47 protein-coding genes, 1 pseudogene and 1 riboswitch are annotated in these 51,498 nt (G+C 72.0%); of the genes and pseudogenes, 25 read left to right on the top strand and 23 right to left on the bottom strand.

All coding sequences use genetic code 11. The annotated features are described in order from the left end of the window. Window positions 1–72: 72 nt before the first annotated feature. Complete coding sequence (locus tag ABZ896_RS26510) at window positions 73–909, bottom strand: NPP1 family protein (RefSeq protein WP_360934003.1); 837 nt, start codon at window positions 907–909, stop codon at window positions 73–75. Between the two features lie 234 nt (window positions 910–1,143). Between ABZ896_RS26510 and ABZ896_RS26505 the strand changes: the two genes are divergently transcribed. Together ABZ896_RS26505 and ABZ896_RS26500 are read left to right on the top strand one after the other, a co-directional pair. After that, a complete protein-coding gene (locus ABZ896_RS26505) occupies window positions 1,144–4,842 on the top strand; it encodes a hypothetical protein (RefSeq protein ID WP_360934000.1) in 3,699 nt (1,232 codons plus the stop codon). Window positions 4,843–4,946: 104 nt separating this feature from the next. After that, window positions 4,947–5,522 carry a tellurite resistance TerB family protein gene (locus ABZ896_RS26500; RefSeq protein ID WP_360933998.1) on the top strand — a complete coding sequence of 192 codons (576 nt, stop codon included), beginning with the start codon at window positions 4,947–4,949 and terminating at the stop codon, window positions 5,520–5,522. Between the two features lie 9 nt (window positions 5,523–5,531). On the opposite strand, the gene ABZ896_RS26495 is transcribed toward ABZ896_RS26500, so the two are convergent. Next, complete coding sequence (locus ABZ896_RS26495) at window positions 5,532–5,756, bottom strand: DUF6401 family natural product biosynthesis protein (RefSeq protein ID WP_360933996.1); 225 nt, start codon at window positions 5,754–5,756, stop codon at window positions 5,532–5,534. Between the two features lie 192 nt (window positions 5,757–5,948). On the opposite strand from ABZ896_RS26495, the gene ABZ896_RS26490 reads away from it, so the two are divergent. Next, window positions 5,949–6,524, top strand: coding sequence for a Uma2 family endonuclease (locus ABZ896_RS26490; protein ID WP_360933993.1), 576 nt, complete (start codon window positions 5,949–5,951; stop codon window positions 6,522–6,524). A 16-nt stretch (window positions 6,525–6,540) separates the two neighbouring features. Here ABZ896_RS26490 and ABZ896_RS26485 read toward each other — a convergent pair whose 3' ends face one another. Beyond that, window positions 6,541–6,753 (bottom strand): hypothetical protein, encoded by a 213-nt coding sequence (locus ABZ896_RS26485; protein WP_360934021.1) that lies wholly within the window; start codon window positions 6,751–6,753, stop codon window positions 6,541–6,543. Between the two features lie 82 nt (window positions 6,754–6,835). Here ABZ896_RS26485 and ABZ896_RS26480 point away from each other — a divergent pair, with 82 nt between their 5' ends. The 6 genes from ABZ896_RS26480 to ABZ896_RS26455 all read left to right on the top strand — a co-directional run bounded on the left by ABZ896_RS26480 (window position 6,836) and on the right by ABZ896_RS26455 (window position 13,139). Then, entirely contained in the window at window positions 6,836–8,179 is a 1,344-nt protein-coding gene (locus ABZ896_RS26480) for a helix-turn-helix transcriptional regulator (RefSeq protein WP_360933990.1), read from the top strand. Between the two features lie 281 nt (window positions 8,180–8,460). Further along, complete coding sequence (locus ABZ896_RS26475; protein ID WP_360934018.1) at window positions 8,461–9,471, top strand: permease; 1,011 nt, start codon at window positions 8,461–8,463, stop codon at window positions 9,469–9,471. Further along, entirely contained in the window at window positions 9,468–10,193 is a 726-nt protein-coding gene (locus ABZ896_RS26470) for a TIGR03943 family protein (RefSeq protein WP_360933987.1), read from the top strand. Before ABZ896_RS26475 ends, ABZ896_RS26470 begins: the two co-directional genes overlap by 4 nt. Before the next feature lie 72 nt (window positions 10,194–10,265). Continuing rightward, entirely contained in the window at window positions 10,266–11,087 is an 822-nt protein-coding gene (locus tag ABZ896_RS26465) for a GAF and ANTAR domain-containing protein (protein ID WP_360933983.1), read from the top strand. A gap of 107 nt (window positions 11,088–11,194) precedes the next feature. Then, window positions 11,195–12,046 carry a GAF and ANTAR domain-containing protein gene (locus ABZ896_RS26460; RefSeq protein WP_360933980.1) on the top strand — a complete coding sequence of 284 codons (852 nt, stop codon included), beginning with the start codon at window positions 11,195–11,197 and terminating at the stop codon, window positions 12,044–12,046. Between the two features lie 358 nt (window positions 12,047–12,404). Further along, on the top strand, window positions 12,405–13,139 hold the full coding sequence (locus ABZ896_RS26455) for a GAF and ANTAR domain-containing protein (RefSeq protein WP_360933977.1): 735 nt from the start codon (window positions 12,405–12,407) through the stop codon (window positions 13,137–13,139). A 112-nt stretch (window positions 13,140–13,251) separates the two neighbouring features. Here ABZ896_RS26455 and ABZ896_RS26450 read toward each other — a convergent pair whose 3' ends face one another. Together ABZ896_RS26450 and ABZ896_RS26445 are read right to left on the bottom strand one after the other, a co-directional pair. Continuing rightward, window positions 13,252–14,037 (bottom strand): hypothetical protein, encoded by a 786-nt coding sequence (locus tag ABZ896_RS26450; protein WP_360933974.1) that lies wholly within the window; start codon window positions 14,035–14,037, stop codon window positions 13,252–13,254. A gap of 239 nt (window positions 14,038–14,276) precedes the next feature. Then, on the bottom strand, window positions 14,277–14,747 hold the full coding sequence (locus tag ABZ896_RS26445; protein WP_360933971.1) for a MarR family winged helix-turn-helix transcriptional regulator: 471 nt from the start codon (window positions 14,745–14,747) through the stop codon (window positions 14,277–14,279). 104 nt (window positions 14,748–14,851) lie between these two features. Between ABZ896_RS26445 and ABZ896_RS26440 the strand changes: the two genes are divergently transcribed. From ABZ896_RS26440 to ABZ896_RS26420, 5 genes are all read left to right on the top strand, one after another. After that, a complete protein-coding gene (locus ABZ896_RS26440; protein WP_360933968.1) occupies window positions 14,852–15,235 on the top strand; it encodes a hypothetical protein in 384 nt (127 codons plus the stop codon). Window positions 15,236–15,436: 201 nt separating this feature from the next. Then, window positions 15,437–16,657: a threonine--tRNA ligase gene (gene thrS / locus ABZ896_RS26435; RefSeq protein ID WP_360933965.1), complete on the top strand. Its 1,221-nt coding sequence runs from the start codon at window positions 15,437–15,439 to the stop codon at window positions 16,655–16,657. A 52-nt stretch (window positions 16,658–16,709) separates the two neighbouring features. Continuing rightward, window positions 16,710–17,666 (top strand): nucleoside hydrolase, encoded by a 957-nt coding sequence (locus ABZ896_RS26430; protein WP_360933962.1) that lies wholly within the window; start codon window positions 16,710–16,712, stop codon window positions 17,664–17,666. 133 nt (window positions 17,667–17,799) lie between these two features. Further along, entirely contained in the window at window positions 17,800–18,882 is a 1,083-nt protein-coding gene (locus tag ABZ896_RS26425) for a helix-turn-helix domain-containing protein (RefSeq protein WP_360933959.1), read from the top strand. Between the two features lie 88 nt (window positions 18,883–18,970). Beyond that, complete coding sequence (locus tag ABZ896_RS26420) at window positions 18,971–19,462, top strand: hypothetical protein (RefSeq protein WP_360933956.1); 492 nt, start codon at window positions 18,971–18,973, stop codon at window positions 19,460–19,462. Here the strand turns inward: ABZ896_RS26420 and ABZ896_RS26415 are convergent. After that, entirely contained in the window at window positions 19,449–20,534 is a 1,086-nt protein-coding gene (locus ABZ896_RS26415; protein ID WP_360933953.1) for a HoxN/HupN/NixA family nickel/cobalt transporter, read from the bottom strand. The genes ABZ896_RS26420 and ABZ896_RS26415 overlap by 14 nt on opposite strands. A gap of 26 nt (window positions 20,535–20,560) precedes the next feature. After that, window positions 20,561–20,757: riboswitch (cobalamin riboswitch) on the bottom strand. 339 nt (window positions 20,758–21,096) lie between these two features. Between ABZ896_RS26415 and ABZ896_RS26410 the strand changes: the two genes are divergently transcribed. Next, window positions 21,097–21,573 carry a DUF6882 domain-containing protein gene (locus ABZ896_RS26410; RefSeq protein WP_360933950.1) on the top strand — a complete coding sequence of 159 codons (477 nt, stop codon included), beginning with the start codon at window positions 21,097–21,099 and terminating at the stop codon, window positions 21,571–21,573. A 115-nt stretch (window positions 21,574–21,688) separates the two neighbouring features. On the opposite strand, the gene ABZ896_RS26405 is transcribed toward ABZ896_RS26410, so the two are convergent. Both ABZ896_RS26405 and ABZ896_RS26400 read right to left on the bottom strand, forming a co-directional pair. Further along, window positions 21,689–22,033 (bottom strand): hypothetical protein, encoded by a 345-nt coding sequence (locus ABZ896_RS26405; RefSeq protein ID WP_360933945.1) that lies wholly within the window; start codon window positions 22,031–22,033, stop codon window positions 21,689–21,691. Between the two features lie 357 nt (window positions 22,034–22,390). Next, the gene (locus tag ABZ896_RS26400) at window positions 22,391–23,338 is read right to left on the bottom strand and encodes an LAETG motif-containing sortase-dependent surface protein (RefSeq protein ID WP_360933943.1); all 948 of its coding nucleotides are present in this window, start codon (window positions 23,336–23,338) and stop codon (window positions 22,391–22,393) included. 255 nt (window positions 23,339–23,593) lie between these two features. Between ABZ896_RS26400 and ABZ896_RS26395 the strand changes: the two genes are divergently transcribed. Continuing rightward, entirely contained in the window at window positions 23,594–25,270 is a 1,677-nt protein-coding gene (locus ABZ896_RS26395; protein WP_360933940.1) for a glycoside hydrolase family 13 protein, read from the top strand. 16 nt (window positions 25,271–25,286) lie between these two features. Here ABZ896_RS26395 and ABZ896_RS26390 read toward each other — a convergent pair whose 3' ends face one another. Next, window positions 25,287–25,994 (bottom strand): DUF4142 domain-containing protein, encoded by a 708-nt coding sequence (locus ABZ896_RS26390; protein ID WP_360934015.1) that lies wholly within the window; start codon window positions 25,992–25,994, stop codon window positions 25,287–25,289. A 242-nt stretch (window positions 25,995–26,236) separates the two neighbouring features. Between ABZ896_RS26390 and ABZ896_RS26385 the strand changes: the two genes are divergently transcribed. After that, entirely contained in the window at window positions 26,237–26,896 is a 660-nt protein-coding gene (locus tag ABZ896_RS26385) for a DUF6445 family protein (protein ID WP_360934012.1), read from the top strand. 155 nt (window positions 26,897–27,051) lie between these two features. Continuing rightward, window positions 27,052–29,316: a LuxR C-terminal-related transcriptional regulator gene (locus tag ABZ896_RS26380; protein ID WP_360934009.1), complete on the top strand. Its 2,265-nt coding sequence runs from the start codon at window positions 27,052–27,054 to the stop codon at window positions 29,314–29,316. A gap of 561 nt (window positions 29,317–29,877) precedes the next feature. Here the strand turns inward: ABZ896_RS26380 and ABZ896_RS26375 are convergent. The 6 genes from ABZ896_RS26375 to ABZ896_RS26350 all read right to left on the bottom strand — a co-directional run bounded on the left by ABZ896_RS26375 (window position 29,878) and on the right by ABZ896_RS26350 (window position 35,319). Beyond that, a complete protein-coding gene (locus ABZ896_RS26375) occupies window positions 29,878–30,249 on the bottom strand; it encodes a DUF6479 family protein (protein WP_360933937.1) in 372 nt (123 codons plus the stop codon). 7 nt (window positions 30,250–30,256) lie between these two features. After that, window positions 30,257–30,649 carry a luciferase family protein gene (locus tag ABZ896_RS26370; RefSeq protein WP_360933934.1) on the bottom strand — a complete coding sequence of 131 codons (393 nt, stop codon included), beginning with the start codon at window positions 30,647–30,649 and terminating at the stop codon, window positions 30,257–30,259. 112 nt (window positions 30,650–30,761) lie between these two features. Continuing rightward, window positions 30,762–31,676 carry a peptidoglycan-binding protein gene (locus ABZ896_RS26365; RefSeq protein WP_360933931.1) on the bottom strand — a complete coding sequence of 305 codons (915 nt, stop codon included), beginning with the start codon at window positions 31,674–31,676 and terminating at the stop codon, window positions 30,762–30,764. 87 nt (window positions 31,677–31,763) lie between these two features. Continuing rightward, a complete protein-coding gene (locus tag ABZ896_RS26360) occupies window positions 31,764–32,678 on the bottom strand; it encodes a CPBP family intramembrane glutamic endopeptidase (protein ID WP_360933928.1) in 915 nt (304 codons plus the stop codon). 117 nt (window positions 32,679–32,795) lie between these two features. After that, the gene (locus tag ABZ896_RS26355) at window positions 32,796–33,443 is read right to left on the bottom strand and encodes a response regulator transcription factor (protein ID WP_360934006.1); all 648 of its coding nucleotides are present in this window, start codon (window positions 33,441–33,443) and stop codon (window positions 32,796–32,798) included. Window positions 33,444–33,630: 187 nt separating this feature from the next. After that, window positions 33,631–35,319: a sensor domain-containing protein gene (locus tag ABZ896_RS26350; protein ID WP_360933925.1), complete on the bottom strand. Its 1,689-nt coding sequence runs from the start codon at window positions 35,317–35,319 to the stop codon at window positions 33,631–33,633. A 250-nt stretch (window positions 35,320–35,569) separates the two neighbouring features. Between ABZ896_RS26350 and ABZ896_RS26345 the strand changes: the two genes are divergently transcribed. Continuing rightward, complete coding sequence (locus tag ABZ896_RS26345; protein WP_360933922.1) at window positions 35,570–35,755, top strand: hypothetical protein; 186 nt, start codon at window positions 35,570–35,572, stop codon at window positions 35,753–35,755. Between the two features lie 7 nt (window positions 35,756–35,762). Here the strand turns inward: ABZ896_RS26345 and ABZ896_RS26340 are convergent, their stop codons facing one another. The 5 genes from ABZ896_RS26340 to ABZ896_RS26320 form a co-directional block, all read right to left on the bottom strand. After that, window positions 35,763–36,857, bottom strand: a complete 1,095-nt coding sequence (locus ABZ896_RS26340; RefSeq protein WP_360933919.1) for a substrate-binding domain-containing protein — start codon at window positions 36,855–36,857, stop codon at window positions 35,763–35,765. A gap of 50 nt (window positions 36,858–36,907) precedes the next feature. Beyond that, entirely contained in the window at window positions 36,908–37,618 is a 711-nt protein-coding gene (locus ABZ896_RS26335) for a DUF4328 domain-containing protein (protein ID WP_360933916.1), read from the bottom strand. Window positions 37,619–37,745: 127 nt separating this feature from the next. Continuing rightward, window positions 37,746–38,063 carry an antibiotic biosynthesis monooxygenase gene (locus ABZ896_RS26330; RefSeq protein ID WP_360933913.1) on the bottom strand — a complete coding sequence of 106 codons (318 nt, stop codon included), beginning with the start codon at window positions 38,061–38,063 and terminating at the stop codon, window positions 37,746–37,748. Between the two features lie 62 nt (window positions 38,064–38,125). After that, complete coding sequence (locus ABZ896_RS26325) at window positions 38,126–39,196, bottom strand: CU044_5270 family protein (protein WP_360933910.1); 1,071 nt, start codon at window positions 39,194–39,196, stop codon at window positions 38,126–38,128. Continuing rightward, window positions 39,193–39,825, bottom strand: a complete 633-nt coding sequence (locus ABZ896_RS26320) for a sigma-70 family RNA polymerase sigma factor (protein ID WP_360933907.1) — start codon at window positions 39,823–39,825, stop codon at window positions 39,193–39,195. The genes ABZ896_RS26325 and ABZ896_RS26320 overlap by 4 nt, the downstream gene beginning before the upstream one ends. Before the next feature lie 130 nt (window positions 39,826–39,955). Here ABZ896_RS26320 and ABZ896_RS26315 point away from each other — a divergent pair. Then, window positions 39,956–40,159, top strand: a pseudogene (locus ABZ896_RS26315) (helix-turn-helix domain-containing protein); the annotation flags it as partial. Between the two features lie 60 nt (window positions 40,160–40,219). Here the strand turns inward: ABZ896_RS26315 and ABZ896_RS26310 are convergent. Both ABZ896_RS26310 and ABZ896_RS26305 read right to left on the bottom strand, forming a co-directional pair. After that, window positions 40,220–40,627: a VOC family protein gene (locus ABZ896_RS26310; protein ID WP_360933904.1), complete on the bottom strand. Its 408-nt coding sequence runs from the start codon at window positions 40,625–40,627 to the stop codon at window positions 40,220–40,222. A gap of 71 nt (window positions 40,628–40,698) precedes the next feature. Further along, window positions 40,699–42,276, bottom strand: coding sequence for a carbohydrate-binding protein (locus ABZ896_RS26305; protein ID WP_360933901.1), 1,578 nt, complete (start codon window positions 42,274–42,276; stop codon window positions 40,699–40,701). Window positions 42,277–42,403: 127 nt separating this feature from the next. Here ABZ896_RS26305 and ABZ896_RS26300 point away from each other — a divergent pair, with 127 nt between their 5' ends. Beyond that, complete coding sequence (locus ABZ896_RS26300) at window positions 42,404–43,030, top strand: phosphoribosylanthranilate isomerase (protein WP_360933898.1); 627 nt, start codon at window positions 42,404–42,406, stop codon at window positions 43,028–43,030. 34 nt (window positions 43,031–43,064) lie between these two features. On the opposite strand, the gene ABZ896_RS26295 is transcribed toward ABZ896_RS26300, so the two are convergent. Further along, window positions 43,065–46,007, bottom strand: coding sequence for a hypothetical protein (locus tag ABZ896_RS26295; protein WP_360933895.1), 2,943 nt, complete (start codon window positions 46,005–46,007; stop codon window positions 43,065–43,067). Between the two features lie 158 nt (window positions 46,008–46,165). Between ABZ896_RS26295 and ABZ896_RS26290 the strand changes: the two genes are divergently transcribed. The 4 genes from ABZ896_RS26290 to ABZ896_RS26275 all read left to right on the top strand — a co-directional run bounded on the left by ABZ896_RS26290 (window position 46,166) and on the right by ABZ896_RS26275 (window position 51,393). After that, window positions 46,166–46,669, top strand: coding sequence for a signal peptide protein (locus ABZ896_RS26290; protein WP_360933892.1), 504 nt, complete (start codon window positions 46,166–46,168; stop codon window positions 46,667–46,669). Window positions 46,670–46,912: 243 nt separating this feature from the next. Then, window positions 46,913–47,563, top strand: coding sequence for a glycerophosphodiester phosphodiesterase (locus tag ABZ896_RS26285; protein WP_360933889.1), 651 nt, complete (start codon window positions 46,913–46,915; stop codon window positions 47,561–47,563). After that, window positions 47,556–48,347 (top strand): inositol monophosphatase family protein, encoded by a 792-nt coding sequence (locus tag ABZ896_RS26280; RefSeq protein WP_360933886.1) that lies wholly within the window; start codon window positions 47,556–47,558, stop codon window positions 48,345–48,347. Before ABZ896_RS26285 ends, ABZ896_RS26280 begins: the two co-directional genes overlap by 8 nt. A gap of 106 nt (window positions 48,348–48,453) precedes the next feature. Beyond that, a complete protein-coding gene (locus tag ABZ896_RS26275) occupies window positions 48,454–51,393 on the top strand; it encodes an SdrD B-like domain-containing protein (protein ID WP_360933883.1) in 2,940 nt (979 codons plus the stop codon). Window positions 51,394–51,498: the final 105 nt, after the last annotated feature.

Raw genomic sequence — 51,498 nt, 5'->3', positions numbered from 1 at the left:
GGAACAACGGGAAGCGGCCGCCGACGCGAAGGGGGGAGTCTGCGTCGGCGGCCGCGGCATGTGCCTCGCGGGTCAGAGCGCGAGGTTCGGGTTGAACGAGGAGATCGCGGAGGGCTTGGCCTTCTGCAGCCCGTCCTTGAAGTGGCTGCCGAAGTCCTGCAGCGGGAAGTTGGCGCCGGTGGCGCCCTGACCGGCGTCGATGCCCGACCAGTCGAAGTTCCACAGCGTGTTGAACGCCTTCGGCCAGACCGTCTTCATCTTGCTCATCGACACCAGGTCGGGCGCGTCCCACTGCTTGTTGCCCCAGGCCTCCGGGACCTCGCCCGTCTTGGCGAAGCGGAAGTCGTGGGTCGCCGCTCCGTCCAGGTGGTAGACGACCTTGGCGTGGTTGCCGTCGCGCTCGATGGAGCCGAAGGCCTTCGTCTCGAACCCGCTGTGCTGGGAGACGGACACGTATGAGGGGGTCTCGGCGCCGCGCTTCTGCCAGACCACGACCTTCTCCCAGTCGTGGCGGTGCCCGGTGAGCCCGCCGGTGCCCTGGTCCTTCTCGAAGTAGAGGGCGTACATGTACGCGCACCAGGTGGCGTCGCACGCGGAGCGCACGTACGTGTTGGCCTGCCCGAGGTGGTTGGACTTGCAGCCGCCGCCGGTGGTGCCGGTGGTGTCGAGCCCGCCGTTGTGCGTCCCGTTGGCGTCGACGGCGGCCGCCGGGTAACAGCCGTCCTCGTCGTAGTCGAAGTACGGCTGGTACTTGATCTGGAACGCGGAGGCCTGTGTGGTCGCCGAGGTCAGCGGCTGGAGGATCTGCGCCGAGGCGCTGCCCGCCACACCGACGGCCAGGGCCGCGGCGCTGCCCACGACGAGGGCGGCCCTGCCGACGCGGGACTTCTTCCGGGACGTCTGGAACATGCGGGTGCTCTCCCAGTAATCGGGGGTGGGGGTGTTCCGCTCCGGTATGTCCGGTGCGGTGCGTCCAAACTGTCAACCGGAGAGTTGTAAGGCACGTCCTCCCATCAGGGAAAACAACGTCATCGAGGCGTCACCGACCTCACATCCCAGGTTGGTTTACGGCATATCGGCGCAAAAAGTAGGTTGGGCTCCCCTGGACATCGTTCTCAGCTGATGGACGGAAGTGGGTGGCCCGTGGGACGTCCCGAGAGACCGCTGGACCCCGAGGCCGGCGCCGTGCAGCGCTTCGCGCATCAGCTGCGGGAGCTGCGCCGGACGGCGGGGACCCCGTCGTACCGGACCATGGCGCAGGCCGCGGGGTTCTCGGTGACGACCCTGGCCCAGGCCGCGGGCGGCGAACGGCTGCCCTCGCTCGCCGTGGTGCTCGGCTACGTCCGGGCCTGCGACGGCGATCCTGGAGAGTGGGAGCCGCGCTGGAAGGAGGCCCGGGACGGCCTCGACCAGGCGCCCCGGGAGGAACCCGAGGACACCCCGCCCCCCTATCGCGGCCTGGCCCGCTTCGAACCCGACCACCAGCACCTGTTCTTCGGCCGCGAGCGGGTGGTCCACGAGGTGGGCGAGCTGGTCTGCGACCACCGGTTCGCCGTGCTCTTCGGCCCCTCCGGCAGCGGCAAGTCCTCCCTGCTGCGGGCCGGGCTGATCCCGCGGCTCCGGCGGGAGATCGCGGAGCGCGGCCATCCGGCGGCGCTGCGGATCCTCACTCCGGGCCCGACGCCCGCCGAGACCTACGGCCACCTGCTGGGGCCCGCCCCGGACGAGCCGGAGAGCTGGGTGGTCGTGGACCAGTTCGAGGAGGTCTTCACCCTCTGCCGCGACCCCGGCGAGCGCGCCCGCTTCGTCGACCTGCTGCTCGCCGCCCGCGCCCCGGCGAGCCGGCTGCGCGTCCTGGTCGCGGTACGCGCCGACTTCTACGCCCGCTGCGCCGAGCATCGCGGCCTCGCGGACGCCCTGCGCGGCGCCGGGCTGCTGCTCGGCCCGATGACCGCCGAGGAGCTGCGGGAGGCGGTGGTCGGGCCCGCCCAGGCGGCCGGGTGTCTCGTCGAACGGACGCTGACCGCCCGCCTGGTGGACGAGGTCCAGGACGAGCCCGGCGGCCTGCCGATGCTCTCGCACGTCCTCCTGGAGACGTGGCGCCGCCGCAAGGGCCGCCTGCTCACCCTCGCCGGGTACCAGGCCGCGGGCGGGCTGCGGGGCGCGATCGCGGCGAGCGCCGAGGAGGTCTACGGCGATCTGACGCCGGCCCGGGCGCGTCTCGCCCGGCATCTGCTGCTGCGGATGGTCGTCCCCGGCCAGGGCACCCCGGACACCCGCCGCCCGCTCACCCGGGCCGAGCTGGACGAGTGGGCGGACCCGGAGCTGCCGGCCGTGGTGGAGCGGCTGACCCGGGCCCGGCTGCTGACCGCCGACGAGGAGGGAGTCCAGCTCGCCCACGAGGCGCTGATCACCTGCTGGCCCCGGCTGCACGACTGGCTGGAGCGGGACCGCGAGCGGTTGCGCCACCACCGGATGCTCGCCGAGGCGGCGCGCGGCTGGCTGGAGCACGACCGCGACCCGGGCGCCCTCTACCGCGGCACCCGGCTGGCCCGGGCCGAGGAACTCTTCCCGGACCACCTGTCCGATACGGCGCTGACCGTCCTGGAGCGCTCCTTCCTCATCGCCGCCCTGGACGCCCGCGAGGCCGAGCGCCGGGCCGCCGCCCGGATCAGCCGCCGCCACCGCGTCCTGACCGGCTCCCTCTCCGCCGTCCTGGCGATCGCCCTGCTGACGGCCTTCGCCGTCTACCGCGAGTACGCCGACAACGCGCGCCGGCGCACCCAGAACGCGGCCCGCCGCATCGCCGACGTCGCGGACGGCCTGCGGACGACCGACCCGCGCACCGCCCTCCTGCTCGGCGCCGCCGCCTGGCGGGTGGCCGAACTCCCCGAGACCCGCCGGGCCCTGCTCGGCTCCCTCGCCCAGCCGGAGACGGACACCTTCACCGACCCCGAGCCCGGCGACGGACCCCGGCGCGTCCTCGTCGACGACGGCCGCGTCCTGGCGAGCACCGACGGCGCCCGCTGGCACGGCTGGGACGTGACCACCCACCGCGCCACCGGCTCCGGCCGGGTGCCCCAGGGCACGGTGACCGAGGTGGGCCCCCACGCGCGCGTGCTCGCCGTCACCCTCGACGACCACTCCGTACGACTGTGGGACACCGTCTCGGGCCGCTGGACCGCCGGTGGCGCGCGGCTGCGGGACGTCGGCCGGGTCGCCTTCACCGCCGACGGCCACGCCTTCCTCACCACCGAGGGCTCCTGGGTACGGCTGCGTTCGGTGACCAATGGCCGGGTGCTGTTCCAGACCAGGGCCCCGGACTCCGGGATCGTCGAGACCGACACCAATGGGGGGCAGGTCGCCGTGTGCTCCGCCGGGGGCACCCCTCAACTGTGGGACACCGCCACGGACCGTGTCCTGCCCGGCGCCTGGCAGCGGGACCGCCTCTGCGACGCCGACACCTCCCTGCTCGCCCTGGGCAAGGGCCGCCTGGCCGCCGCCACCGCCACCGGACTGCGCGTCTGGGACACCGGCACGGGCCGCCGGATCGCCGACCTCTACGACACCGGCACGGACTACGCGTCCTTCAGCCCCGACGGCGCCTTCGTGGCCACCGCCGACCGCGAGGAGATACGCGTGTGGCGGCCGGCCGCCTCGGGCGCCCCCGTCTTCCGGCACTCGCTCAACAACCAGTACCTCTACGGCGGCCTCCACTGGGACCACCGCACCCTGCGCTATCTGGAGGGCGGCACGGTCCACACCCTGGACCTCGGCACGTCCGTGACCTCCGGCTGGCGCCCCGACCCCTTCGACGAGGTGCGGTTCAGCCCGGACGGCCGTACGTACGCCACCGCGCGGCGCACCGGCGGCCGGTACGTCTTCCAGTTGCGGGCCGCCTCCGACGGCCGTCTCCTGCACGCCTTCGCGCCGGTCCCGGTCCCCGTCTCGGCCGACCCCGCGCTGCCCACCGTCCCCGCCGACACCCTGCCCCAGCTGGCCTTCACTGCGGACGGCAGCAGGCTGGCGTACGGCGTCTCGGCGCCCGGCCGGATGGCGGTGGCGCAGCCGGTCGCGGTCTGGGACGTGCCGCGCGGGCGGGCCGTGACCACGCTGGACCTGCCGGGCGGCGCGGTCGTGGACCTCGCCCTCGGCGCGGGCACCCTGGTCGCCGCCCGGTTCACGGCCGCGGGCACGATCGACGACGAGGTGTGGGACCTCGCCCGGCACCGGCGGACCCGGACGCTCACCGACGTGAGCGGCTCCCACCTGGGCCTGCGCCCCGACGGCGGGCTCCTGGCCACCGACGACCGGACGGTCCGGCCGCCCTCGGGCACCGCCCGCCGGCACGACCTCGTCCAGGGCGACCAGGTCGGCGCGCTCGCCTTCGCCGGCGACGGCTCGCTGCTCGCCGCGGGCGACGGGACGGGACGCGTCGCCCTCTGGAACGGCGACCTGACCCGCCGCGAGGGCGTCCTGCGCAACCTCTTCCCCGCGTCGACGGGCACCGACCCCGAGGGCGTGAGCGCGCTCGCGTTCAGCCCCGACGGCGGCACGCTGGCCGTCGCGGGCACGGCGGGCGGCCTCCAGCTGTGGGACGTGGCCACCCAGCAGCCGCTCGGCGGTCCGCTGACCACACCGGGCGAGGAGATCGACTCGCTCGCCTTCACCGCGGACGGGTCGACGCTGTACGCGGGGAGTGCGCATGTGCCGGTCCAGCGGTACACCGTCGATCCCGGGCGGGTGCTGGAGAGGGTGTGCGCGCGGGCGGGCGGCGTGGGGCTGGGGCGGGGGCAGTGGCGGACGTATGTGCCCGATGCGGCGTACCGGGAGATCTGCTGAGGGCATCCGCTGACGGCGGCTCTTGGGGGAACCTTTGCCGCCGGGCGTGCGTTGGCGGGGTGAGAGGACGACTAAGACGTGTGACGAGTACCGAGGGGACGCCGATGGCACTGTTCGACCGGCTCAAGGACCAGGCCAAGAACCTGCAGCAGCAGGTGCAGGGCGGGCAGAGCGGCCAGCGCGCCCCCGGGGCGTCCGGCGGGTACGGCGGTGCGCGCACCGGCTCCTCCGGCGGCGGCTCGAAGGCGCAGTTGGTGGGGCTGCTGAAGAACCAGCTCGGCTCGCTGAAGGCGGAGCTGAAGAGCGGGGCGTACCGGGACGCGAGCATGGCGATGTGCGCGCTGGTCGCGGCGGCGGACGGGCAGGTGGACCCGGCGGAGCAGCAGCAGATGGAGTCGCTGATCCTGGGCAACGACGTCCTGCAGAACTTCCCGCCGGAGCAGCTGCGCACGCGCTTCCACAAGCACGTCAGCGAACTCACCCGGAACTTCCCCCAGGGCAAGGCGGCGGCGCTCCAGGAGATCGCCAAGGCGGCGAAGAAGCCGACCGAGGCCCGTGCGGTGATCCAGACCGGCATCGTCATCGCCGGCGCGGACGGCCACTTCTCGCAGGCGGAGGCGGGGGTCCTGCGCGAGGCGTGCGCGGCGCTGGGCCTGAACCCGGCGGAGTTCCAGCTCTGAGACTGCCCCTCAGACGAGGTCGTGCCGTGTCACCAGCCAGCTGATGGCGGTGAGGCGGCACACCGCGTAGTCGTGCCCGACCGGCTCACGCCAGTCGATCTCCTCCAGCGCGTCCAGAAACCCGAGCGCGTAGTCGGCGAGCACCTCCCGGTGCGGCGCCCTGGGAATCAGCCCCGGATGCCCGGCATCCAGCCGCTCCCTGATCTCCGCCACATGCTGATCCACGGCAGCCACGAACGCAGGCTCGAACGCGAACTCCGCAAACCGCGCCGCGAACGACCTGTGAATCCTGACCAGGGGTGACATCGCTCCACGGTAAACGGGGTTTCTGCGGCGGAGGAGGGGTGTTTGGGATGGTTTCCGTCACAGCCGAAACACTCCGGCTACCGTGGGACCGTCGCGCCGGGCGAAGTGAGGATGGTCGTGATGACGGCGGAGCCGATCGTGCCCGACTATCAGGGCGCAAATGTGCAGCAGGCCTTCGAGCTCTTCAGTGCGGTGGCCCCCAGGGGCTGGCGCGTGGAGCTGATCGAAGGAGAGATCTGCGTGACACCACCGGCCAATGGGGAGCACGAGGAGTTCGTGTCGGAAGTCAGCGACCAGGTCGCCGTGCGGCGCACGGACCGGTCCCTGCGTAACTACACCGGCATCGGCCTGGATGTCCCCGGTGCCTCCGAGACCGGTCACGTCGTCCCCGACCTGGTGGTCGCCCCCAAGGGCAGTTTCGACGACAAGGAGAAGTGGCACGTCCCCTCCGCCGTCCTCCTCGTCGCCGAGATCACCTCCACCAGCACGGCCGACCGTGACCGCGACAAGAAGATGCTCGGCTATGCGCGTGCCGGTATTCCCGTCTACCTGCTGATCGACCGCGAAGAGGCCGAGGTCGTCGTCTTTTCCGAGCCCTCCGGTGAGGAGTACGCCCGGAGCTCGAAGTACAAGATGGGCCTGGCCGTCCCTCTCCCGGCCCCCCTCGGGTTCGAGATCGACACCGCGGAGTTCTGAGGCGCGTTCGGGGGGCTTACTCCGCGCTGCGGTCCTCGGTCTGCTGGATCTGGGTGGCCTGTTCCGCCGGTTTGGGGTCTGCTTTTGCCGGGCCCGTGTTCGCCGCCAGGATCAGGGTGGTCGCGGCGATGACGGCGGCTACGGCGCCCCTCGTGTAACGCGCGGTGGTGCTGGTGCGTTCGAGCACGGCTACCTCGCAGCGGCGACAGTGGAACTGAACGAGAGTCAACGAACTATTAAGCGCGTTTAACGCACCGTTTAACCTAGGGGCTGCGACACTACAACGGCAAGAGGCGCTTGGGGAGTTGGCCATGTCGGAGCGGGACGACCCGGGTGTCATCGGGCGGCGGGTGCAGCAGTTGAGAGTCGAGCGCGGGCTGACGCAGAAACAGCTCGCGGAACCGGCGTACACCCCTGCCTACATCTCCACCCTGGAGTCGGGAAGGGTCCGCCCCTCCGACGACGCCCTGCGCCATCTCGCCGACCGGCTCGGCGTCGGCTTCGAGGAGCTGGCCACCGGCCGCCCCGCCCACCTCGTCACCGACCTCCGGCTCCGCCTCACCGAGGCCCAGCGCACCCTCGCCACCGGCGAGGCCGAGGAGGCCGCCGAGCAGTACGCCCGGCTCCTCGCGGAGTCCGACGCCCTCGACCTCGGCGAGGTCCGCGCCGCCGCCCTGCTCGGACTCGGCGAGTGCGCCATAGAGACCGGCGAACTGAGCGCCGCCCGCGAGTACTTCGAACAGGCCGAGAAGGACCTCGGCGGCGTCCCGCTGCCCGCCCGCGTCCCCGCCCTGCGCGGCCGCGCCCTGTCCCACTACCTCGCCGGTGAACTGCGGTACTCCGTCTACCTGCTGGAGTCCGCCATCGACGAGCTCAACCGCGGCGGACTGCACGACCCCGACGCCCTGCTCCTGCTCTACGCCAGCGTCATCGGCCCCTACATGGACATGGGCGCCCACGCCCGCGCCGCCCAGGCGGCCGAACTCGCCCTGGCCCTCGCCCCGCAGGCCGGCGACCCCGCGCTCGTCGCCCACATGCACCGCTCCGTCGCCCGCACCCTGCTCGCCGAGGGCCGCGCCGCCGAGGCCGACGCCTCCCTCGCCAAGGCCGCCGAGCTCTACCGCCAACTCCAGATCCGTACCGAACTCGCCAACTGCCACTGGATGCGCGGCTACGTCTACGCGCAGAACGGCCAACTGGAGCGTGCCGAGGAGGAGTTGAGGCAGGCCCTCGCCATGCTCTCCGCCAAGCGGGCCGCGCTCTACTCCAGCCAGGCCGCCGTCGAACTCGCCGACGTCCTGCACAAGCGCGGCAAGTCCGAGGAGGCCGCCGCGATCCTCGAGGACGTGCTCGCCGACTTCAGCCCCGAGCGCGGCGCCCTGCACTCCGCCGCCGCGCACCGGCTGCTCGGCATCATCGCCGAGGACGCCCGGGACACCGACGCCGCCGAGGAGCACTACGTCCGCGCGCTGAGCCTCCTGGAGCGGGCCGGCGCGGTCGGTGACCTGGCCGACCTGTGCCGGCTGCTGGGGGATCTGTACCGCCGTACCGGACGAGTCGAGGCCGCGCTCGACGCGTACCGCACGGGGCTGGGGCACCGTACCGCCCCCGGCACCACCACACTCGGCCCCGCACCCGCACAGCCCCCTCTGTGACGATTCCGGGCCTGCGCACAGGGGCGTCCGGCTAGCCTGCCCGGGGACGGAAGAACGGGCGGGACGGGCACGTGGAGAACCGGAGAACGACGCACGACCGGGCCGCGGCCGAGCAGACCGCGACCGGCCGGACCGCCGGCGCCCCGGCCGGGGCCGCGCCGGCCTTCACTGACCGGACCGCGGCCGACGGGGCCGTGACCGGCCGGATCGCCGGAGTCGTCGGCGGGGACCATGGGGTCGCGACCGGTCGGGGCGGCGGGGCCGGCGGGGACCGTGAGGTCGTGACCGGCCGGGGCGTCGGGGACGGGCTGCGGGTCGTCGTACTCGCTCTGCGCGTGCTCGTGTACGTCGGTCTCGGTGGAGCCGCGGTGCTCGCGATCGTCACCGTCGGCTCCGTGCTCGGGCCCATGCTCGCGCTCGATCTCTACACCCCGCCCGTGGCCGCCTGGTGGACCGTGTTCACCGCGATCTCGGTGCAGGGGGTGCCCTTCCTGCTGCTCGGGACGGTCGTCTCGGCGGCCATCGGTGCCTTCGTACCCGAGAAGGTCTTCACCCGGCTGCTGCCGCGCAACCAGGCCCTCGCCGTACCCGTCGCGGGCGCGGCCGGCGTCGTGCTGCCCGGCTGCGAGTGCGCGTCCGTGCCGGTCGCCGGGAGTCTGATGCGGCGCGGGGTCGCCCCGGCCGCCGCCCTCGCCTTCCTGCTCTCCGCGCCCGCCATCAACCCGGTGGTGCTGGTGGCCACCTCGATCGCCTTCCCCGGCCAGCCGAAGATGGTCCTCGGCCGGCTCCTCGCCTCGCTCGCGGCGGCCGTGGTGATGGGCTGGCTGTGGGCCCGCTTCGGCAGGGACGAGTGGCTGCGGCTCCCCCAGCGCCAGACCGGCCACACCGGACGCGGCCTGCGCGCCTTCGGCGCCGGGCTCCAGCACGACTTCCTGCACGCGGGCGGCTTCCTGGTGCTGGGCGCCGCGGCCGCCGCGACCTTCAACATCGTCGTGCCCCGCTCGGTCCTCGACCTCTTCACCGGCTCGGCCTGGCTCTCCGTCCTGCTCCTCGCCGTCCTCGCGGTCGTCCTCTGCGTGTGCAGCGAGGCCGACGCGTTCGTCGCCGCCTCCCTCAGCGGCTTCCCGCCCACCGCGCGGCTCGCGTTCATGGTGGTCGGGCCGATGGTCGACCTGAAGCTGATCGCCCTCCAGACGGGCACCTTCGGCCGCGCCTTCGCCGTACGGTTCTCGGCCGCGACCTGGGTGGTCGCCGTGGTGAGCAGCGTGCTCGTGGGGTGGTGGCTGCTGTGAGGCGCTACGGGTCGTCGCTGCTGCTGGTCCTCGTCGGCGGGGCGGTACTGCGGATCTCCCTCTTCAGCGAGCTGTACCTGCGGTACGTGCAGGTGGGGCTGCGGCCCTACCTGGTCGTGTCCGGGGTGGTGCTGGTGCTGCTGGGGGTGGCGGCAGCCGTCGTACGACGGACCGGCCGGGAAGACCCTCACGAGGACCATGACGGGCACAGTCACGGCCCTGCCGGCCCCCGGATCGCCTGGCTCCTCACCCTCCCCGCGTTCGCCCTGCTCCTCTTCCCACCGCCCGCGCTCGGCTCCTACAGCGCGGGCCGGGAGGCGGCGCAGCGGGCGGCCCAGGGGGTCGGCACCTTCCCCGCGCTGTCCGCCGGGGACCCCGTCGAGCTGACCCTCGCGCAGTTCAGCTCCCGCGCGATCTACGACAGCGGGCGCTCCCTGCAGGGCCGTACCGTCCGGCTCACCGGCTTCGTGACCCACGGCGACGACGGCACCTGGTACCTCACCCGGCTCCTCGTCTCCTGCTGTGCCGCCGACGCCACCACCAGCAAGGTCGAGGTGCGCGGCGCCGCCGACGGGGCCCCGCCCGTCGACACCTGGATCACCGTCACCGGCACCTGGCACCCCAAGGGCAAGCTCGGCACCGACGGGGCGTGGCCGCCGGTCGTCGACGCGGGCACGGTGAAGCGGGTGAAGCAGCCGGCGGACCCGTACGAGCAGCGCTGAGGCGAGGGCGCGGGTCTGGCGGGGGCGCCCCCGGGTACTCGTCCGGTCCGACGACCGAGGAGGTGCATCCTCGTGACGGACCCGACCGCCGCGCTCCCACCCACCGGGCCCGGGCGCGGTGAACAGATACTGGCCCGTCTGCAGCAGCTGCTGCTCGACGCCGACCGCCTGGACGACTTCCTGCGCGAACTCGTCCGGCTCGCCGCGAGGGAACTGCCCGCCTCGGTGTACTGCTCGGTCACCCTGAGCGCGGGCGACAGCTCCCATCCGTACACCGCGGCCTCCAGCCACGAACTCGTCGACTGGTTCGACCAGCGGCAGTACGAGGTCGGCGACGGCCCCTGCCTGCGCACCCTGCGCACCGGCACGGCGCACCACGTCGACGACGTGGACCACGAGGACCGCTTCGGCGACTTCCCCGCGATGGCCCGGGACAACGGCCTGCACAGCGTGCTCGCCCTGCCGCTCGCCGCGCCCCGGCAGCAGGTCAGCGGGGTGCTGAACATGTACGCCGAGGAGGCGGGCGCCTTCACCCCGCAGGCGCGCGCCCAGGCCGCGGTCTTCGCCGGGCACGCCTCGGGCGCGCTCGGGGTGGCGCTGAAGTTCGCCGGACAGCTCCAGTTCAGCCTGGACCTGCAGAGCGCCATCGCCTCGCGCACCGTCATCGACCAGGCCCTCGGCATCCTCATGGCCCAGGAGGCCTGCACCGCCGACGAGGCCTTCCGGATCCTCACCCGTGCCTCGCAGCAGCGGAACGTCAAACTGCGCGACCTCGCCGCGGACCTCGTCCACAGCGTCTCGGGCCGGCCTCCCACCGTACGGCCGCTGCGGCGGCGCGACTCCCCGCTCGGCGGCGACCGGGCCGAGGCGTTTGACCGGGAGGGCGAGGGGTAGCCGGGCGGTGCCTTCGGCGGGTGTGCGAAGAGTCGTGGCCCCAGCTTCGGGTGCTTCTGCCGGGTGGCCCAGGACGCAGCAGTGGCCGCGTTCGATCGAAGGAGGCGGTGTTCGTGCGGCCCAGGGACGACCGTGGCGATGCCCCCGGTGACGACCCCGGTCCGTACGCCGGTCTGGGCGGTGGCCCGGCCTTCGGCCGGCCGGGTGACGACCCCCGGCTGCAGGGCCGCGACGCGGAGCGTGAACAGGCCGCCGACCGGGCCCGGGCATCCGACCTGATCACGGAAGGCGTACGGGGCGCCGAGCCCTCGGAGATCCCCGGCAGGCTGTGCGCGGTCGCCGTCAAGCTGCTGCCGGTGACCGGCGCGAGCGTCTCGCTGCGCAGCAACGGCATGCCCGTCCAGCTCAGCTCCAGCAGTGACCGGGCCGCGCGGCTCTCGGACATCCAGGCCACCCTCGGCGACGGGCCCTGCGTGTACGCGGCGCAGATCGGGGCCCCGGTGCTCGCCGCCGACCTGACCGCGGGCCGGGACGTCGAGCGCTGGCCGGCGTTCGCCCACGAGGCGACGGCCGCCGGGGTGCAGGCGGTGTACTCGATCCCGCTCGGCAACGACGCCGTGTGCGTCGGCACGCTCGACCTCTACCGGGACACGCCCGGGGAATTCGGCCAGCGCGAGCTGCGTACCGCCCAACTGGTGGCCAGTGTCATGACCGTGGCCCTGATGGCGCTGCCCCGGGGCGAGGAGAACGGCCCCGGGGGAGACGAACCCTGGCTCAGCGGTCTGGCCACCGACCACGACGAGGTCTACCAGGCCGTCGGCATGATCATGGTGCAGCTGGGGATCGGCGCGGACGAGGCGCTGGCCCGGCTGCGCGCCCACGCCTTCGCGCACAACCGCACCGCCCTGGAGGTGGCGCGGGACGTGGTCTCGCACAGGAAGAGGTTCGACCGTGACTGAGAACGCTCCGGTGCGGGGACCGGCGGAGGGGCGGCGGGTCGGTGTGGGGACGCCGGGGTTGTGGTGGGCCGGGAGGACGAGGCCGGGGCTGGGGTGGGCCGGGATGGCGACGCCGGGGCTGGGGTGGGCCGGGATGGCGACGCCGGGGTTGTGGTGGGCCGGAACGCAGGGGTCGGGCTTGCGACGGGCCGGAACGCGGAGGCGGGGCTTGCGGGGGGCCGGGGCTGCCGGGCGGGGCTTGCGGGGGGGCCGGGGCTGCCGGGCGGGGCCCGCGACGGGCCGGGGCTGCCGGGCGGGGCCTGCGAGGGGTCGGAGCGCGGAGGCCGGGGTTGTGGTGGGTCGGTGCGAGGAGGTTGCGATGACCCGGGAGCTGCGGCTGACCCGCGCCTTCGTCGACCTCGCGGACAGCCTGGGCGACCGCTTCGACCCGCTCGACCTGTTCGCCAGGCTCGGCGACCACTGCACCGACCTGCTCGCGGTCGACGCGGTGGGCGTGGTGGTGGCCGACTCGCGGGGCGTCCTGCGCACCATGTCGTCCTCCGCCGAGGAGCTGAACCTGCTCGACGTCCATCAGGTGCAGCAGGAGGAGGGGCCGTCCGTCGACTGCTTCCGCACCGGCGAGCCCGTCAGCGCGGACGACCTGCGCGCGGGCGTGCGCTGGCCCGGCTACACCGCGCAGGCGCTCGCGGCCGGCTATGTCTCCGTGCACGCGCTGCCGCTACGCCTTGAAGGCCGGGCCATCGGCGCGGTGTCCCTCCTCAACCGGCTCAGCGACACCCTGCCCGCGGAGGACCTCGCGGTCGCGCAGGGCATGAGCGACGTCGCCGCGCTGACGCTGGCGCACTGGCCGACGGTGGTCCGCCGACCGCACGACCTGCTCACCTCGCTCCAGGCCGCGGTCTCCGCGAAGGCGAGCGTGGAACTGGCGAAGGGACTCCTCGTGGAGTACGCGGGCGTCTCCTTCACCGAGGCGATGGAACTCCTGCGCCGGTACGCCGAGAAGGAGCACCGCCCGGTGACGACGATCGCCCGAGCACTGGCGGAGCGAAGCCTGGAGCCGGGGGCGGTGCTGGAGGGAGAGCGGCAGCCCTGACGGGGGCGGTGCCGACGGGATGGCGTAGGCCTTGACGGGGGCGGTGCCGACGGGACGGCGTAGGCCCTGACGGGGACGGCGCAGACGGGACGGCGTAGGCCTTGACCCGCTGTCAGACCTGCACCCGTCCCTGCTTCCGCACCTCCGCAAGCCGTCGCGCGCCCAGGTCCACGACCGTCTGGGTGACGTCGGTCTGGACGTCGCCGAGGCCGCCGTTGGTGACGCCGATCGCGTCCTCGCCGACGCGGACCGCGGCGACGTCGAGGGTGAGCGTGCTCGGCTCGCCGTCCGCCGACTCGCCGGTCAGCATGATCCGCAACCCCTGCCGGGCATCGCCCGCGGTCTCCGGCAGCCGCAACTCCGTGACCTGGGCGCCCTCGACCGCCCCGGTGACGGTCGTCGCCGCGAACTGGCCGCACTTCTGGGGCAGCGTCTTCAGCCAGGCCAGCGTGCGGTCCGTCTCGGCCGGCTCACGCGCGACGACCTGGTAGCGCAACTGCGCCTCGTTCCACGCGTCGTCCAGCCCCACGACCGCGCGCGGCGGCGAACCCGCGCCGAACACGTCGTCGGCGTAGAGCGCGTCGAGCAGCCGCTGGCAGTCCGGCAGCTGCGTCTTCGCCTTCAGCACCCCGTCCCGCCAGGTGGCCGCACCCTGCGTGGGCGTCCAGGGCTCCCCGAGATCCGCGTCCGTCACGAGCGCGGCCCGGGCCATCGCCTCGGTGAGCGTGGCGGCACCGGCCGGCGACGCCGAAGGGGACGGGGTCGGGGATGCGCTGGTGGCCTGGGTGATCGGGGCCCGCCGCGCGGTGGGCGGCGCGGAGAGCGCGGAGCAGGCGGTGACGGTGACGAGGGTGCCGAGTGAGAGGGCGACGGCGGCCAGGGCGCGGGGTGCGGTCATGCTCTCAAGTGATCACCGGCTTCGACGACCCCACCAGCGCTCCGGTCCGTCCGGGTTACGGGGCAGGCGCCGGGCCGCCGCGAGGTGCGCCTGCCGTGGACCGCCGTCACGACGTCGGCCTCGACCGGCGGCGGCCTCAGGAGTGGAGGTGATCTCCCGGGCCGCCGGCCACAGTGACTCCAGCGGCGGGCTGCGCGCCCCGCCCCGGTCCCGGTGAACGGCCTGCCTGAGCCCCGGCTTCAGTCCTGCTCCCGCCCCCCGACCGCCGCTTCGTACGCCAGCAGCGTGTCCACGAACATCCGCCGCTGATCCGGCGTCAGCGGAGCCAGCGCCTCGCGCCACGCCGCCGCGCCCGGCGCGAGCCACGCACTGATCGCGCTCTGGTGGTCGGCCGCGATGCCGATGATCCGACGGCGCCGGTCCGCCTCGTCCTCGCGCCGCTCCAGGATCCCCTTCCGGCTCAGGTCACCGACCAGCAGGCTCACCGTCGTCGGCGCGACCTGGAGCCGGGAGGCCAGTTGGTTGACGGTCATCGGCCCGTCGAAGAGCAGGTAGGACAGGAGCGAGAGATGGCGCGGGGCCAGCGAGAAGGACCGCAGCGCCTCGGGCACGGGGATCCTCTTCGCCCTGCCCACCATCCGGGGCATGAGCAGCAGCAGCGCCCTGACCGCGTCGTCGACCCAGCCGTCAGGTCCTTCGGGCGTTGACATCACGCACCCCTCACCATTTAACTTTGACCTCAAAGATGATTTCTCTGCAAAGCGAAATCGGCCATGTCGGCCATGGTAGGCACGGACCCGGACGGAGATTCGCCATGCCGCACTTCAGCCTGCACATCCGTGAGGAAACCCTCGACGACGACGTCGAACCGAAACTGATCGGCGCGCTGACCGACGCCGTGGGCGCCGTCTACGGCCCGGAGTTCCGCCGCCTGGTCGGCGTCGAGCTGATCGGCGTCCCCCAGCGCCGCCGGGCCGTCGGAGGTGTCCCGACCGAGGACGACGTCCCGATCGTCACCCTCGAGATACGCGAGACCGCCCTGAGCCTCCCCCAAGTCCCGGACGCCCCGGCCCGGTTGGTCGCCGCCATCACCGACGCCCTGGTCGACGTACTCGGCGAGGCCGTCCGCGAGCAGACCGTGGTGACGATCGTCGGCGTGCCCAGGGGCCGCTCGGGAACCGCGGGCACGCTGGTCTGACCCACGTCCCCCGAAAAGCCCTCGCCCCCGACGCCCGCCTCCCCCTACCCTCCCCCTCATGCAGCGCGCCCACTCGTTCCTCACGACGACGCCGGAACCGTTCCCGGCGCGCTGATCCAGTCTGCGAAGCCCCGGGGCGAGAGTCCCGGGGCTTCTTCCTGTACCCGTGCACCCTCGCCCCCACCAGCGAGGGAGACCCCCATGTCGTACGACCACCGCCGACTCGGCCGTGAACTCGGCCTGTTCGACACCGACCCGTTGATGGGCGCGGGGCTGCCGTACTGGCTGCCCGACGGCGCCGTCGTACGGCACGTCCTGGAGGAGTACGTACGCGAGGCCGAGCGGGCCGCCGGATACCGGCACGTGTACTCGCCCGTCCTCGGCAAGCGCGAGCTGTACGAGATCTCCGGGCACTGGTCGCACTACAGCGAGGACATGTTCCCGCCGATGCGACTGGGCTCCGAGGAGGTCGTCCTGCGCCCCAGCCTCTGCCCCCACCACGCCCTCATCTACCGCTCACGCTCCCACAGCTACCGCGAACTCCCCCTCCGCATCGCCGAGTTGGGCGGCATGTACCGCTCCGAGCCGTCCGGAGTCCTCGGCGGTCTCACCCGCGTCCGCGCCATCCAGCTCAACGACGCCCACATCTTCTGCACCCTCGACCAGGCCGTCGAAGAGGCCCGCGCCGCGCTCCGGCTCATCCAGCGGGCCTACGACGACCTCGGCATCCGCGCTGCCGGGTACCGCCTGTCCCTGCCCAGCCGCGACGGCGCCAAGTACGTCCCCGACCCCGCCCTCTGGCACCGCGCCACCGCCCTCCTCGAAGAGGTCCTGGACGGCTTCGATTACCAGGCGGCCGAGGGCGAGGCCGCCTTCTACGGCCCCAAGATCGACGTCCAGATCGCCGACCCGGCAGGCCGCGAGGCCACCCTCTCCACCGTCCAGATCGACTTCCACCAGCCCGAACGCTTCGACCTGCACTACATCGGTCCCGACGGCGCCCGCCACCGCCCGGTCATGGTGCACCGCAGCGTCATCGGCAGCGTCGAGCGCGCGGTCGCCCACCTCCTGGAGACCCACGGCGGCGCCTTCCCGCTCTGGCTCGCACCCGTACAGCTGGCGGTGCTCCCGGTCGCCGAGGACCAGGAACAGCAAGCGGCGGATGTCGTACGACGGGCTCGGGCGCACGGCATCAGGGCCGACCTGTCCGGCCCCCTCGACGGCACCCTCGGCGCCCGGATCCGGGCCACGCGGTTCGTGCCGTACCAGGCGGTGATCGGGGAGCGGGAGGCCGACGGCGACCTCGTGGCCGTACGGCTGCGGGACGGGCGCAGGCCGGGTGCCGTGCGCGTGGAGGAGCTGGTGGAGCGGATCGCCGTAGGAGATCGTGATCGCGGGGCCGAACTCTGGGCGGATGCGTAAGGTCGGATGCGTAAGGTCGGGGGCGAAACCCTCAGGTGAGAGGAGTGCGGCCGTGACCGGTCAGCCCATCCCGGTGATCATCGACTGCGACACCGGCGTCGACGACGCCCTGGCCCTGCTGTTCGCCGTCCGGCACCCCGGCATCGACCTGCGCGCGGTCACCTGCGTCGCCGGGAACACCGACGTGGACGGCGTCGTCCGCAACACGCTGACCGTGCTGGAGACGGCGGGGGCCGGGGACATCCCGGTCGCCCGCGGCGCCGAGCGGCCGCTGATCGAGCCGGTGCGTACGGCGCAGCACGTGCACGGACGCGACGGCATGGGCGACCTGGGGCTGCCCGCGCCGACCCGGGTGGCGGTGGACGTGGACGCGGTGACGCTGCTGCGGCGGGAGATCCTCGCCTCCCCGAGGCCGGTCACCCTGGTGCCGACCGCGCCGCTCACCAACATCGCGCTGCTCCTGCGTACCCACCCCGAAGTGGTGCGCAACATCGAGCGGATCGTGTTCATGGGCGGCGCGGTGGCCACCGGAAACGCCACGCCGGTCGCGGAGTTCAACGTCTGGCACGACCCGGAGGCGGCCGCGGTGCTGCTCACCGCCGGGGTGCCGATCACCATGTACGGCCTGGACGTCTTCGAGCGGGTGCTGGTGCCGGCGGCCGACGTCGAGCGCCTGCGCGGGAGTTCGGAGCCCTCGCTCCGGCTGGCCGGCCAACTCCTCGCCCACCGCGACCCGGCCACCTCCGCTGACACTGTGGGTGGCCTCGGCGACGCGGGCGCGGTCTGCGCGGTCGTCGACCCGGGCGGCCTGACCACCGAACTCCTCCCGGTGGAGGTCGCGTTGGCCCCCGGCCCGAGCCGCGGCCAGACGATCGTCGACCGCCGGGCCCGCCCCGGCGAGGCGGAAATCCACGGCGACATCCGCGAACAGGCCCTGGTGGACGTGGGGTTGGCGGTCGACGTCGAGCGCTATGTGAAGCTGTGGCTGACGACGGTGGAGGGGGTGTAGGGGTCTTTTCCGCGCACCCGTCGTGTTGACGGTTGTCGAGGTGACCGAATGCCGCCTTGCTCCGGCAAATGCGGATCCGTCAGTGTCGGGGGGCACCGCCCCCACCGCTGACCGACCACCGTCGGAGACCCCCATGCTGCGGGTGCACTTCACCGCCGATGACCTCGCGCGCGTCCGCGTCGCCGCCGCCCCCGACCCCCTGTGGGAACTCCACAACAGCTTCCAGGCGCTGTCGGGGAGGGAGGCGCCGCTCGTGTTCGACGACTGGCGGGATCGGGTACGGGGCCAACCGGCGCCGGGGCAGGGGATGTTGGCCTCGCTGTTGCCGACGCGGGGGTACTCGCCGGACTTTCTCACGCCGGAGTCGGGCGGCACCTGTGGCTTGGACGGGGGTGATGTGGTCGGGGGCGGCTCGGTCGGCAGTGATTCGGTCAGCCGTGATTCGGTCAGCCGTGGCTCGGATGCCGCCGCTCTGGAGAACGCGGTCGACGCCGTCCTGCGCACCCCCCGGGCCACCCTGCGCCGGGATCTCGCCCGGCTCGCCGCCTCCCCGCGCCGGACCCGTCCGCTGCCGGCCGAGGCCCGTGCCCTCGCCGACGGTGAACCCGCCGCGCTGCACCGGCTCGGCGCGGCCCTGCGCGGCTACCACCGGCACGCGCTCGCCCCCTTCTGGCCGCACATCCGCGCCCAGGTGGACGCCGACCGGGCCGTGCGCAGCCGCGCGGTCCTCGAGGGCGGCACCGACGCGCTCCTCGCAAGCCTCACGCCCGTACTGCGGTGGCGGCCACCGGTGTTGGAGGCCGACTACCCCGTCGACCGTGAACTGCGGCTCGGCGGGCGGGGGTTGCTGCTCCAGCCGTCGGTGTTCTGCGTCCGCAGACCCCTCACGCTCGCCGCCCCCGAACTGCCCCCGGTCCTCGTCTACCCCGTACAGCCCGCCCCCGGTTGGACCCGCCCGCCCGGCCGCCCCGGATCCGGCCACGGCCTCGCCGCGCTCATCGGCCGTACCCGCGCCGCCGTACTGGAGGACGTCGTCACCGGCCGCACCACCGGCGAACTCGCCCTGCGCCTGGGCATATCCTCCGCCGCGGTGAGCCAGCACACGGCCGTACTGCGCCGGGCGGGGCTGCTGGTGAGCGTGCGCCGGGGCCGGCACATGCTGCACACGGTCACGCCCGTGGGGCTCACCCTGCTCGAAGCGTCGGCGTCCGTTTAAGGCAGGGCTTCAGGGTGTGGCGGTGGCGAGCGGGACGCGGCGAGCCTGGGGCGACGAACGGCTCGTTCCCACAGGGGGTTTGACACACATGCGCGACTCACGACGTACGCTGCTCGCCGGTCTCGGAGCTCTGGCGCTGTCGCTGGCGGCACTCTGCACCGCCGGCCCGGCGGGCGCGGCCCCGGCCGACCGGGACCTCGGCCAGGTACTGACCATGCCGGCCGCGCCGTCCGCCGCCGAACTGCCCGCGGGGGCCGCCGCGGAGCCGCCCACCGCCTGGCCGAAGCCCGCCGGCATCACGCACATCGCCGCCCGCGAGTCCATCACCTGCGCGAGCGGCAACCTGTGCGCCGCCGTCTGGGACGCGACGCAGGGCGACTACGTCGTCTACTCCTTCTACTACTGCGACACCTACACCCTCTCCAACTGGGTGGGCACGGGCTCGTACCGCAACAACCAGACGGGTGGGGTGACGGCGTACTTCTACGGTCAGAACGGCCAGACGGTCACGCCGGTGGGCCCGGGCGGCAGCAGCAACTCCTACAACTGGGGCCCGATCTGGTCGATCAAGAACTGCTGACGCTCCAGCGCTGTTCCACCTTCGCCAGCCGCCAGTAGGCGATCGCCGCCGCCCACACCACCACGAACAGACCGACGATGACGTAGCCGACGTTGTCGAGGCTGATGTCGGCGATCCAGGTGGTGAGGGCGTCGGTGAGGGCGAGCTTGTCGTGGAGGACGCCGACGAGTTCGATCGTGCCGATGAAGAACGCGACGGCGATGGACAGCCCGGTGATGGCGAGGTTGTAGAACACCTTGCGCACGGGGTTGGAGAAGGCCCACTGGTAGGCGAAGTTCATGAACGTGCCGTCGAGCGTGTCGAACAGGCTCATCCCGGCGGCGAAGAGGAGCGGCAGGCAGAGGATCGCGTACCAGGGCAGCCCGGCGGCCGCACCCGACCCGGCCATCACCATGAGGGTGACCTCGGTGGCGGTGTCGAACCCGAGCCCGAAGAGAAACCCGAGGGGGTACATCTGCCCCGGCCGGGTGATGGACTTGGTGAGCCGCCCGAGGATCCGGTTCATGAACCCCCGCGAATCCAGATGGGATTCAAGCTCCTTCTCGTCGTACGATCCCGCCCGCATCGCCCGGAACACCTTCAGGATGCCCACCAGGGCAACGAGGTTGAGGGCGGCGATGAGATAGAGAAAGGTCCCGGAGATCGTCGTACCGAGAAAACCGAGCACCTGGTGGGTACCGGACCCCTCGTTCATCACGCGCCCGGCCAACTGAGTACCGCCGGCGATGAGCAGCGCCAGCAGCACGACGACACTGGAGTGCCCCAGCGCAAACCAGAACCCCACGGACACGGGCCGCTTGCCGTCGGCCATCAGCTTCCGGGTGGTGTTGTCGATAGCGGCGATGTGATCGGCGTCGAAGGCATGCCGCATACCGAGGGTGTAGGCGGTCACACCGAGCCCGACGCCGAAGGCTTTGGTCCCGATCTCGTAGTGCGCAGGCACGACGAGCAGAAAGAGAATCCCGAACGCGACGACGTGGAGGACGGCGATCACGGCCATGAGGAGGGCAGTCTTGATGGTGTCCTCACGCCGCCAACGAAAGCTGTTCTGGGCCATGGCAGGCTCGGTCATACGGTCAGCTCCAGCACCTCGTGGATCAGTTCCTGACGTGCCGCGGCCGGTCTCCTGGCTTACGGGTACGTACGCCTACCGCTCCTGCCTTCCCAACCGCCGCACGACGGTCAGTGGCTGTCCCCCGGCGAGGGGACACGGAACGGGAACTCCCCGATCTCAGTGGCGAGGGCCGCTCCGGACTTCCACCGGATTCCCGAACACCACGGCGTGCTCACAGTAGGTGGGGAGGTGGGGGTGTGCATAGCTGGGGATCTGCGTAGGTATGGAAGATCACATCGGTCTGGAGGGGGTTCGGAGGGGGCTCGGGGCGGGCCTTCGAGGTTGAGCGGGCCAGGCATCGAGAGATTGGCGCATTTGTCCCACCCCCGCCCGGAACGAACCTGGTCGCATGCCCTGGAGCCCGGGACAAAGTCACCAATCATCCCCGGTCGCAGGTGCTGCTGCTCTGACTCCCTGCACGCGCACCGCTTACGGTCCTGTGTCGCACAGGCTGGCGGATGATCACCTAGTTCCCAGCTGGTCAGCTGAGGGGGACCGCCCGTCCGGTTAAGTTCGCAGCATGAGTTTGTTGCTGCAGGGGGAGGACATGATTGATCAGCTCGCCCGTGCTCACATGTCCTGGGGGCTGGGATCGGCGGATCGCTGGGGACTGGATCAGACAACTGGCCTTGTCACCTGGACCTTCCCCGACAAGACAGCGACGGCGCCTGCTCAGGTGCTCGGCAGTTTCAGTCCCTCGTCGGGCTCGTGGGTGTGGGCATGGGCGAACAAGAGCATCCTGCCTGAACTGAGCCACGACGCCCGGAGGGTTCGGGACTGGGCCGAGGCCCATGGGCATCAGGCTCTGGCAGAGCCGCAGATCGATGCTGACGAGCAAGTGGCGGCGACGTTCACGGCGTTGGCCGTGAGGGTCACGGAGGCGACCGGCTTTTACCGGGGTTCCGGAGGCAACGCCATGGTGATGATTACTTTCGGGCCGGTCACCTTGGCCATGGCAGACGGCAGCACGTCCACGTTCGACATCAATATCAACTAGCGAGCACCCGCTGCCGCTTGTTGGGCCGGTAGCCTGGGCCGTTCATGATGGCCTGGTGGCTGGTGTTGATCAGCCGGTCCAGGAGTGGGCACGCGCGCCGTCAGGAGGTGACGGGCTACCGGCTGAGGAAGTAGATGCCGACGGCAACCGCGCCGCTGCCCGCGAGGATCTGCAGGAGCCCGATCGTCTTGAGGAGCAACACCCCTGCGGTAGGGCCGCCGTAGATGCGGGGCGGTTTCTTCTGTTGCGTGCTCATTGCCCTCGCGTAAAAGCGCGACGCCGCCTTCTTGTAGTCGGTGGCGATGACGGCCCCTCCGCACAGCAGGCCGACTCCCACAACGATGAAGAAGACAGCACCGCCCGTTCCCGGAGCGGCACTTGCCGGAGCGGATCCAGCAAGGTCAGCGGTGTTGATCACACCGATCATCGTGGGGTGGCACGACGAACCGGTCAGCGTCATGACAGAGGCCGGTACAGACAGTGACGCGATCTTTACTCACATCCCAAGTTGAGGCTGATGACGAGTGTGATCGCGGGGTAATGGTTCCTGGGCCTCGACCTCTTCGTCTGGGGCATCCCGGCGCCACCGGGGACGCGGCTCTTTCGGGTGGAGACGTCCCTCACCGGCACCGCCCTTCGCGTGGCCGTCACCTGTCCGCGAGGTGAGCGACTTCCGGATGTTGGCCGGGGGTTGGGCCAGATTCGCGCCGCCCGGGACCGTCGGCCAGGCGCAACGCGCAAGGGGCCACCCGCGCCATGAACGGCGGGTGGCCCCACGTCGGTGATCCTTCACCGACTTCTCACGCGTGCGCGTGCGTCAGGAGCGTGCGGCCTTGCGGCGGCGGGAGGCGAAGACGATGCCCACGCCACCGAGGAGGAGGACCGCCGCGCCGCCCGCGATCAGCGGGGTGTTGCTGCTGGCGCCCGTCTCCGCGAGGTTGTCGCCGCCGCCGTTCGGGGTCGCGGCCGGAGCCGTCGTGGACTCCGAGGCGGAGGGGGTCGGGGTGGACGTGGAGGGAGTCTCCGAGGCCGGGGGCGTGGACTCGGACGCCGGCGGCGTCGACTCCGAGGCCGGCGGGGTGGACTCCGACGCCGGGGGCGTCGACTCCGACGCGGGCGGGGTCGACGGCGGGGCGGACGGCGTGGTCGTGCAGTCCTTCGTGCCGCCGTTCCAGGCCGCGATCAGCTTGTCCTTGATGACCGGGCGGTCCGGGCCCTTGGGCAGCTCGCCGTGCTCGAAGCCGTCCTTCGCGTCCAGCTTGCCGTCGTACTTCACGGCGCCGTGGTACAGGTCGACCTGCGCGTAGCAGCCCACGTCGGGGATCGAGATGTCGAGCGTGTCCGTCTTGCCGTGCTTGACGGTCACCGTGTCGAAGTCGTGGAAGACCTGCTCGCCGGAGGTCGCGAACGTCGGGCCGTGCGCGAGGTAGGAGGCGAGGGAGGCCGTGCAGGTGGTCGCGTCGCCCGCGGTACGCACCGTGACGTGGACCTTGCCGTCGTCGGTCGGCTTGAGGTTCTGGTCGTCGACCTTGACGGAGGCGTAGAAGTTCTTGCCGTCCAGCGAGAACTCGCAGCGGTCGGACTCGGGCTTCGACGGCTTGGTGCCGGCACCCGTGCCGGGCTTGTAGCTGCCGCCGTCCTGCCAGCCCTTGCCGCCGGGGCAGTCGGTCGCCCAGGCCATGGAGGCGGACGCGGCGCAGAGGGCGAGCGTCGCGGCGCCCGTCCCCAAAAGGCGCTGCATGGTGACACGTCTCGCTATGGACATACGTATCCCATCGGAATGAAGATGTGTGGTCTCTGAAAACACTGGGCTCATTGGTCACATGCGCAACAGTGTCCAGACATCGTGGATCTCCTGGCGGAACGCTGTCAACCTGCGGTGATGCAAGGTGAGTTCCATACCCATCACAATTTCGACACACCAGGAATGAATCGCTCCGGAAAGCGTTCGAGTTCGCTTTCCCGGCAAGGTGGACAGGAACACCGGAGCCCGACATCGCCGCGATCCGAGGGAGCCCGCGTGACCACCCGCACCACCGCGCCCGACCTCTCCCCCGACCTGTCCAGCAAGGACCCGAACTGGTGGCGCCAGGCCGTCGTCTACCAGGTCTATCCCCGCAGTTTCGCCGACGCCGACGGCGATGGACTGGGGGACATCCGAGGGGTCACCGAGCGCCTTGCGCACCTCGCCGACCTCGGCGTCGACGCCCTGTGGCTGAGCCCCTTCTACCCCTCCGAACTCGCCGACGGCGGTTACGACGTCGCCGACCACCGGGACGTCGATCCGCGCCTTGGCACCCTCGACGACTTCTCCGCCATGGTCGCCGAGGCGCACCGGCTCGGGCTCAAGGTGATCGTCGACCTCGTGCCCAACCACACCTCCCACCAGCACGTCTGGTTCCAGGAGGCGCTCGCCGCCGGGCCCGGATCCGCCGCCCGCGAGCGGTACGTCTTCCGCGACGGCCGTGGCGCGCACGGTGAACTCCCGCCCACCGACTGGCAGTCCGTCTTCGGCGGCAGCGCGTGGCAGCGGGTCGCGGACGGGCAGTGGTACCTCCACCTGTTCGCCGCCGAGCAGCCCGACCTGAACTGGGACCACCCCGAGGTCCGCGAGGACTTCCGCACCACCCTGCGCTTCTGGTCCGACCGCGGCGTCGACGGCTTCCGCGTCGACGTGGCGCACGCCCTCGCCAAGGACCTCGCCGAGCCGCTGCGGGACCTCGGCGCCCTCGCCCGGGACGGCGAGGAGGCGCTCGCCCAACTGCCCCCGGGCACCCACCCGTTCTACGACCGCGACGAGGTCCACGAGATCTACCGCGACTGGCGCCGCATCCTCGACTCCTACACACCTCCCCGTACGGCCGTCGCCGAGGCCTGGGTGCCGGGCGCCCGCCGCGCCCTGTACGCCCGCGCGGACGAACTCGGCCAGGCCTTCAACTTCGAGTACCTCCAAGCCGGTTGGGACGCGGACGAGCTGCGCCAGGTCATCACCGACTCCCTAGCCACCGCCCGCGCGGCGCACGCCTCGGCGACCTGGGTGCTCTCCAACCACGACGTCGTACGGCATCCCTCGCGTCTGATGCTCCCGAAGGGCACCGACGACAACGCCTGGCTCCTCTCCGGCGGCCACGCTCCGGAGATCGACCACGACAAGGGGCTACGGCGGGCCCGTGCCGCCACGCTGCTGATGCTGGCGCTGCCGGGATCGTCGTACGTCTACCAGGGCGAGGAACTCGGGCTGCCCGAGGTGGCCGACCTGCCCGTCGAGGTGCTCCAGGACCCGATCTGGGAGCAGACCGGGCGGGTGCGCAAGGGGCGTGACGGATGCCGGGTGCCGCTGCCGTGGACGACGACGGGGCCGTCGTACGGCTTCGGCGGGGGCGGGTCCTGGCTGCCGCAGCCGGAGTGGTTCGCGTCGTACGCCGTCGAGGCGCAGGACGGCACGGAGGGCTCCACGCTGGAGCTGTACCGCACCGCCCTGCGTCTGCGCCGCAAGCTGCTCGACGGCGAGGACCTCGTCTGGGCCGCTCAACCCCCGGCCGGCGTACTGGAGTTCGCCCGGCACGAGGGCTGGCGGTGTGTGGCCAACCTGTCGGGGACGGCCGTACGACTGCCCGAAGGGGAGGTGCTGCTCAGCAGCGCGCCCCTCGACGGGGACGGGCTGCTGGGCCCGGACACCACGGTCTGGATCGGCTGAACCGAGACGCGAGCGCTCAGCCGATCGTCGGGCTCGCGCCCGGGATCTGCTGCGGTGTCTCCGTGCTGTTCGCCGGCGGGGTGAGCACCACCTGCGGCTGGCCGGCTGCCGGGGGCGGCGGGGTCAGGTCCACCGCCGGGAGCTTGGGCGGAGTGGTCTGGTTGAAGAGGGTCTGGTCGAAGTTGACCAGGCCCGTCTTCTCCATGACCGTGATGTGGTCGAGCACGGTGACGTTGGCCTGGTCGGCGAGCTGGCGCACCAGGGAGTTCTTCGTGGTGGAGCGGATCTTCGCCACCGTGTTGAAGATCGAACCGTGCGTCATCCGCAGGATGTTGGCGAAGTCGGAGTCGAACTGCTTGCCGGACTCGCTCTGCAACTGCGTCACGAAACCCTGCTGCTGGGGGCTGGCCAGGTTGGGCAGCGTGATGTTCAGCAGCGGGGCGATCTTGCGACAGGTGTCGTCGAGCCCCGCGTGTCCGTCGACCAGGTGCTGGCTGGCGACCTTGACCGCCTGGGTGCCGCCCTTCTGGAGACCGATCTGGCCCACCGGGTACTCCCACAGGCCGGCCGCGCGGACCTTGACCACGAAGTCCCGGTCCGCCTCGGTGAGCGGACCCCACTGCGTGTTCTCGATGACTCTGTCCTGCGCTGTGGTCACGGTGCTGACACCGATCATCGACGGGTAGGCGAGCGCTGCCAGCGTCAGTGTCAGCGCACCGCCCACGAACAGCGTTCCCATCGCGTTCCGCGAAAGTCGCACCGTGCCTCCTGCCCGGTCGGGGAGCCCCGCCGGGAGGCGGGTCGGACGCACAGAGGTACGGATGCGGATGCCCGGTGAACCTTTTGAATTGGTAAAATCCTGCTGCGTCGCAGGTCAGCGGCTTAGTGAACGCACAGTTGACGGAACGTTGACCGGTTCGTGGGCGAGTGCTGGGGCACCCCGTGGCTAGCGTCGGTCGCATGTCCATGTCAGTTCTGCCGGTGCTGCCGTATCGCAAGCCCACCAAGGGCCGCGACTACTGGGTGATCGACGACGTGCTCCCGGACGTCGACGCCGTACGCGAGCGGTGTCTCGCCAAGGACGACTGGGCCCGGGGGTATCCGTACACCTCCGAGACCTGGCCGGGACTGCGGGCCATGCCGGGCCTTGAGCCCGCCGAACTCGGGCGCGTGGAGCGGCTGGTGCGGCAGGCGACCGGCGCCAAGGAGCTGTGGGTGCAGAAGGCGCCCGGCGGCGGCACCCTCAACCACAACTGCGTGCAGGTGGTCGGCGAGGGGGAGAGCGAGCCGCGGCCGCACACCGACTCGCGGGCGCTGTGCCGGTACGCCGCCGTCCTCTACCTCAACCCGGCCGTCCCCAAGGACTGCGGAACCAGCTTCTACCGGCAGTCCATGCCCGGCGGGCGGCTCGGCGGCAACGTCGTGCAGGCGCCGCACACCAACCTCGTCGAGGCGCTCGGGACCCGGTTCGTGGCGCCGGACGCCTTCGAGGAGGACGTGCGGGTGCCGCACCGGTACAACCGGCTGCTGCTCTACAGCGCGAACCTGGTGCACAGCGCGACCGGCTACTTCGGCCGCACGCTGGAGGAGAAGCGGATGACGGCGGTCTTCTTCTGGATGGCGTGAGCCGCTGCTCCCGGACGGCCCGCCCTGCTCCCGGACGGTACGCACGCACACCTGAACGATCCCCCGAAGCGCTGACAGCACGGCCGTACGCCATTCACCCACAGCATCCGCATGGCTACCCTGAGGTGCTGGCGGTGTGCGGCAACGGGGGTGCCATGGGGTTCGGGTTCGGGTTCGGGCAGCGGCGGGGTGGGCAACTTCCCGTCGAGCTCACCAGCTTCGTCGGGCGGGTCGGGGAACTCGCCCTGGTGGGGGAGGGGTTGGAGCGGGGGCGGCTGGTCACCCTGGTCGGGCCCGGCGGGGTCGGCAAGAGCCGGACCGCCCTGCGCGCGGCCGCCACGCTCGCCGGGCGCTTCGACGACGGGGTCCGGCTGGTGGAGCTGTCGGGGCTGCACGACCCGGAGTTGATCCCGGCGACCCTCGCGGGCGTCCTGGAGCTGCCCGAGCAGTCCGGGATGTCCGTACTGGACGCGGTCGTCGAACACCTCAGGGAACGACGGCTGTTGCTGGTCCTCGACACCTGCGAGCACCTCGTCGACGCCTGCGCGATGCTCTGCGACATCCTGCTGCGCGAGGCACCCGCCCTGATCGTGCTCGCCACCAGCCGCCAGCCCCTGGACGTCCCCGGCGAGCACCTCGTGCCGATCGCCCCGCTCCCATCCGACGACGCCGTCGACCTGTTCACCCAACGGGCCGGCACCGCCACCGACCGCGCCCAGACCCTCGTCCTGGTCGAGCGCCTCGACGGCATCCCGCTCGCCCTCGAACTCGCCGCCGTACGCCTGCGCGCGGTACCGCTCGCCGAACTCGTCGCCCGGCTCGACCACCGCTTCGAGGTCCTCACCGGCGGCCGCCGCACCGCCCTCACCCGCCACCAGACCCTGCGCACCGCCATCGCCTGGTCCCACGACCTGTGCACCCCTCAGGAACGGACCCTGTGGGCGCGGCTCGCGGTCTTCGCCGGGTCCTTCGAGCTGTCGGCGGTCGAACGGGTGTGTGCGGGCGGTGACTTGGTCGGCGCGGAGGTCGTCGAGGCGCTCATCGGGCTCGTCGACAAGTCCGTGGTGCAGCGCATCGGCGAGGACGGCGGCCGCTACCGGCTCCTGGACACCATCCGCGAGTACGGCGCCGAGCGGCTCGCCGAGACGGACGGCGACGCCGACGCCGTACGTCAGCGGCACTTCGCGTACTACGCCGAGCTGGCCCGGCGGTTCTGGGACGAGTTCCTCAGCCCCGCGCAGGTCCGGCTGCACCGGGCCGTACGGGAGGACGTCGCCGATGTGCGGGCCGCCCTGGAGTACGGGTGCGGGCGGCCCGGGCGGGCGGCCGGCGCGGTGCTGATGGCGGCCCGGCTCGCCTTCCACTGGCGGGCCTCCGGCGCGCTGTCCGAGGGCCGGTACTGGATCGACAAGGGCCTCGCCCAGCTGCCCGAGGACTGCCCCGAGCGGGCCTGGGGACTGCTGATGACCGGCGTCCAGGGGGTGTGGACGGCCGACCTGGAGACCGCCCTGGAACGGCTCCCGCAGGCCCTGGAGACCGCCCGCCGGGTCGGCGAGGAGCGGGTCGAGCTGTTCGCCGACGCCTATCTGACCGGGCTCGCGGTGCTCTGCGGGGCCGGACCCGAGGGCGAGGCGGCCATGGAACGCGCCCACCAGCGGCTCGTCGACGCCCAGGACCACCTCGGCGTCGCCGTCAGCCGCTACGAGACCGCCCTGCTGCGGGCCGTCCTCGGCGACACCGACACCGCCACCGCGCTGTGCGAGGCGGGCCTCGCCCATCTCGAAGGCACCGGCGAACGGCAGATCTACGGCTCCACACTCACCGTGCAGGGCGTCATCCTCTCCCTCACCGGCGAGCGGGAGCGCAGTGCCGTGCTCTTCCGGCGGGGGCTGGAGGCGGCGAGCGAGGTCGGGGAGGTGCTGGTGGCCGCGCTCGCCTGTCTGGGCCTGGCCTGGACCGCGGCGCGGGAGCAGCGGTGGGTGCGGGCCTGCTGGCTGCTCGGGTACGCGGAGCAGGCGCGCCGGCTCGGCGGCGACCCCGTCGCCATGCTGCCCCGGCTCCTGGAGGAGCAGGAGGAGGTCGTCGCGGCGGTACGGGCCGCGCTCGGCGCCGAGGAGTTCGAGCGGTGGCGGGAGACGGGGGCGAAGCTGTCGGGCCGGGCGGTCCTGGAGGCCGTACGCGAGGATCTGGACGAGCCGCCGACCCTGCCCCGGCAGGCGAACGGCTCCCGGGCCGCGGCGGGCGCGCTCACCCGGCGCGAGCGCGAGGTCGCCGCCCTGGTCGCCCAGGGCATGTCGAACCGGGAGATCGCCGAGCGCCTGGTCATCTCCAAGCGGACCGTGGACGCCCACGTCGAGCACATCCTCGCCAAGCTGGGGATCGCCTCGCGTACGGAGATCCCGGCGGGGGCGGGGCCGTAGATCTGCGGCGCGGGGGCCGGGGTGGGGGCGTGGGTCGGTGTGCCGGAGGGGGCTGGGCGTGGCCTTCGGGCCGTCGTGCGGAGGCTGGGGTGGGGGAGGGGACCCGGTGTGCGGGGGTCGTGGCGTGGCCTTCGGACCCGTGTGCGGAGGCCGGGGTGGGGGAGCGGACCGGTGTGCGGGGGTCGGGCCGGGAGAGCGGGCCGCCGTGCCGGGGCTGGAGTGGCCGGGCAGGCGGAGGCTCCGGCGGGGGTGCCGGGTCGCGCATACGCAGGTCCGCGGCCGTAGGTACGCGTCCGGTCGCCCTCGGTACCCGCCCCGCGGGCCTAGGTACACGGATTCCGCCGGTCCCGCCTACCGATCTTCGCCGTTCCGGGCCGTCCGGGGCCCCGGTGTGCGGGATTCTGGTCGTGTCGCCGGGGAGAGGCGGGCCGGGCGTCGGCAGTGCTGGTCAACCCCACGGCTGTCATGGCAAGGCGTGCGGTACCACGCCTCCCCGGCGGCGCTGTCGCGGGGCTGCCCCTGGTCGGCGGGGCAGCCCCCACCCAGCGTTCTCCCGGTGCGCTACACGTGCCCCAGGCCGCCGCTGCCGAAGGAGCCGCTGGAGCCCGGCAGCCAGCGCCTGCGGTGCTGGTCCTTTCCCGTTCTGCTGCCCGAGTGATGGAGCTGGTACGGCATGAGCCGCTCCCGCTCCTCCGCGGCCACCGGCATCTCGTCCGGCTCCCGCATCTCCCGGATCTCATGGATCGCGCCGGTGACCGGAAGGTGCGGCTGCTCCTCGGGGAGCGGCCGCGGAAGTTCCCGGTCCCGGACCCGCATGCCGAACACAACGGCCCCCACCAGTGCCCCGGCGATGAACAGACCACCGACAAACGCGGCGAACACGTTGAGTACTTCACTCGACGTCGCCGCTTCTACAAACGTCGCCGTACTCATAGTCCGATTATCGCCGAATCGGCTCGAAAGGGGAGTCCCGAGGGACCACCGTGACCCGGTGGAAGTTGCAGGCGGCCGCGGGCGCCGGCCCCGCCGGATGGGCCTTGAGGGCCATGCTGACCAGGCTCATCAGCAGATCGACATCGGTGTCGCAGTCGAGATGGACGGTCACCCACTGTGACCCCGGCACCAGCCGCACCGCCGTCGAGGCCCGCAGGTCGTCCCGGAAGCGCCGGATGGCCGAGTCCGTCAGATACAGGTCGACGTCCCGCCCCGAGTGGAAGTGCGCGATCTCGCTGTGCTGGGAGCGCAGGGCCCGTCCCGTACCGCAGCCGGACGGGCCCGCGGTCAGATCGGGCCACGCTTCCAGGCGCTCCAGGGCGCGCTCGGCCAGAGTCATGCGCCCATCGTCACCCGATCACCGCCCCGCAACCAGGGGTTGAGGGAAAAGTAACCGGGGCGTGAGGTGCCTCTGTGGTGGGTGCGGCGTCTACGCGGGGTCTACGCCGGGCCTACGAGAACAGCAACCGCCAGGTCAGCGGCCCCGGGTAGCCGTCCGCGTCGCCGCGCAGCTCCTTCTGGGACTTCTGGAAGTCGCGGACGTTCAGCCGGTCCGCCTCGCCCCAGTCCCTGCTCGGGCCGACCTTGTAGTGGCCGCCGAAACCGCGCTTCACCAACTGCCTGCCGAGCGCGAGGACATGGTCGTTGGAGGCGCCGTCCCGGAAGCACTTGCGGCCGGGGTACGCGGGCACCTTCGAGCCGCTCGGCTGCCCGGGAGTCTCGTCGCCGCCGACGTCCAGATCCTCCTTCGCGTACGTGACCAGCGTGGTGAAGTCGATCGCGCCCGGGTCGCCGTGGTCGTTCTCCGGCACGTGCATGTGCCCGCACACGCCCTCGAAGGCCGTCCACTTCGCCCCCGACATCCGCTGGCCGTTCTTGCTGCCGTACGACGTCGGGTACGCGGGCCACGCGGCCGGCCCCGTCAGCGGCACGCCGTGCTCCTCGTGCATCCAGGACAGGAAGCGGGCGACCCCGCGCAGCGCCCACTCCGGGGCGTCCGGCCAGAAGACGTGGTCCTTGCCCGCGCTGGTCCACTTCGCGTGGGCCTTCGGGTCGCAGGTGCCGACCAGTTCGACCTGGCAGACGTTGAGCGTGTTGGTCTCCACGCCACCGCGCAGGTTGGCCAGCGCCCGGGACGAGGTCTCGATGTCGAAGTGCTGGTACCAGCGCAGCTTCCGCGCGGCGAGGTCGGGCACGGCGGTCAGGTTGGGTGCCATCGCGCCACCGCCGTACCCCGGCAGGCTGCACCCCTCCGTGGTGTGCAGCACGACGACGTCGACCTCCATCGCCGTACCGCCGAAGTCGTCCTGGTACCAGTTGGCGCGGCTCGCGCCCGGGTACCGCTGTGGTCCGGTCCTCGTGCTCATTCTCGTCCCCCGTTCGTCGGTCTTGTCCGACTTTCAATGCTCTTCAGACGTCGGGGAGTTGGCAATAGTTCCGGCCGACAGGGGTGTTCACTCGTGTGGGTGGCGGCGGGGCAGACCGAGGCGGCCGCGGGTGGCCGCGAGCAGGATCAGGGCCGCCGTCGTGGTGGCGAGCAGGAGGGCGTGGCCGACGTCCCGTTCCGACATCCTGGGGAACATGTCCGACCAGGCGATCGAGAAGTAGTTGTTGACGCCGGTGTGCAGCAGCATGACCAGCGGCATGCTCTCGCCGGAGCGGTTGAACACCCAGGTCATCACGGCGCTGAAGGCGATCGTCGTGGCGATGAACTCGACTGGTACGTACGCCGGTACGTGCGGTCCGCCGCCCCAGTCCGTCAGGAACAGCGGCAGATGCCACGCGCCCCACAGCACGCCGACGACCAGGGTCGCGACCAGCGGGCCGTACCGGTGCTGCATCCGCGGCATCGCGAACTCCCGCCAGCCGGGCTCCTCGGCGAGACCGGTGGTGACCATCTGGACCAGCAGGCCGGGCAGATAGGCGGCGAGGATCAGGGCGGACGGCAGCTCGGGGCCGCGGCCGCCGAGCGCGACGGAGGCGAGGGTCAGCGCGGCCGGCACGGAGAGCAGTACGAGGAGGTACCAGCGGAGGCCGACCCTGAACTTGGTCATCCTGGCCCGCCAGGTCCTGAGCCCCGCCCGGCCCTCGGTGATCCCGGTGACGAGCAGCGCTGAGGCGATCGGGCCGAGGTAGGCGCCGGGCAGGACGCCGAGCAGCTGGGTGGTGCCGGCGTTGCCGGGGAAGGCGTAGTGCCAGATCCCGAGACCGTTCTCGGAGAGCACGTACGGCGTCCAGGCCGCCCAACTCAGGCCGTACGCAAGGGCGAAGAACCAGGTCAGGGGATGGCGCCGGATGCTGCCGCGCAGACCGGTGCGCGGGTCGGGTGTTGATCGGTCCTCGGTGTGGGGAGGGGCTTGGACAGTCACCGCGGGGTCCTTTCGGAGGGGGCCTTCCTGATGTGTCCAGCACACCAGCGCGGCCGCCGCGGATCATTGCCGCGCGCGCCCCGAACCGTCGTACAGCAGGCTGTACTCGACTGGTCGTCAGGCGCGTCTGCGGGCGTCCTCCAGGTAGTGCAGGACGGCCGCGACCCGGCGGTCCACCTGGTCCGTCGGGGAGAGGTCGAGCTTGGCGAAGATCGAGCGGATGTGCTTGTGGACGGCTCCGTCGGTCACGAAGAGCCTTCCGGCGATGGCGGTGTTGCCGAGGCCCTCGGCCATCAGGGCGAGGACGTCCCGCTCGCGCGGGCTCAGGCGTTCCAGGCGGGTGTCCTGGTGGGAGCGGGTGAAGAGCTGGGCGACCACCTCGGGGTCGATGGCGGTGCCGCCGGACGCCACGCGGTGCAGCGCGCCGAGGAACTCCTCGACCCGGCCGACCCGTTCCTTGAGCAGATACCCGAGTCCGCCGACCCCGCCGGTGAGCAGCTCGGTCGCGAAACTCTGCTCGACGTAGGCGGAGAGCACGAGCACGGCGAGCCCGGGCCGACGCCGCCGCGCCTCTACGGCGGCGCGGATGCCCTCGTCGGTGTGGGTGGGCGGCATCCGTACGTCGAGGATGGCGACGTCCGGGTGATGGACGTCGATGGCCTCAAGCACCTCGTCGGCGTCCCCGGCCCTGGCCACGACGTCGAGCCCTTCGGCCCCGAGCAGCAGGGCGAGGCCCTCGCGGAGGAGGGGGTCGTCTTCGGCGATGACGATTCTTAGGGCGTCGAGGGGGCGGGGGTCGGGGCGGTGGGGGTCGAGGGGGTGGGCGTCGGAGGCGGGGGCGTTCAGAGGACGGGCGCCGTGGGGGCGGGTGTCGCCGGCGGGGCGCCGGTCACTGTCCGTTCGCCGTTCACGGCCGAGCGGTTCACGATCCAGCGGTTCACGGCTCAGCGGTTCACGCTCCACAGGGAAGGTCCACCTCCAGTGTCGTCGGGCCGCCCGGCGGGCTCGTCAGGCGGAAGGTGCCGTCGTGGGCGGCGACGCGGCGGCGGATGCCGGTGAGCCCGGAGCCGCCGCTTTTGCCTCCGGCGGCGGTGGTGGTCAGGGCGTGTTCCTCGGGGCTGGTGAGTCGGGAGTGCTGCTCAGGGTGGGTGGCTCGGGAGCTCTGCTTGGGACCGGTGAGCCGGGAGTGCTGGTCGGGGTCGGTGGCTCGGGAGTCCTGCTCAGGCCCGCTGGTCAGGGTTTGTTCCTCGGGGCCGGTGAGTCGGGAGCGCTGCTCGGGGTGGGTGGCCCGGGAGTGCTGCTCGGGATCGGTGGCTCGGGAGTCCTGTTCGGGGCCGGTGGCCCAGGATTGCTGCTCGGGGCCGGTGAGCTGGGAGTCCTGCTCGGGACTGGTGGTCTGGGAGTGCTCCTCGGTACCGGTGACTGGGGATCGCCGCTCGGTGCCGGTGACCCGCGACCGCTGCTCGGCACCGCTGACCCCGGACCCCCGCTCGGCGCCGGTACCCCCGGAGGGGTCCGCGCCGCCCCGGCCGTCGTCGGTGATCGTCAGCAGGAGCCGGTTCTCGGTCGCGCGGACCGTGACCGTCGCCTGCCCGGCCCCGCTGTGCTTGGCGATGTTGGTGAGCGCCTCGGCCACCACGAAGTACGCGGTCGCCTCCACGGACGCCGCGCACCGCCGCTCCACCTCGACGTCCACCCGGCACGGCACCGCACTCTCCGCCGCCAGCCCGGTGAGCGCGCCCGCGAGCCCCCGGTCGGCCAGCACCGGCGGCAGGATGCTCCGGGAGACCGTGCGCAGCTCGGCCAGCGCCTGCTCGGCGGCCGACTGGGCGCGCTCCAGCAACTCGTCGGCGCGGGCCGGATCCCGCGCGACCATCCGCCGGGCCGCCCCCAGCAGCACCGTCACCGTGACGATCCGGTTCTGCGTACCGTCGTGCAACGACCGCTCGATCCGGCGCAGTTCCGTCGCGTGCGCGTCGAGCGCGGCGGCCCGGGTGGACGTCAGCTCCGCCACCCGCAGGGAGAGGTCGGCGCCGGGACCGGCCGCGAGCAGCCGTCGCCCGGGGTCCGCCTGGAGCCGAGCCAGCGCGGGGGACAGCCCCAGGATGATGGCGATCCAGCCCACGCCCAGCAGTCCGGCGGCGAGCGCGTCCGGCCAGGAGTGCGCGGTGCCGATGCCGATGGAGGTGGTGGTCGCGTTCTTCGGGGCGAGCCGCCAGTACAGCGGGAAGGCCGCGTCCCGTACGGCGAACAGCGGCAGCAGGAAGCCGAGCAGGCCCAGCGGCAGCCCGAGCGCGGTGTGCCGGAACAGCCAGCGCACCTCGCGCCGGGTGGCCGGGTCGGTCAGGGCGGGCCGGGGCTTGACGGGCGGGGCCTGCGGGGCGATCACCTCGGGGCCGAAACGGGCGAGCCGCGCCCGCTCCCGGCCGGCCAGGGCGTGCAGCGCCCGCAGCGCACCCGGCGCCAGCAGCAGACCCACGCCCAGCGGCACGGTCAGGGCGGCGACGGCCAGCCACAGCAGCACCAGCGGCGCGAGAACGGCCGTACCGAGCCCGGAGACCAACTGCCCCAGCGCACCGGCCGCGACCGTCATGGTCTCCACGATCAGCCGCCCGACCCGCTGCCTCTCGGCGACGGCCATGCGCGCCCCCTCCTCCACGGATCGCCACGGATCTCCTCAGAGCCTCTCGGAACCTCTCAGAGCTCCTCGGAGGACAACGACCCTATGCGGAGAGGGCGTTCGCGGCCCGCGCGCGAGCCGGAAAGTACAGCCTGCTGTACCTCGAAGCGGGCGGCGGGCGGGATCGGCCCGAGGGGGAGGCGGCTCATAGCGTCGGGGACGTCAGCGACCCACCGTCGGCGCACACCACGACCCACCCCTGGAGGAAGCCATGACCGACACCGACACCCTCACCCTCGACCGCGTCCTGCTCTGGCCGCTGCTCGTCCTCAGCGTCCTCGGCAACGCCGTGGCGTCCTTCACCCCGGCCGACACCGCCGTCCACCTGGCCTTCGGCACGGTCACCGCGCTGACGGCGACCGCCCTCGTCGTACGACGGCTGCGCACCCGCCCCTGACCGGCGGTTACTTGAGGCCGATCGCCGCGCAGTCCGCCGCGTACGCGGACGTGCAGATCTGCTTCACCGTGTACACGCCCTCCTTGACCACCGTCTGCGCGATGTTGTCCTGGGTGAGGGCGACCACCGGGACCAGCACCGACGGGATGTCCTTCTGCGTCGGGCTGTCGATCTTGTCGCGGACCAGCGCGTCGAACTGCAGGTCGCGGCCCTGCACCTTGTACACCGCGATCTGCGCCGCGTTGGTCGCCTCCTGGAGGAAGGACTTGTACACGGTCATGTACTGCTCGCCCGTCACGACCCGCTGCACCGCGTCCAGGTTGGCGTCCTGCCCGGTCACCGGCGGGATCTTCGAGGCACCCGCCGCCTTCAGCTCGTCGATGGCGGCGCCCGCGATGCCGTCGTTCGCGGCATAGACGGCGGCGATGTTGCCCACCCCGATGCTCGCGATCGCCTTCTTCATGTTCGCCTTGGCCACCGAGGGCAGCCACTCGCGGGTGTCGTACTGCGCGGCGATGTTCACCTTGCCGTTGAGCTCGCTGAGCGCGCCCTTCTTGAACAGGGCCGTGTTGGGGTCGGCCGGAGAGCCGTTCATCACGACGACCTTGCTGGACTCGGCCTTGTCGCCGAGCGCCTCGACGATCGCCCGGCCCTGCACCTCGCCCACGAGTTCGTTGTCGTGCGAGACGTAGGCGTCGATCGGGCCCTCGGCGAGCCGGTCGTAGGCGATGACGGGGATGCCCGCGTCCTTGGCCTTCTGGACGTCCGACTTGATCGCCGCCGAGTCCACCGCGTCCACGACGATCACGTCCACCTTGTCGGCGACCATCTTCTGGAACTGGACGCTCTGCGTCTTCGCGCTCGCCCCGGCGTTGGCGTACTCGACCTTGCCCTTGCCGCCGGTGAGGGTGGCGACCTCCTTGGTGAACAAGGGGTGGTCGAACTTGTCGAAGCGGGCCGTGTCCCGGTCGGGCAGCAGCAGACCGAGCGTGATGTCGTCGCCCTTCCTGGGGCTCACGGCGGCGCCGCCGTCACCGACACCACACGCGCTGAGCAGGAGGGCCGACGCGCAGACGGCCATGACGGGACGGGTGGGGCGCATGGCGATCCTACGGGTGGGGGGTGTTCACGTAGGCGCAACAGTAAGCGCGATCAATCCTGATCAAACGCCCCGACCGATTCCTTCAAGGGATCACCACTCGGCGTCCGCAAATCGGTCGCGAACCGCTCCAGTTGCAGGGCGGTGAGCGTCCGGACCATGACGATCGCGGCTATCGCGGCGCCGACGACCGCGAGGTCGGCGACGAGCAGCGTGGAGACGTTCGAGTAGGCGCGGGCGATCATGGCGTCGGTGCTCCCGCTGTAGTTCAGGCCCAGGTCGGTGAGCATGCCGATCAGCCACAGCGCCCACCACACGTTCACCGAGCGGGGCAGCGGGCGGTCCGGGGCGCTTCCGCGGAAGGCGTCGGCGACTATCCCGCGCGGGAACCAGAGGTTCACGATCGGCACGATCCAGCCGGCGTAGACCCAGATGCCCAGGTAGCGCGGGGGGTGGCCGGACAGGGTGCGGGCGTTGTCCCGCACCTGCCACAGCCACATGATGAAGAAGGCCGCGCAGAAGAGGGTCGCGACGTCCCCGACGGCGCTGACCACGTGGTACGAGTTCTCCAGCGCGGTCAGCGGGCGGTGCCGGCCCTCGCCCTGGTCCGGGAGCCCGGACGCGGGCACTCCGGCGACGGCGAGCCGCACCTGCCACACGGCGCGGAGCGCCCAGGCGACACCGGCGATCCCGAGCATGACCACGGCACACAGGGCCGGGCCGCGCACGGGACGCGGGGCGTACTGGGCTGCTGACTTCTTCATGGGGCCACCCTTCGGAGGGACGCTTCACCCCTTCATCGGACGGGGACCCCTGATCGGTTCACGGCCTGATCGGTTCACGGCCTCATGGGTTCACGGCCTCGCCGCGAGAGTTCACCGACGTCAGCGGCTACGCGCCCTTCGGCTCGGCCTGCTGGATCACCTCGAACGACCACAGCGTCGAGCCGCTCGCCGCGGGCTTCGGGCGGTCGGCGCCGCCCTGGTGGGCCTGCTTCATCGAGCCCTCCATCCACGCCGTGAAGGACTCCTCGTCGCGCCAGCGGGTGTAGACGAGGTAGGTGTCGGTGCCCTCGAGCGGGCGCAGCAGCTCGAACCACTCGAAGCCGTCGGAGCCCTCGACCGCGCCGGCGCGCGCGGCGAACCGCTTCTCCAGCGTCTCGCGCTGCTCTTCGGGGACCGTGAGGACGTTGATCTTGACGATGCTCATGGGGGCATTGTCCGGTACCGGGGGTCAGGGCGGGATCAAGGGGCCGCCTCGCACCCGGCCTCCTACTTCGTCTCCCCCTTCCCGTCGACGACCGCCCGCTCCATCACCGCGCTGACGCCGAACAGCGTCTCGGTCGTGATGCCCCGGCCGGGATCGGTGACGTAGGCGCGGGAGCCGAGCAGGGCCAGGGTCTTCCTGTCGAAGATCCACTCGTCGCGGGTGGCGAAGCCGGTGTCGTCGAGCGTGATGGCGACGCCGTGCCGCCCCGCCGCGTCGACGGCGTCGGGGATCTCCCGTACACCGGGCAGCCTCGCGGCCACCCGGTAGAGGGCGGCGGCGTTCGCGGGCGGCATGACCGTCCCGCTGACCAGGTCGCCGATGAGGGAGAAGACTGCCTGGTCCATGGACTCGCCCTCGACCGGGTCGGCCTCCTCGCGCAGCCGGACGAGCAGCGCGTCGGGGTCGGTGGGCAGCGCGGCCAGCCAGGCGTACGTCGGGTGGTGGACGCCCGCCGCGACGGGCTCGCCGTTCTCGACGGGGATCGTCTGTCCGGGCATGATCGCGTCCTTGCCGCTGGACCGCAACCATCCGGTGATCCGCTGCGGGCCGGGTTCCTGCGAGGTCCAGTACTCCTCGGTGTGCGGGGCGCCGAGCCGCACCGGGCCGTTCCAGGAGCCGGTGTTGGAGCGGTTCAGCATCCGTACGTACACGAACTGGTCGTCCCGTACCGGGGTCGCGGCGCTCGCCATGGCCGCCGTGGCGATGCGGTCGAGGGTGACGGCGGCGCCGGACGCGCCGGACGCCGACGGGCCGGCGGCGGTCCCGGTCGCGGGGGCGCGGTCGGCCACGGTGAGCGGGACGAGCAGGGCGCCCGCGAGGGCCGCGGCGGCGAGGGGCACGAGGACGGCGGGACGGGCGAGCCGGCGCCGTACAGGAGACGGGGGAGCGGGTACGGCGACGACCGGCACCCCCAAAGCGGCCGGTGCCGTCGGTGCCGTTGGAGTCATCGGCACGGTGGAGGTGCCCAGGTCGTGGTCGATCTGCCGCATCAGGACGTCCTTGAAGTGGAGGTGGCGCTCCGGCGGGAGGTCCCACTCCGCCGGTGCCGACAGCAGTTCCTCGGCCTCGCTCATGGGGTCTCCTTCCGCAGGAACAGGGCCGCGAGCGCGGCCTCACTCTCCATCTCTCCGTGGACGGCGGGGAGTTCCGGGCCGTCCTCGCTGAGCCGGGCCAGCCGGGCGCGGGCGCGCGAGAGCCGGGAGCGGACCGTGCCGACCGGGATGCCGAGGGCCTCGGCGGCCTGCCGGTAGTCCAGCCCGGCCGCCACGCACAGCGCGAACACCTCGCGGTCCTGGCGCCCGAGTCGGCCGAGCGCCCGGTGCACCACCGCGAGGCGCCGGGCGTCGTCGATCCGCCCGGCGGTCTCCTCGGCGAAGTCCGCCACCGGGCGCGGCTCGGGGCTGCGGGCCAGGAAGGCGAGGCGGCGGCGCAGCCCACGGTTGACGTTGTGCGCCTTGTGCGTGGCGATGCCGAGCAGCCAGGGCCTGAGCGAGCCGCCCTCCTCGTCCACCGTGGCGCGGGTGCGCCAGGCGGCGAGGAAGGTCTCCGACATCGCCTCCTCGGCCTGTGACCAGTTGCCGGTCAGCCGCAGGGCGTGGTTGTAGACCGCGCGCGCGTGCCGGTCGTACAGCTCGGCGAAGGCGGCACGGTCGCCCGTCCGGATCCGCGCGCGCTCCGGTTCCGCTGGTTCTGTTTCCCTCACACCCGTAACGCTCCGCACCCCCGGCGGTGGTTCCTGTGGCCTCGGCCACAGCGGTGACCGGGCGGTCGGACGGTCGTCAGCAGGAACCCCAGCGGTGGGAACGGAACTTGACGTCGAAGTACCACCAGGTGCCGCCGTCCTGCGGGCCGGCGCGACCGACGCCACCACCGAGGCCGCCCGCCGGGCCAGGGTGACACCCACCAGCGCCAGCCGTCACACCGCCGTCCTGCGCGAGGCGGGCCTGATCACCAGCCCCCGCCACGCCAACACGGTCCTGCACTCCCTGACCCCGCTCGGGGCCGCGCTGCTCGGCACCGAGCCGAACGACCCCTGAGGCGGACTGGCCGTCCTGCTGCCCGCGGACCGCCCGCCCCGCTGCCCGCGGACCGCCGCCCTACTTCCCGGCGATGTTGACCATCCACGTGATGCCGAACCGGTCCGTGCACATGCCGAAGACGTCGCCCCACATCTGCTTGTCCAGGGGCACCGTCACCGTGGCGTCCGCGGAGAGCTTCTCCCAGTAGCCGCGCAGCTCGGTGTCGTCGTCGCCGCTCAGGCTCACGGAGATGTTGTCGCCCTTGGTGGACGGCATTCCGGGCGGGCTGTCGGCGCCCATCAGGGTGAAGCCGCTCGGGGTCTCCAGCATGCCGTGCATGATCTTGTCGGCCTCGGGGGCGTCGCCCTGCCCGAACTGGCCGTAGGTGTTGAGGTCGAGGGTGCCGCCGAAGACGCTCTGGTAGAACTCCATGGCGTCGCGGGCGGAGCCGTCGAAGCTGATGTACGGATTGAGTCGTGAAGTCATGTTTTGGAGGCTAGCCCGGGGCACTGACAACGGCACCCCGGGCAGCGCGCCCCCATGCGTCCTACGGGGTTCTAGAGCGTGACCTGCTTGCCGCCGAACGTCACCACGAGGCTGCCGTCGGAGGCGTACGACCAGCCCAGCGCGCCCGCGTACGAGGAGCAGCGCGAGCCGTTCGTGCCGGACCAGAACTGGTTGGAGCTGTCGGAGTCGCCGATGATCCGGTCGTTGGTGCCGCTGCCGGACCGGCAGGAGGTGTTGGAGCGGAACACCGACGTCCCGCCGTCGAAGTTGAAGTTGCGCTCGGTGTTGTCGACGGAGACGTTGCCGGTGACGGTCATCGTGCCCGGGTTGCTGTTCCAGGTGAACCCGTGCTTGCCGTTGGCGTACGCGATCGAGTGCCGTACGACGTGGTTGACCGCGATGTCGTCGCCGCCGAGCTTGTAGCCGTTGCGGTCGCCGTTGCCGGCCTGCGAGCCGTCGCTGAGCGTGCCGTTGTCGTAGGAGAGGGAGTACTCCACGGTCACCGGGCCGATCGCGCCGGTGTCGGTCTTGGTGTAGAGGTCCCAGCCGTCGTCGATGTTGTTGTGGGACACCGCGTAGCGGAAGACGTTCCCGGTCCCGGTGGTGAGCTTGGCCGCGAAGCCGTCCGCGTCCTCGCCGTCGGAGTCGGCGTTGTCGTGCGACTCCGCGCTCAGGATGAGGTTGTTCGCGGGCCAGTCGCTCGCCGGGGTGGAGGAGGCGATCCGGCCCAACTGGAGCCCGGTGTCACGGTTGTAGCGGGTGACTGTCCGCTCGATGACGTTGTTGCTGCCGCCGACGTAGATGCCGTTGTCACCGGCCCGCTCGACGGTCAGACCGTAGATACGCCAGTAGTTGGCGTTCAGCTGGAGCCCCCGGTTGGACGAACTCTCGCTCTGCGCCGCGAAGTTGAGCACCGGCGTCTCGCCCGGGTAGGCAGAGAGGGTCGTACGCGCCGACGAGGTGCCGTTGTTGCCGGCCGGGATCGTCACCGTCGAGGAGTAGGCGTACGTCCCTCCGCGGACGTAGATCGTGCCGCCCGCGGAGATCCGGCTGATCGCCGAGGTCAGCGTGGTGGGCGCGGAGACCGTGCCGGCGGCGCCGTCGGTGCCGTTCGGGGCCACGTAGAGCGCGGTGGCCGACGGGGTCTCGGTGCCGTCGGCCGTGGTGGCGTCGAGGGCGTCGACGTTGGGCAGGCCACCCGCGGTGGTGGGGTTGAGCCGGATGGTGTTGCTGCCCGCGTTCACGGGGACGGTGAGCGTCTTCGTGGTCCAGCCGGTCCACGCGCCGGTGCCCTCGAAGGACACCGAGGAGACGGTCGTACCGTTCACGATGATGTCCGCGGGGCGGGCGGTGGTGGTGCCGTTGGCGAAGCGGACGCCCAGGGTCGCCGTGCCCGATGCGGGTGCGGAAACGGTGAACTGGGCATAGGCGCCAATGGCGTTGGTGGCGTTGCAGAAGCCGCTGCCGGAGTAGCCGGTCCACTCGGTCTCGACGGCTCCGGTGCAGACGGCGGGGGAGGTCTCGGCCTCGTAGCGGGTGGTGGCGGCCTGCGCGGTCGTGGTGCCGGACAGCGCGACCAGGGTGCCGGCGACGAGCGCGGCGGCGGTGATGGCGGGTCTCAGGTGCATCGTTCGTCTCCATGGTGTGCGGGGACGGGGGCACGTATCCTTCGGGACGGTAAGCGCTTGCCATGGTCGCGTCAACGGTTATGTATGTGATCGTTGTTCAAGAATGAGAATTGGATACGGTTGCCGCATGACCCTCTTCGTGAAGATCTGCGGCCTGAAGACCGAGCAGGACGTCGACACGGCCGTCGAGGCCGGCGCCGACGCCATCGGGTTCGTGTTCTCGGAGAGCCCGCGCCGCATCGACCCCGCGACGGCCGCCCGGCTGGCCGCGCGGGTACCGGCCGGTGTCCTGACGGTGGGGGTCTTCCGCCGCGAGCCCCTGGAGTACGTCCGCGCGGCGGCCGTCGACTCGGGCATCGGGGCGATCCAGCTGCACGGCCCCGAGGACCGCGCCTACTACGCCGACCTCGCCGGCGGCGCCTGGACCCTGATCCGCGCGGCCGCCTTCGGCGACACGGTGCCGCGCTGCGGCGAGCTGGGCGAGGACCTGCTCCTCCTCGACGCGCCGGTGCCGGGCTCGGGCATCGCCTGGGACTGGTCGCGGATGCCGGCGGCCGGTTCCGCCGAGAAGTGGCTGCTGGCGGGAGGTCTGACCCCGGAGAACGTCCGCGAGGCGGTGCAGGTCACCCGCCCGTGGGGCGTGGACGTCTCCAGCGGCGTGGAGGCGAGCCGGGGGGTCAAGGACCCGTCCCTGATCACGGCGTTCGTCGAGGCGGCACGCAGCGGAACGCCCGCCGCCAGTCCGGTGGACTGACGACGGGCGTTCAGGAGAATTTCCTACGGGGCGGTCACGCCCCCGGTACGAAGGCCAGCGCGTCCCAGGCGATCGAGGCGTCCCCGGTCCCGTCCGCCGTGTCCGAGCTCAGCGACACGCTCGGCGTCCCGCGGAAGTCGTACGACCCCAGCGACACCCACGCGTTCTTCCCGCCGGTGTCCTGGGAGATCGTCTTCTCCACGACCGTCCCGTCGCCGAGGGAGATCCGGTAGGTCGCCTGATCGGTGGTGGCCTGGTGGTCGGGCAGATGCACCATCACCTCGGCCTTCCCCTTCAGTGACCGGTCCGGCGTCCACGTCCCCGTGACGATCGAGTCGGTGAGGCTCGGCACCCGCGTGTGCGTGAACCAGAAGTGACCGCCGAACCCGGACCCCAGCTGATGGAAGTCGATCTTCGACGGATAGACGGTCGCCCCGTTCTGCTCGGCGGACCCGAACGTGAACGACAGCGTGCCCCGACTGGTCCAATTCCGCTGCCCCGCACAGGGGTTGGAGGCACCGACCCGGTACTTCACCGTGTTCGGTACGTCGTCCACGATCAGCGCGTCGGACGGCAGCGTGGAGGAACAGGCCGCCGGGAAGGGGGAGATGGCCTTCGGCTCGGGATCACCGATCTGGTACTTCAGCACCTCCGTGCCGCAAGTCGCCGCACAGTCCGTCCAGTTGACCGGCTCGTGGAACCAGCACTTGAAGTCGTCCCGCTGGCAGGCCCCCGCGGGCTGCGTCGCCCCCTCGACCTTGTGCGGCTTGGAGGTGTCGCAGTCGTTGACGTCCGGCTTGCAGAAGGTGTCGTGGGCCGGTTCGGCGGCGGGCGGGTTGTCGGCCGGATAGTGACCGACGCTGAACGCCCGGACCGTCGCGCCGGTCGCCGGGTCGGTCTTCTGCTGGGAGTACGCGGCCCAGCCCAGCACCCGCTCCGGGTAACTCCACAGGTTGGGGGTGCGGGCGTCGTCGTAACCGGAGGAGAGGAACATCTTCCGGTCCGCCGGATAGGTGGGATTCACCGGGTTGTTGGACCAGCCCACACCCCACGGCGCCGACGGATCGGCCGAACTCGGCAGGTTGAAGCCGCTGTTGTACGCCCAGACGGCGAACCACCAGTTCTCCAGGTACCTCGGGTCACCGCCGTTGACCAACATGCCGTGGTCGTAGAGGGTGTTCCACTTCTCCTGGAGGATCCGCAGCCCGGCCGCGATGTTCGCCGCGTAGTCCACGGTGATCGCCTGCTGCTGCTCCGCCGTGTACGTGGTGTCCGACTTCGCCATGCCGCTGGTCACCTGCGCGATGCCGTAACCGCAGTCGGAGGCCGCCCAGTTGACGGTGTGGACGCTGCCCGCGTTGCCGTAGTAGCCGCCCTGCACGAAGTTGCCGCTCTCCCCGGCGGACGCCCGGGAGGTGGCCTGGATCAGGTTGGACTCCTGGGAGAGCACCCCGAGCATGATCTGCGCGGGCACCCGGCCGCCGCCCTTGAGCGGCACCGGGGGAAAGAGGCCCTGCGGGGTGTACGACGGCAGGTCGGTACCGTTCCAGCCCGCCCGCCGCCGCACGTCCAGCCTGCCCTGCACGGCCAGGTCCGTCGCCCACTCGGCCATCGCGGGGGAGGGCTGGAGCGACTGGAGCTTCGGGTCGTTGCGGGTGACGGCGCAGGCGCGGTCGGGGTCGGTGGGGGAGGTCGACGGGTCGTCGTCGGCGGTGGTCGCCACATCGTCCGTGGCCGTCTCCCCCGTACCGCCGTCCGTGTGCGCCCCGCCCGACAGTGCCGGTGACTGCTCGTCGGCCTGGGCCTGCGCGGGCACCTTCGGCTTCACGCTGAAGTCGAGGCGGGTGTCCGTGCCGGGCAGGACCGCGTCGATGCCGACGGGCTGCGTGGCGTCGCCGGACGTCTTCGTGCCGCCCGCCGCCTCGGCGCCGCTGCCGACGGAGGTCAGTGCGAGCGCGCCGGTGGTGGACACCTCCGCCGAGGCCGGCACGTCCGTCAGCGCCTTCCAGCTCTTCGGCAGAGCCGACTCCGGTACGGCGTCCCCCGCGTCCTTCCCGGTCACGAAGACCCGGCCGCCGGTGCCGTGCACCGCGACGGAGCCGAGCGCGCCGGTGCCGAGCAGCTGGTCCGAACCCGCCGAGGTGACCCGGCGGACCTGCACCTTCGTACCGGAGGGGACCTGGTAGGCGAGCCCGCCGTGCGCGTCCGGCACCAGCCGGAACGGCGTGTCCGCGGTACGGGCCAGCGTGCCGGTGTCGCCCTGTGCGTCCACGGAGACCACGGAGTCGCCGGCGGCGGCCGCGATCCCGTCCCCGAAGGGCACGGCGGACGTCATCTGACCGGGCACGGTCTGCTGCCGTACGAAGGTGCCCTTCGCGGCGTCCAGGGTGAGCAGTTCGGTGCCGTCGCCCTTCGGACGGCTGAGCACCGCCCGCTCGCCGTCGCCGCAGCCGGGGTTGTAGTAGGCGAGCGAGACCAGCTCGGGCAGCTTGGTGACCGTGCCGTCGTCGAGGTTCACGACGGCGGCGAACGCGCCCTGGTCGAAGCCGTGTTGGTCGTTGGCGGCCTGCCGGGGCGCGTAGACCACGACGGCCCGGTCGCCCGAACCGGTCACACAGGTCTGGCCGATCCACTGGTCGGTGTCGATGCCGGGCTCGGACAGGGTGGCCGCGGTGTGCCAGGTGTAGGCGTGCGCCGCGTCGGCGACCAGGACGTGCAGGCCGGTGGCGTCGCCGTCGTAGGTGACGACGCGGTCGCCGGACTGCTGCCAGCCGTCGGGGAGCCGGTCGGTGTCCGTCACCCGGTTCGTGGGGGTGGGGGTGGGGTCGGAGGGGGCGGTCAGGGCCGCCGACGCCAGCGGGGCGACGAGCGCCAGCGAGACGACGGCGATGCCGCCCGCGACGATCGCGCGGGCGCGCCGGCTTTTCGGCGCGCGCGGGCGATGTCTTCCTCCGCTGTTCTCACGGAAAGTACGCAAGGGAATTCCGCCTGGTAGTTCATGGGGGGTGGGAGGAGACGGAAGCTATCAGCCCGATATGACGGCACCGGGAATCGTGAATGATCTACCGGGCGGTATCCACGAAATATCCACGAGAATCGACCAACGGTTTTCCTTGCTTTGCCGTCCTCTTGAACGTGTTGAAGAACAGCAAAAACCTGAAACTCGCTCTCGTTTCCGTCGCCGTGGTCCTCGGGGGCCTGGCGGCCGCCGGTCCCGCCGCCGCGGCCACCACCCCGACCGCGCCGGCCGTCGTACGGGCCCAGGAGGCCGCCGTACCGGTCGACTTCGTGGACGGGCCCACCACCCCCCTGATCGCCGACGGCGCCCGGCACAAGGTCACCGTCACCTACACCAACGACACCTCGGCGGACCGCACGGTCGCCCCGCAGCTGCTCGTGCAGTCGCCGGACGCCGGCCCCTTCCTCACCCCGTCCGACCTCCGCGTCGAGGCCCGCACCGCGGACGGCTGCTGGCAGACCGTCCCGCTCGGCACCCAGACCGGCACGCTCTTCACCGACCTGCCCACCGCACAGCACACCCTCCACCCGGGCGAAACCCTCACCCAGACCTACCGCGTCACCGTCCTGAACCCGGAGGCACGGGGGAGGGTTTCCCCGCGGGTGGCGTTGTACGGCTGAGCCCCGAAAAGCAGTTCTCCGGGCGGGGAGAAGAAGTCGTCCGGGTAAGTGCCGCACAAAAAGCCCTGAGACGAAAGGTGCCGGTCGGGCAGCCGTCACGGCGGATTCACCGGGAGGCCCCTCCGCCCCGCCGAGTCGGCCGCCTATCGTGCGGAACGGCCCTCCCCTTCCCCCGCCCGGGGAGTGGGCGCCGGTGACGTTGGGCAGAGCGCTGTCGTACGGGAACGAGGAGACGGAGGCGGCGTGAGCACACTGGCGGTGGCGCACCGGGGCGACCCGTGGGGCGCGGTGGAGAACACGCTGGAGGCGATCCGGCTCGCCGACAAGGCCGGCGTGGACGCGATCGAGGTGGACCTCAGACGCACGGCGGACGGCGTGGTGGTCCTGCACCACGACGACGACCTCGGCCGCCTGTGGGGCAGCACCGAGCGCATCGCCGACCTGACCCTGAAGCAACTCCAGTCCCACGCACCGGAGATTCCGACCCTGTCGGAGGCGCTGGCGACGACCGACCTCCCCCTCCTCCTGGACACCGGCGACCCGGCGGTCGCGCTCGCCGCCCACGCCGAACTGGCGGGCAGAACGGCCATGTTCTGCGGCGCGGCCCGCGCGATGGCGGCCGTACGCGCCGTGGACGAGGACATCACGCTCTTCCTGAGCTGGTACGGCAACGAGCCGCCCGCCGAGGAGGTGCTCGCCGCCGTGCGCCCCCAGTACTTCAACCCCGAGCACCTCTTCCTCACCGAGACCGGCGTGGCGGGCTGGCACGAGCGCGGGCTGCTGGTGAGCTGCTGGACGGTGGACGGCGCGGCCCGCCGGGAGCGCCTGGTCTCCTGGGGCGTGGACGCGATCATCAGCAACGACGTGAAGGGACTCGTGAGCAGCTGTGCGTGAGGTCGACCTCGACCGGGCGCTCCGGTTCGCGACGGAGCTCGCGGCCTGGGCGTCGGAGACGATCCGGCGGCCCCGGGACCCGCGGGACGCCGTACGGGAGAAGGACGGGCCCGCGGACATCGTGACCGCGACCGACGAGGCGGTGGAGCGGCACGTCCGCGAGGTGCTCGCCGCCGCCTTCCCCGAGCACGGGATCGTCGGCGAGGAGTACGGCACCACGGAGGGCCGGCCCGACGCCCCGCACTGGGTGGTCGACCCGGTCGACGGCACCACCAACTACGCCCACGGCCTTGGCTGGTGCTCCTTCTCCCTCGGCCTGGCCGCCCCCGACGGCACCCCGCTTCTCGGTGTGGTCGCGGACCCGTGGCGCGGCGAGACGTTCAGCGCGGTGCGCGGCCGGGGCGCGTTCCTGAACGGCCGTCCGACCCGCGCGGCCGGCCACACCACCCTCACCGGCCATGTCTTCCTCACCGAGTGGGCGGCGCACGCCCATTGGCCCGGCATGGACGCGCTGCTCGCCGAGCTCGCGGAGCGCCACTGCACGGTCCGCGTGATGGGCTCCACCGCCCTCTCCCTCGTCCAGGTCGCGGCGGGCCGCGCGACCGCCGCCGCGATCGGCTCCTTCCACCACGTCGACGGCCTCCCCGCCCTCCTAATCGCCCGCGAGGCGGGCGCGACCGCCCTCCCGGAGCTGCCGGAGTACGGCGACCCGCTGCTGCTCGCGGCACCGGACGCGGCGGCGGAGGCGACGGAGATCTGGCGGGCGAAGCTGCCCGGAAGATGAAGAACATCCCGCTGTCCCTCTAACGGGCCGATTTGATCATCTTTACGGTTCCTATACATATCTCCGGGGTCCGCTCCACGAGAGCTCCAGGAGACGAGGAACTGTGATGCGAAGAGGGCTTCTCCGCAGACGGAGACCGCTCGCGGCCGTGCTCGTGCTGGCCGTGTGCACGGTCGGCGCACCGGCCGCGCAGGCGTCGGTCTCCGCCCGAGGCCACGGCACCGGCGACGGCAAGGTCACCGTCCGGGTCGTGACCGAGGTGGACGCCGACGGCGCGTACGACAGCGTGCTGGAGCCGGGGATGGCGGGCGTCACCGTCACCCTCACCGACGACGCGGGCCATGCCCTGACCGCGACGACCGGCACCGACGGCACCGCCGCCCTCACCCCGGCGTCCTCCGCGCTCACCGGCGGCATGTACCGCGTCCAGGTGAAGAACCCCGACCCCGGCACCTACCAGCCGGCGATCGCGGGCCTCGGCACCGGCGCCGACGTCATCCGCTCGAACACCGGCTTCGTCGACGTGTCGGGCGGTACGGACGTCACGTACACCACCGGCTTCTGGGAGCCCGGCGTCTACTGCCAGGAGGCCCCCACCCTCGTCACCTGCGGCCTGGCCAAGGGCGACGCGACCGGCCAGCAGGGCCTGATGAGCTTCGGCGGCGACTTCGCCGGCGCCTCCCCGGGCGGCACCTTCACCCAGCTGACCGACAACACCGCCCAGCAGGCCGTGTTCGGCATCGGCACCGACCGCACCGGCAACACCTTCATGGGCACGTCGGTCAAGCGGCACACCGCCTACGGCCCGGCCGGCGCGGTCAACGCGATCTACCGCTACAACGCCACGAGCAAGGCGGTGACCACGTTCACCACCCTGCCGGGCACCCTCACCGCGCACGACACGTCGAACAGCTACCTCGACGACGACGCGGTCTACGGCCGCGTCGGCCGCGAGGGCATCGGCGACGTCGACGTCTCCGGCGACGGCAGGACGCTGTACGCGGTCGACCTCAACGACGCGAAGCTGTACGCCGTCCCCCTCCAGGGCACCGGCGACGCGGTCACGGCCGGCACACCGACGTCGTACGGCATCCCGGAGCCGGACTCCTGCGTCGGCGACTGGCATCCGTACGGCATCGGCGTGCGCGGCAAGCGGGTGCTGGTCGGCGGGGTGTGCGGCGCCGAGTCGACCGTGACCACCGCCGTGCCGTGGGGTGACCCCGCCCAACTCAGCGCGCATGTCTACGAGTTCACCGCCGGCTCCTTCAAGGAGCTGATGACGTACGGGCTCGACTACGCGCGCGGCTGCGCCTACCGCTTCACCGGCACCCCGGCGACCAACTACCGCTGCACCGACGCCACCACCGTCGGCCAGCGCATGAGCGCGAACTGGGAGGCGTGGAACGAGCGGGTGCCCGCCCGCGAGGAACACTCCTTCGTCACGGCCCCCCAGCCGATCCTCTCCAACATCGAGATCGCCGACAACGGCGACCTGGTGATGGGCTTCCGCGACCGCTTCGCCGACATGCAGGGCAGCCGCACCAACGCCTACAGGTCCACCGAGCTGGTCGCGTCCGTCGCCGCCGGTGACGTCCTGCGCGCCTGCGTGTCCGGGACGACGTACACGCTGGAGGCGAACGGCTCCTGCGGCGCGCTCACCGGCAACCTGCCCGGCAACGAACTCGGCCCCGGCGGCGGCGAGTTCTACGACGACCTCACGGTCCTCGGGGACGCCCACCACGACCAGATCACCGAGGGCGGCCTGGTCCTGCAGCCGTACCGCAAGAGGCTGTGGTCGACGGTCTTCGACCCGTTCACCAACCAGGCCTACGAGCAGGGCGTGCGCCGTTGGGCCTCCGAGGACGGCTCGATCGCCGGCAACCTCCTCCTCAAGTCGACCTGGAACGCGGGCAACAGCCTCTTCGGCAAGGCGAACGGCCTCGCCGACCTGGAGCTGGTCTGCGACCAGGCGCCCGTGCAGGTCGGCAACCGCGTCTGGTACGACGTCAACGGCAACGGCCTCCAGGACCCGTCCGAGGCGCCGGTCCCGGGAGTCGTCGTCACCCTCAAGTCCGGCTCCACGACCCTGACGGCGAGCACGGACGCGCAGGGCGAGTGGTACATCGGCACGAAGGAGGGGCTGAAGCCGGACACGTCGTACGACGTCACGTTCGACGCCTCGGCCGCCGACACCGCCAAGCTGCCGGGCACCCCGGCCCCCGCCGACCTCCAGTGGACGAAGAAGGCCGCGGGCACCGACCCCACACTCGACTCCAACGCGGACGCCTCCGGCAAGACCACCGTCAAGGTGGGCGCTCCCGGCACGGTCGACCACACCGTGGACGCGGGCCTGACACCGCTCAACAGGCTCGGCGACTACGTCTGGTACGACGACGACGCCGACGGCATCCAGGGCCCGGGCGAGTCGGGGGCGCCGGGGATCACCGTCAAGCTGATCGACCCGGCGACGGGTGCGACGCTGAGGACGACCACGACGGACGCGAAGGGCAGGTACCTCTTCTCCCGCCTCCCCGACGGCAGTTACCAGGTCTGCTTCACCTGGCCCGACGCGTACCTGTGGACGAAGCGGAACGCCGGGGCCACCGGGGACGACTCCGTCGTGGACCCGCGCACCGGCTGCTCCGGCACGGTCACCCTCGGCCCGGGCAACCGCTCCGACCTCACCCTCGACGCGGGACTGGTCGAGGAACCGGGCCTCCAGGTCGTCGTCAAGGACGCCAAGACGGGCGACCCGCTCGCCCACACCGTCGTCCAGATCTGGCGCGACACCAACGGCAAGCCGGGCATCCAGCAGAGCGGCCCGCACAAGGACACCTACGTCGACGACTGCGTCACGAGCGCCAAGGGCTCCTGCTACTGGGACCTGCCGCCGGGCACGTACTACGCCGTCGTCAAGGACGTCCCCGAGGGCTACCTCCTGCCGAAGAACCCGGTCCGCGGCCCGGCGAAGCTGGTCCTCGGCGGGAAGGACGGCAGGATCGTCATCCCGATCAAGCGGGGGGAGCCCTGCAAGGGCAAGTGCTGACCCGCCCGGGAGGGTGACACTCAGCGGGCCGCGCACCGGACGACTCCGGACCGCGACGCGGTCGTACGCGCGACGCGGCACCTCGCAGAGCACCACCACACGGTG

It is taken from the genome of Streptomyces sp. NPDC047072 (genome assembly GCF_040643855.1).
GTDB lineage: Bacteria > Actinomycetota > Actinomycetes > Streptomycetales > Streptomycetaceae > Streptomyces.
This window is presented reverse-complemented; position numbering and strand designations above follow the sequence as displayed.

Coding starts and splice junctions, on each gene's coding strand:
- ABZ896_RS26365 (WP_360933931.1), bottom strand. CDS start 31,676: ATGAGCACGAGGACCGGACCACAGCGGTACCCGGGCGCGAGCCGCGCC.
- ABZ896_RS26400 (WP_360933943.1), bottom strand. CDS start 23,338: ATGTCCATAGCGAGACGTGTCACCATGCAGCGCCTTTTGGGGACGGGC.
- ABZ896_RS26345 (WP_360933922.1), top strand. CDS start 35,570: ATGACCGACACCGACACCCTCACCCTCGACCGCGTCCTGCTCTGGCCG.
- ABZ896_RS26405 (WP_360933945.1), bottom strand. CDS start 22,033: ATGACGCTGACCGGTTCGTCGTGCCACCCCACGATGATCGGTGTGATC.
- ABZ896_RS26440 (WP_360933968.1), top strand. CDS start 14,852: ATGCCGCACTTCAGCCTGCACATCCGTGAGGAAACCCTCGACGACGAC.
- ABZ896_RS26455 (WP_360933977.1), top strand. CDS start 12,405: ATGACCCGGGAGCTGCGGCTGACCCGCGCCTTCGTCGACCTCGCGGAC.
- ABZ896_RS26480 (WP_360933990.1), top strand. CDS start 6,836: ATGTCGGAGCGGGACGACCCGGGTGTCATCGGGCGGCGGGTGCAGCAG.
- ABZ896_RS26380 (WP_360934009.1), top strand. CDS start 27,052: ATGGGGTTCGGGTTCGGGTTCGGGCAGCGGCGGGGTGGGCAACTTCCC.
- ABZ896_RS26350 (WP_360933925.1), bottom strand. CDS start 35,319: ATGGCCGTCGCCGAGAGGCAGCGGGTCGGGCGGCTGATCGTGGAGACC.
- ABZ896_RS26420 (WP_360933956.1), top strand. CDS start 18,971: ATGCGCGACTCACGACGTACGCTGCTCGCCGGTCTCGGAGCTCTGGCG.
- ABZ896_RS26375 (WP_360933937.1), bottom strand. CDS start 30,249: ATGAGTACGGCGACGTTTGTAGAAGCGGCGACGTCGAGTGAAGTACTC.
- ABZ896_RS26370 (WP_360933934.1), bottom strand. CDS start 30,649: ATGACTCTGGCCGAGCGCGCCCTGGAGCGCCTGGAAGCGTGGCCCGAT.
- thrS (WP_360933965.1), top strand. CDS start 15,437: ATGTCGTACGACCACCGCCGACTCGGCCGTGAACTCGGCCTGTTCGAC.
- ABZ896_RS26335 (WP_360933916.1), bottom strand. CDS start 37,618: ATGAAGAAGTCAGCAGCCCAGTACGCCCCGCGTCCCGTGCGCGGCCCG.
- ABZ896_RS26330 (WP_360933913.1), bottom strand. CDS start 38,063: ATGAGCATCGTCAAGATCAACGTCCTCACGGTCCCCGAAGAGCAGCGC.
- ABZ896_RS26510 (WP_360934003.1), bottom strand. CDS start 909: ATGTTCCAGACGTCCCGGAAGAAGTCCCGCGTCGGCAGGGCCGCCCTC.
- ABZ896_RS26275 (WP_360933883.1), top strand. CDS start 48,454: ATGCGAAGAGGGCTTCTCCGCAGACGGAGACCGCTCGCGGCCGTGCTC.
- ABZ896_RS26425 (WP_360933959.1), top strand. CDS start 17,800: ATGCTGCGGGTGCACTTCACCGCCGATGACCTCGCGCGCGTCCGCGTC.
- ABZ896_RS26500 (WP_360933998.1), top strand. CDS start 4,947: ATGGCACTGTTCGACCGGCTCAAGGACCAGGCCAAGAACCTGCAGCAG.
- ABZ896_RS26325 (WP_360933910.1), bottom strand. CDS start 39,196: ATGAGCGAGGCCGAGGAACTGCTGTCGGCACCGGCGGAGTGGGACCTC.
- ABZ896_RS26305 (WP_360933901.1), bottom strand. CDS start 42,276: ATGCACCTGAGACCCGCCATCACCGCCGCCGCGCTCGTCGCCGGCACC.
- ABZ896_RS26310 (WP_360933904.1), bottom strand. CDS start 40,627: ATGACTTCACGACTCAATCCGTACATCAGCTTCGACGGCTCCGCCCGC.
- ABZ896_RS26385 (WP_360934012.1), top strand. CDS start 26,237: ATGTCAGTTCTGCCGGTGCTGCCGTATCGCAAGCCCACCAAGGGCCGC.
- ABZ896_RS26445 (WP_360933971.1), bottom strand. CDS start 14,747: ATGTCAACGCCCGAAGGACCTGACGGCTGGGTCGACGACGCGGTCAGG.
- ABZ896_RS26415 (WP_360933953.1), bottom strand. CDS start 20,534: ATGACCGAGCCTGCCATGGCCCAGAACAGCTTTCGTTGGCGGCGTGAG.
- ABZ896_RS26340 (WP_360933919.1), bottom strand. CDS start 36,857: ATGCGCCCCACCCGTCCCGTCATGGCCGTCTGCGCGTCGGCCCTCCTG.
- ABZ896_RS26410 (WP_360933950.1), top strand. CDS start 21,097: ATGAGTTTGTTGCTGCAGGGGGAGGACATGATTGATCAGCTCGCCCGT.
- ABZ896_RS26450 (WP_360933974.1), bottom strand. CDS start 14,037: ATGACCGCACCCCGCGCCCTGGCCGCCGTCGCCCTCTCACTCGGCACC.
- ABZ896_RS26300 (WP_360933898.1), top strand. CDS start 42,404: ATGACCCTCTTCGTGAAGATCTGCGGCCTGAAGACCGAGCAGGACGTC.
- ABZ896_RS26490 (WP_360933993.1), top strand. CDS start 5,949: ATGACGGCGGAGCCGATCGTGCCCGACTATCAGGGCGCAAATGTGCAG.